This is a genomic window from Modestobacter italicus (genome assembly GCF_000306785.1).
Classification (GTDB): domain Bacteria; phylum Actinomycetota; class Actinomycetes; order Mycobacteriales; family Geodermatophilaceae; genus Modestobacter; species Modestobacter italicus.
The window spans coordinates 226,234-283,195 of record NC_017955.1 but is presented as its reverse complement, the minus strand read 5'-3'; the positions used below and the strand labels follow the sequence as shown (position 1 = coordinate 283,195).

Genomic DNA, 56,962 nt, shown 5'->3' with positions numbered 1-56,962 from the left:
GTCGGCGCTGCGCTGTGTCCTGCACTGGGCATCCGGTGAGGGTAGTGCGGCCGTCCCGGAGACCGACCCCCGTCGGGTCCCCGGGGCGGGGGGAGCTGCCTCGCCACCGGCCGGACACGTGCAGGATGCGTGACCTGACAGCTGAGTGGAGGGACGCGTGAGGCCGGGCACCGTCGACGACCAGCTGCTCGAGGACGCCCGCTGGCGGCTGCTGTCGGCCAGCGACCCCTCCGACGCCCGGGTCTTCTCCGCCGAGCTCGCCGACGTCGCCGACGCGCTGGCCGGCTCCGGCGAGCCCTGCTGGGACGCCTGGTCGGCGGCCTTCACCGCGCGCGCCGCGCTGCTCGCCGGCGACGTGGCCGGCTCGGCCACCGAGGTCGCCACCGCCCGGGCCGCCCTGGAGCGCTGCTCCCCCACGGCCGAGCGGGCCCTGACGCTGGCCTACCTCGCGCACGTCGAGGTCACCGCCGACCGGTTCGACGTCGCGCTGCACCTGGCCGTCGACGCCAGCCTGCTGGCCGACCAGGTGTCCGCCGAGGACCCCAGCCGGCCGCTGCACCAGGCGCACCACTGGCTGTCGCTGGCGCTGACCCGGCTGGACCTCGAGGAGCTCGCCGTCGCCCAGGCGCTGCGCGGCGTCCGGGTCGCCGGCGCGCTGCCCGACCTCGGCGACCAGTGGCAGCTGCTGCGGTTGTGCGCCCAGCAGCACGCCGAGCTCGCCCAGACCGTGCACCGCCGCGGCGACGCGGTCCGCTCCCGCGAGCTCGCCGACGTGGCGGTCCGCTGCGCGACCAGCGCCCGCGAGCTGCCCTGGGAGCCGACCGACCCCGACAGCGACCTGCTCGACGTCGTCCAGGCCTGGGCGATCGCGCTGCGCGGCGAGCTGGACGACGCGCTCCTCCCGCTGCGCCGGGTGCGCCGGCACCTGCAGTCCGGCGACCCCGCCCTCTGGCTGGTCGGCTACACCGACCTGGTGCTGTCCCGGCTGCTCAGCCGGCTCTGCGTCCGGGACGCCGACCTCGGCCGGCTGCACGGCGAGGAGGCCGTCGAGCTGCTGGTGAGCGCCTCCGGCGCCTTCGCCGCGGCCGGTGACCGGCGGCGCTACCGGCAGTGCCTGCTCGAGCTGGGCCGGGCCACCGCCGCGGTCGGCTCGACGGTCGAGGCGATGCACTGGCTGGACGCCTACCGGGCCGAGACCAGCCGGTCCCACCTGCCCGGCCGGGAGCTGTGGGCGGAGATGTTCGTCCGGCGCAGCCGGCTGCGGGAGGCCGAGCGGCAGACCGCCGTGCTCCGCCGGCACGCGCTGGAGGACCCGCTCACCGGCCTGGGCAACCGGCGCAGCGCCGAGCGCCGGATGGGCGAGCTGCGGACCGACCGGGAGGCGGTGTCGCTGGCCGTGGTCGACGTCGACGGCTTCAAGGCGGTCAACGACGAGCACTCGCACCTGCACGGCGACGCCGTGCTGCGCCGGGTCGCCGAGCTGCTCCGCCAGCACTGCCGCACCGGCGACGAGGTGTTCCGCTGGGCCGGCGACGAGTTCGTCGTGGTGCTGCCGAGCACGGCCGAGCCGCAGGCGGTGGTCGCCATGGAGCGGCTGCGCAGCGCCGTCGCCGACGCCGACTGGGCCGCGCTGGACGTCGGCCGTCCGGTCACGGTGAGCATCGGCGTGGCCACCTCCACCGGGGTCCGGAGCTGGCGCGAGCTGTTCGACGCGGCCGACCTGCACCTGTTCGCCGCCAAGCGCAGCGGCCGCAACCGGGTGCGGGCGGCCGGTGGCCAGCTGCCCGCCGCCCCGGTGGACGCCCCCGCCACCCGCCCGGCGGGCTCGGTCGACGAGCTGGTGGCCGAGGTGCTGGGCAGCGCGCGCCGGCGTCCGGGCTGGGCGTTCGAGGACAACGAGGTCGCCTCATGAGCCTGCGCCGGGCCCGGGGCGCAGGTGTGCAGACCGGGGTCCGTCGGCGTGCCAGCGCCCCGGTGCGTGACACGGCCGGGACCAGCAGGCAGGCTGCCCTGGTGCCACCGGGACCCCTGCACCTGCAGGTGAGCTCCGCGTTGCAGAACTGGCAGCTGGACACGGCCGAGGCCCTGCTCGCCGAGGTCGACGGCGACCTGCCGCCCACGCCGGGGGCCGACCGCGGCGGCGCCCCGCTCACCTCCCTGGCCCGCGCCTGGGCCGACACGCTGCGCGCCGAGCTGCTGGTCCGCCGGCTCCGGCTGGCCGGCTACTCGCTGCTCGGTGAGCCGCTGGTCGAGGGCGGCCCGGAGCAGGACGGCCCGCTCGACCTGCATGTCGGGGGCCGCGACGCCGTCCCGGCCGGGTCGCCGGTCCGCGACGGCCGCTCGGAGTCCGCCACCCACGCCGCCCTGGCGATCGCCCTGGTCCGCTCCGCCCGGGCCGCGTTCGACGCCCAGGACGACGACCTGCAGCGCGCCGCCGGGCTCGCCCGGCACGCCCGGATCGAGCTGCTCTCCCGCCGCGTCGACGCAGCGATGGACGAGGCGGTCGAGGCCGCCAGCCTGCTCGACCCCGCCCTGCCGGTCACCCCGCTGCTGGTGCACACGCTCGGCTCGCTGGCCGCGGTGCTCGCCGACCTCGAACTGATGCCGCTCGCGCTGGACTACCAGTCCCGCGCCGCCGAGGCCGCCGCGTCGATCGCCGACCGCCCCGGCGACCGGGTCGGCGACGCCGAGCGGCAGGCCGCGACCGCGCTCGCCGCGGAGGCGGCCACCCGGCTCGCCGCCCTCTGCACGGAGGTGGGCGAGAGCCTGCTCGACGACGGCAGCGCGGACGCCGCCGCACCGCACTTCGCCCAGGCGCGGGTCCTGGCCGACCGGGCGCTGGACCAGCTGCCGGCCGGAGACCCGGCGGTGCTCGACGCGCAGGTGGTCCGCGGCTGGGCGCTGGTCGGCGGTGGCGAGCACGCCGCAAACACGGCCCTGCTGCGCGGCGTGGTCGGTGCCGCCGCGGCGTCCGCGGACCGGGCGCTGCTCTCCTCCGCCGAGCTGGGGCTGGGCCGGGCGCTGCGCCGCTCCGGCGAGCCCCGGGACGCCGACGACCACCTGGCCGCGGCGCTGGCGCTGGCCACCGAGCACGGCCTGCCCCGGCTGCGCCGGGCCGCGCTGCGCGAGCTGTGCACGCTGCACGCCGAGCTCGACGACGCCGCCCGGGCACTCCCCTACCTGCAGGCCTACCTGGCCGACGAGCTGGACCGGGTCGACGAGCGGCGGACCCGCTGGGTCGAGCTGTTCGGCCGCCGCAAGAGCCTGCTGGAGACCGAGCGGGCCGCCGGGCAGCTGCGCCGGCAGGCCTACGAGGACGCGCTCACCCACCTGCCCAACCGCCGGTACGCCGAGGCGCGGCTGGACGGGCTGCTCTCCTCCGGCGCGGTGCCCGCGCTGGCCGTCGTCGACATCGACCGGTTCAAGGCGATCAACGACGCTGCCGGGCACCCCGGGGGCGACGCCGTGCTGCGCGCCGTCGGCCAGCTGCTGGTCGACGGCTGCCGGGACACCGACGAGGTCTGCCGCTGGGCCGGCGACGAGTTCGTCATCCTGCTGCCGGAGACCACCGCCGAGCAGGCCGAGCGGGCGATGGAGCGGATCCGGCGCTCGATCGCCGCGCACGACTGGTCGGCGCTGGGTGTGGAGGTGCCGGTGCGGATCAGCGTCGGCATCGCCCAGGCCGCCCGCGGCGACGACCGGCGCACCCTGTTCGCCGCCGCCGACGGCGTGCTCTACGACGCCAAGCGGGCCGGCCGGGACCGGGTGGTCCGGCTCTCCGGCGTCACCCAGACCCGCGAGGTGGCCACGCTGGACGCCGAGCCGCTCGACACGGCGGCCCCGCCGACGAGCGTCCCGGACGCCGCCGCGCCGGCCGTCATCATGGAGGGCATGAGCGCCTCCCCGCTGGACGACCTCACCGACGACCGGGCGACCGACCCGGCCGACGCGGCCGGCGGCTTCGCCCCGCTGCTCGTCGAGCCGGCCGAGGCGCCCGCCCAGGCGGTCGTCCCGGACGCCGAGGAGCGCCCCGTCCGGCCGCGCACGCCGTTGGACGAGCTGTTCGGCGGCCCGGCCCCCCGTCCGGCCGGCCGGCGGGTCGAGCCGGTGGCCCCCGCGCCCCCGGTGGTCACTGCGCCGGCCCCGCCGGCGCCCCGCGAGCCGGTCCTCGCCACCGGCCCGGACGTCATCTGGGGCACCGGCCGCAGCACCGAGCAGGTGCTGGCGCTGGTCCGCGAGGCCCGCCGCGAGCACCCCGACCACCCGGCCGTCGTCGTCCGGGCCAGCGCGGACACCCTGGTGGCCCTGGCCAGCGAGCACGACGCCTACACGACCATGGACCACGCCGCGATGTCCGCCGCCGTCGGGCCGGTGCCCGAGCCGGTCGGCCGGGTCGGCGTGCTGTGCGCCAGCAGCGGCGACACCCCGGTCGCCGCCGAGGCGGCCTTCGTCGCGCGGGTCACCGGCAGCGAGGTGGTCCGGGTGGACGACGTCGGCGGCAGCCGGCTCCGCCCGCTGCTCACCGATCCCTCGCTGCTCACCGATGTCGACTGCCTGGTCGTCGTCGCCGGCCTCGACGCCGCGCTGGCGAGCGTGGTCAGCGGCCTGACCGAGGTGCCGGTGGTCGCCGTCCCGACGTCGGCCGGGCAGGGTGCGAGCTCCTTCGGCGGGTTCAGCGCGCTGCTCACCATGCTCAACTCGGCCGCGCCCGGCGTGGTCGTCAGCGCCATCGACAACGGCTGGTCGGCCGGCGTGTTCGCCGCCCGCATCGCCCGCCGGACCGCGCGCCCCTAGTCCGGGCGGCGCCGGCCCACGACGGAGTGGACGTGCCAGTGCTGCGGGCCGTCGAACGACGTCCCGTCCGCCTCCTGCTCCTCGCGGTGGACGACGTCCAGCCGGGCGAGCAGCCGCTCGACCTCCGCGTCGGCGAGGACCGCGACGTCGCGCGCGTCCGAGGTCGTGTCCCGCTCCCCGAAGAGGTCGCAGGCCAGCCAGCCGCCCGGGGTGAGCGCGGCCAGGACGGCGTCCCACACCCGGTGGAGGTGCACCCCGGCGTAGGGCAGTGACCAGGCGGCGTGCACCAGCTGGACCGCCGGCAGGTCGTCGAGGTCGGCGAACGCCCGGGTCCGGACGGTGAGCCGGGTGGCCTGCTCGGCGGGCAGGCGCGCGCGCAGCGAGTCCCCGGCCGCCGGGTCGGCGTCGACCGCCAGCACCCGCCAGCCGCGGTCGAGCAGCAGCGCCGTCTCCACGCCCGCACCGAAGCCCAGGTCGAGGGCGAGGCGGCCGTCCCCGTCGCCCGCGTGCTGCAGCAGCGTGCGCGCCAGCGCCCGCGGCGGGCGACCCACCTGCGTGGCGTTGTACCGGCTCCACGCGCCGGGCTCGTCGAAGTGCGCCACCGCCTCCCCCTCCGCACCCGTCGTCGTCGCCGTTGTGTCCACAATGGCGGCCGTGACCATCGGGTGGCTGGACCTCTCGGCCGGGGCCAGCGGGGACATGCTGCTCGGCGCCCTCGTCGACGCCGGGGTGCCGCTGCCGGTGCTCGCCGGCGCGGTCGCCGCGCTGCCCGTCGAGCCGGTCCGGCTCACCGTCGAGCAGGTCACCCGACACGGCCTCGGGGCCACCCGGGTGCACGTGCACGCGCCGGCCAGCGACGTGCACCGCACCTGGGCCGACGTGCGCGGCATCCTGGCCGCCGCCGCCCTCGACCCCGTCGTCCGGGACGGCGCGCTGGGGGTCTTCGAGCGGCTCGCGGTCGCCGAGGGCCGGGTGCACCGGGTGCCCGCCGACGAGGTGCACTTCCACGAGGTCGGCGCGCTGGACGCCCTGGCCGACGTGGTGGGCGTCGTCGCCGGGTTCGCCCACCTGGCGCTGGACCGGCTCACCGCCTCCCCGGTCGCGCTGGGCAGCGGGTCGGCGCGCGGGGCGCACGGCGTCGTCCCGGTGCCCGGGCCCGCCGTGCTGGAGCTGCTGGCCGGGCTGCCGGTGGTCGCCGGGCCGGTCCCTGCGGAGGCGTGCACGCCGACCGGCGCCGCGCTGCTGGCCGCGCACGTCCAGGAGTGGACGACACTGCCGGCGATGCGGGTCCGGCGGGTCGGCAGCGGCGCGGGTGGCCGGGACCCGGTGGAGCACCCCAACGTCGTCCGGCTGGTGCTCGGTGACCCGGTGGAGGAGCCGCCGGCGGCCGGGCTGCTGCTGGAGACCAACGTCGACGACCTCGACCCGCGGCTGTGGCCGGGCGTGCTCGCCGAGCTGCTGGCCGCCGGCGCGTCGGACGCCTGGCTGACCCCGATCCTGATGAAGAAGGGCCGGCCCGCGCACACCCTGTCGGTGCTGTGCCGGCCCGCCGTGCGGTCCGCCGTCACCGACGTCGTGGTCGCCACGACGTCGACCATCGGGATGCGGGTGCAGCCGGTGCAGAAGGTCGCCCTGGACCGCGAGCAGGGCAGCGTCCCGGTGCTCGGCGGCCGGGTCGGGGTGAAGGTGGCCCGGTCGGCCGGCCGGGTGGTCAACGTCAGCGTCGAGTTCGAGGACGTCGCCGCGCTGGCCCGGGAGCTGGAGCTGCCGGTCAAGGAGGTGCTGCGCGCCGCCACCGCCGCGGCGCACCGGGCCCACCCGGGGGCGTCGGCTACGCTCCTGGACCGAGAAGGGGAGTAGCCCCCCGACCGCTGGTCGACATGCTGGCGCGCACGCGCGCCCGGTCAGCGGGCCCGCGCCGCCGCGGGTGGGCGAGACCTTCCGCCCAGCAGTCCACCCATTTGGTGCGCTGCCGGTCGGAGGCCGCCGCGCACCCGTCCGGCTGCGCGAAGAGGAAGAGAAACCCCGTGGTCCTGTCCGTCGTCCTGGCCGCCTTCGTGCTGATCCTGCCCGTCGAGCTGCCGGACAAGACCCTGTTCGCCACCCTCGTGCTGGCCACCCGGTTCCCGCCGCTGCCGGTCTTCGTCGGCGTCGGCACCGCCTTCGGGTTCCAGGTGGCGATCGCGGTGACCGCGGGCTCGCTGCTCGCGCTGCTGCCCGGGGCGCTGGTCAGCGCCGTCGTCGCCGTGCTGTTCCTGACCGGTGCCGTGCTGCTGTGGCGCGAGGCCCGCAAGGGCGCCCAGGACGAGGAGGCGGCCGCGCAGGCGCGGGAGAACACCTCGTTCTTCCGGGCCGCCGCCATCTCCTTCGGCGTGCTCTTCGCCGCCGAGTGGGGCGACCTCTCCCAGCTGGCCACGGCCGGTCTCGCGGCCCGCTACGCCGAGCCGGTGTCGGTGTTCGTCGGCTCCTGGGCGGCGCTGCTGGTGATCTCCGGGCTCGCCGCCTTCCTCGGCCGCAAGCTCGCCGACCGGCTGCCGGTCGCCCTACTGCACCGCATCGCCGCCGGCCTGTTCCTGGTCTTCGCGGTCGTCGCGGTGATCGAGACCGTCCGCGAGCTGGTCGGCTGACCCCTCGGGGTGATCCGGAACGGTACCGTTCAAGATCGCCGTCGCCCTGACCGTTGCACGGTGAGCAGCCGGACCCCCGGCCTGCTCGACGACGACGGGAACGACGTGACGACGCTGCAGGGCACCGACGCGCTGCCGCTCCACCTGGACGCGGTCGCCACGGCCGCCTCCCTGCTGCGCTCGACGGGCACCGCCGTCCTGGACCTGGACACCGCACCCGCCGACGCCGAGCTCGAGGCGGTCGTGCGGGTGGCGACCGCCGTCTCCGGCATGCCGATGGCGACGATCAACCTGCTCGACACCGCCTCGCAGGTCCAGCTGGCCAGCCAGGGCTTCGACCGCCTGGTCACCCCGCGCGCGGAGTCGCTGTGCGACCGGGCGCTGCGGGTGGGCGGCGTCTTCCACGCCGCGGACCTGCGGGCCGACCCGCGGTTCACCGACAGCCCCTGGGTCGACGGCCGCCGGGACCGGGTCCGCGGCTACGCCATGGTGCCGTTGCAGCTGTCCGACGCCCTGGTCGGCACGCTGTGCGTGCAGTCCCGGGAGGTCCACCAGCTCACCGACGGGCAGCTGGAGCGGCTGGCCGACCTCGGCCACGTCGTCGTCGCGCTGCTCGAGCGCCACCGGCACAGCCAGGAGACCGCGGGGCTGGCTCGGGCGAGCGAGGCCGCGCGGGCCGAGCTGGCCGCGGCCCACGCCGAGCTCAGCGCAGCCCGCGCCTTCGACACCGCCCTGCTGGAGTCCCTGCCCGTGGCGGTCGCCGCGGTGGACGCCGAGGGCCGGATCACCGCCTTCAACCGGGTCAGCCGGCTGTGGCACGGCAGCGACGGCGACCCGACGCTCACCCCGCAGGACCTCCCCCAGCGCTACGCCCTGCGCACCGTCGACGGCGACCTGCTGCCGCCGGAGGAGGTGCCGCTCATCCGGCTGCTCCGCGAGGGCCGGCTGGAGGACGTGCAGATCACCATCGCCCCGGACGGGCTGCCGGCCCGGCTGGTGTCCTGCAGCGGCGACGCGGTGCGCGACCCCGCCGGCCGGCTGCTCGGCGCCGTGGTCACCATGGTCGACATCACCGCCCAGCGGCAGCTGGAGGGCCGGCTGCGCGCGGCCGCCCTGCACGACCCGCTCACCGGCCTGCCCAACCGCAGCCTGCTGGTGGACCGGCTGCAGCTGGCCCTGGCGACCGCGGCGCGCAGCGGCGATCCGCTCGCCGTCCTGTACTGCGACCTGGACGGCTTCAAGGCCGTCAACGACGGCTGGGGGCACGCCGCCGGGGACGCCGTCCTGGTCGAGGCCGCCGGCCGGCTGTCCGCCGCGGTGCGCCCCGGCGACACCGTCGCCCGGATCGGCGGCGACGAGTTCGTGCTGGTGTGCCCGGACGTCGACGGGCCGGCCGCGGCCGGCCTGCTGGCCGCCCGGGTCACCGACGCGCTCACCGAGCCGCTGCACTCCGGGCCGGGGACGACGCACGCCGTGGGCATCAGCGTCGGCGTCGCGCTGTCCGGGCCCGGCGCCACCCCGGAGACCCTGCTCACCGCCGCCGACGAGGCGATGTACCGGGTCAAGCAGGGCCGGCGCGCCTGCCGGTGACCCCTCTGGGGGAACGGCCGCTCAAGCCCTCCCGCCGTGCTGCCGACGTCCTGGAGGAGGCAGGCAGCCGGCCCCGACTCAGAACCGGAGACAGAGATGGACGCCATCAGGCTCGAGGAGTCCCAGGACGTGCTGGTGCAGAGCGCGGCGGTCGTCGCCGCGCAGCGCCAGTTCGCCCAGCGCCTGCGTCAGCGGACGGTGCCGGACCCGCTGACCGGCCTCCCGGTACGCAGCCTGCTCGTCGACCGGCTGGAGCTGGCCCTGGCCGCCGCCGGTCCGCAGAGCGGGCGGCTCGCCGTCCTCTGCTGCGCCCTGGACGGCATCGGCTCGCTGGAGGACCAGCACGGCCCGGCCGTCGCCGACGCGGCGCGCGCCGAGGCCGCCCGCCGGCTGGTCGCCGCGGTGCGCCAGGGCGACGTCGTCGCCCGGACCAGCGCGCAGACCTTCGTCCTGCTCTGCCCCGGGATCGGGGCCGCTACCGACGCCCAGCGCCTCGCCGAGCGCGTCGCGCGGGCCTTCGACCAGCCGCTGCAGCCCGTCCCCGGCGTCCGCGCCCTGCTCCGGCTGAGCGCCGGGGTGGCGCTGTCCGGCCGCGCCTCGTCCCCGGAGTCGCTGCTCGCGGCGGCCGACGAGGCGCTGCGCTCCGTCCGGCAGGCATAGGAGGCTCTGCACCCGGTTCCGGCCCCGAGACCGGGTGCAACGCTTCCTATGCCCGGGGCGTCGGCAGGGTCGGGAGCCAGGACGCGAGGGCGGCGCCGAGCTCGTCGGGTGCGTCCTCCGGCACGAAGTGCGCCGCCGGCACGGTGACCTCGGTGAGCGCCGGCCAGCGCCGGACGACGGTCCGCTGCCGGCCGACCAGGATCGACCCCGGCTCGGCGTTGACGAACAGCTTCGGGACGTCGGAGTGCGCCAGCCACTGGCCGTACCGGTCGACGACGTCGTGCACGTCCGGCGGCTCGTGCTGGATGGGGATCTGCCGCGGCCACTCCAGCGTGGGCCAGCGGTCCTCCCGCGCCCGGAACGGCGCCCGGTAGCGGTCGTGCGCCTCGGCGGACAGCCCGCGCAGCACCGACGCCGGCAGCACCTTCTCCACGAACACGTTCTCGTCGAGCACCTTCCGCTCGCCGTCGGGCCCCCGCATCGCCTGGAAGACCCGTTTGGCGTCCTGCGGCCAGTCCGCCCAGAGCAACGGCTTGACGATCGCCTCGGTGAACGCGATGCCGCGGACCGCGGTCGGGTGCTGGGCGGCCCAGTCGAAGCCCAGCGCCGAGCCCCAGTCGTGCAGCACGAACGTCACCCGCTCGGTCGCCTCGACGTGCTCCAGGAACCGGGCGAGGTACCCGGCGTGGAACGCGAAGGAGTAGCTGCCCGGCGCCGGGTCGGCCAGCTTGCTGGACTCCCCCATGCCGATCAGGTCGGGGGCCAGGCAGCGCCCGAGGTGCTGCACGTGCGGGATGACGTTGCGCCACAGGTAGGACGACGTCGGGTTGCCGTGCAGGAAGACGATCGGGTCGCCGGTCCCGACGTCGACGTAGGCCATCTCCTGCTCCCCCAGGCGCACGCGCGATCGGGGGAAGGGGTCCTCGGCGGGCACGGGCGAGCGGTCGGCCATGCCCCGGCAGTGCCCCGTCCCCACTGAAAGCACGCCTTCGGTGGACGGCGCTTGACCCTGACGTGGCGTCAGGCTGTTGCGTGGGCGCTGTCAACGGGAGGAGGGGCGATGAGCTGGACGGTGGGTGAGCTGGCCCGGCTGGCCGGGATCACGGTGCGCACGCTGCACCACTACGACCGGATCGGGCTGGTCCGGCCCAGCGAGCGCACGTCGGCGGGCTACCGCAGCTACGACGGGCGCGACCTGGACCGGCTGCAGCAGGTGCTGGTCTACCGCGAGCTCGGGTTCCCCCTCGAGGAGGTCGCGACCCTGCTGGACGACCCCGACGCCGACCCCGCGGCGCACCTGCGCCGGCAGCACCGACTGCTGCGGGACCGGCTCGAGCGCACCCAGGCGATGGTCGCGGCCGTCGAGAAGGAGATGGAGGCACGGCAGATGGGGATCTCCCTGACCCCGGAGGAGCGGTTCGAGGTGTTCGGCGAGCGCGACCCGGCGCAGTACGACGCCGAGGTCGAGGAGCGCTGGGGCGACACCGAGGCCTGGGCGCAGTCGCGGCGGCGCACGTCGGCGTACACCAAGGACGACTGGCTGCGGATCACGACCGAGGCCGCCGGCGTCGAGCAGCGGTTCGCCGAGGCGCTGCGGTCCGGCGTCCCGGCCGACGCGGCGACCGCGCTGGACCTGGCCGAGGAGCACCGGCAGCACATCAGCCGCTGGTTCTACGACTGCCCGCCGGAGATGCACGCGGGGCTCGGCCGGATGTACGTCGAGGACCCGCGGTTCACCGCGCACTACGACGACATCGCCCCGGGCCTGGCGCAGTACGTGAGCACCGCCGTCCAGGCCAACGCCGCCCGGCAGGGCTGACCGCACCGAGTGGCAGCTCGGCGTGGCCCGCGGCGTCCCCGCGCCACGCTGGGCTGTCACTCGCCGCCGCACACCGGACGCTGAGCCCGGCTAAGGTCCTCTCCTCGTGAGCCGCATCGGTGAGGTCGTCGCGCCGGCCCGGCTCGGCAGCGGGTTCCGCTGGCTGCTCGCCTCGTCCTGGACGTCGAACCTGGGCGACGGGATCGCGCTGGCGGCGGGCCCGCTGCTGGTCGCCTCGATGACCGACGACGCCTTCCTGGTCGCCCTGGCCGCCACCGTGCAGTGGCTCCCGCCGCTGCTGTTCGGCCTGCTCGCCGGGGCGCTGACCGACCGGCTGGACCGCCGGCTCATCGTGGCGACCGTCGACCTGTGCCGGGCCGTCGTCCTGGCGGTCCTGACGCTGACCGTGGCGACCGACGCGGTGTCCATCGTCGCGGTGCTCGCGGCGCTGTTCGTGCTGGCCACCGCCGAGGTCTTCGCCGACAACAGCGCGCAGACGCTGCTGCCCATGCTGGTCGTCCGCAGCGACCTCGCGGTGGCCAACTCGCGGATGCATACCGGCTTCGTCACGGTCAACCAGCTCGCCGGCCCGCCGCTGGGCGCCGCCCTGTTCACCGTCGGTGCGGCCTGGGCGCTGGGCGTGCAGGCGCTGGTCGTGCTGCTCGGGGCGGTGCTGGTGACCCGGGTCGTGCTCCCGCCGCGCGAGCCCTACGCCGGGCCGCGGCGGGCGCTGCGGCACGACATCACCGAGGGGCTGCGCTGGGTGCGGCACCACGCCGCCGTCCGGACCCTCGTGCTGACCATCACCATCTTCAACGTCACCTTCGGCGCGGCCTGGTCGGTGCTGGTCCTCTACGCCACCGAGCGGCTCGGCCTCGGCGAGATCGGGTTCGGCCTGGTGACCACGGTCAGCGCGGCCGGCGGGGTGGCCGGGACGCTGGCCTACGGCTGGATCACCCGGCGGGTCAGCCTCGGCGACCTGATGCGGATCGGCCTGGTCATCGAGACGCTCACCCACCTGGCGCTGGCGCTCACCTCCAGCCCGTGGGTGGCGCTGCCGGTGTTCTTCGTCTTCGGCGCGCACGCCTTCGTCTGGGGGACGACGTCGATCACCGTGCGGCAGCGCGCCGTGCCGCAGCCGCTGCAGGGCCGGGTGGGCAGCGTGAACCTGGTGGGCGTCTTCGGCGGCCTGGTGGTCGGCTCCGCGATCGGCGGGGTGCTCGCCCAGCACGCCGGGGTCACCGCCCCGTTCTGGTTCGCCTTCGCCGGCTCGGCGGTGTTCGTGGTGCTCATCTGGCGCTCGCTGCGGCACGTCGCGCACGCCGACGAGCTGCCGGCGCCGGCCTGACCCTTGCCGCGGGGCACCGCCGGGCGGGACGCTCCCGGCATGACCTACGACCGGGAGCTCGCCGACCGGGTCCGCGCCGCGCTGTCGGCCGAGCCGGGCGTGACGGAGAAGGCGATGTTCGGCGGGCTGGCGTTCCTGGTCGACGGGTCGCTCGCGGTGGCCGCCAGCGGGAAGGGCGGGCTGATGGTGCGCTGCGATCCCGCCCGGGCCGACGAGCTCACCGCCGCCGACGGCGTCGCGCGCATGGTCATGCGGGGCAAGGAGATGGACGGCTGGCTGCGGGTCACCGACGACGTCGTGGACGACGAGGACGCCCTCCGCCGCTGGGTGGCCGTCGGCCGCGACGTCGCCCGGCAGAAGGACCCCCTCGCCCCCCACCGCTCGCACGCTCGCGGCGGGCCCCTGCGAGGGGGCCGCTCCATCACGTCACCTTGATGAGCAGCTCGCCGTGCAGCATGCCGAGCCAGCCGTCGTCGGCGGCCGCCCACTCCTGCCAGGCGGCGGCGATCGCCGCCAGTTCACCGGCGGAGGCCAGGCCGTAGGCCACGGCCTGCTCGGCGAAGGCGGACGCGGTCGCCCGCCCGGCCCAGGAGCTCCCCCACCACGCGCGCTCGGCCGGGGAGGCGTAGCACCAGGCCGACGTCGTGGCGGTCACCTCGCGCAGGCCGGCGGCGTGCGCCCAGGAGAGCAACCGGCGTCCGGCGTCCGGCTCGGCGTCGTTGCGGCGGGCCACCAGCCCGTAGAGCGCCAGCCAGCGGTCCAGCCCGGGGTTCGCCGGAAACCAGGTGGTGGCCGCGTAGTCGACGTCCCGGACGGCGACCAGCCCGCCGGGCCGGCACACCCGGGCCATCTCCCGCAGCGCGGCGACCGGGTCGGTGAGGTGCTGCAGCACCTGGTGGGCGTGCACCACGTCGAAGGAGCCGTCGGCCGCCTCCAGCGCGTAGACGTCGCCGACGGCGAACTCGACGTCCACCCCGGCGCGCTCGGCCGCCGCCCGCGCCTCGTCGAGCGGCGCCGGCGAGACGTCGAGCCCGACCACCCGCCCCGGCGCCACCCGGGCCGCGAGGTCGACGGTGATCGTGCCCGGGCCGCAGCCCACGTCGAGCAGGTCCAGCCCGGGGCGCAGGTGCGGGGCGAGGTACCCGGCGGAGTTCTCCACCGTGCGCCAGCGGTGGGACTGCAGGACCGGGTCGGCGTGCCCGTGGGTGTAGGTGTCCACGGGGCGATGCTCTCGTACCGGTCCACTCAGTGGGAAGTCATTCCCACTCAGTGAGACCTGAAGGCGAACCGGCAGCCCGCACGATGTGCCCGGAGGCGTCGCCGAACGGCTCGAGCTCGAAGCCGAAGGCGGCCAGCACCCCGGCGAGCGCGTGGTTCATGACGTCCTGCGCGGCGAGGTCGGCGGCGTGCCCGCGGACCCGGCCCAGCGCCATCCGGTCGTGCTGGGTCCAGGAGACGAGCACCCCGTGCTCGCCCGGCGCGGGGGTCAGGCAGACCCCGCCCAGCTGCCGGCTCTCGGTGCGCCCGGCGCAGTCGTGCAGCGGCAGGCCGGCCTCGGCCACCGCGGCCGCCACCTCGCAGACCAGCCCGGTCAGCGGGTCGGCGTCGTCGATCAGGGCGTCCCAGTCGTCGGCGAGCCGGTCGAGCTGGTCGGACAGGTGGGCCAGCCAGGCTCGATCGTCCGGGGAGAACCGGGAGGCCAGCGTGCCGTCGTCCCGGCGGACACCGTGCGCCGGGTACAGCGGCGCGACCTCGACGCCCGGGGAGGAGAGCTCGGCCAGCGCGGCGTCCAGCCGGCTGCCGAACGGCCCGGCGAGGACCCGCTGCTCGGCGTCGACCAACCACCACGAGGACGGTGTCGTCGTCCCCGTCGCCCGGCCGTGTCCACTCGCGAGCTCGCTCACGTCGCCACCCCCGTCGTGCAGTGACGCCCGTTCGTCCCCCTGCAGAGCTGTCATCGGCACCACACCGCCGGGGTTGACCCGGACCGGTCACCCTTCGGAGCGGATCACCGACGCCGCGGCGTCCACCGCCGCCGCCCGCTCGGCTCCCACCAGGCCGATCCTGGTCCGGCGGTCCAGCAGGTCGGCCACGGAGCGTGCACCCTCGGCCCGCACCGCGAACCTCAGCTCCCCCAGCGTCTCCGGCCGCCCCTCGACCACCGGACCTCCCCCGAGCCCCGCCACCACCGGCGCCTCGGTGCCGTACCGGCGCACCAGCCGGGCCGGGGCGTCGACCCGGGCCAGCGTGCCGGCCGGCGCGGCGCCGACCAGCGGCAGCCGGGCGGTCGGCGAGCGGCGGGCACCCCGGCCCAGCCGGACGACGACGGCGTCCACCGCGTCGGCCGCCATCGCGCGGTAGGTGGTCAGCTTCCCGCCGACGACGGTGAGCACCGGGCCGTCCCAGCGCAGCAGGTGCCGGCGGGAGAGGTCGGCGGTGGCGTCGCCGGGCCCGGTGCCGGCGGAGGCGGGCAGCACGAGCGGGCGCAGCCCCGCGTACGCGCCGACCAGGTCGCCGGGCACCAGCGGCACGTCGAGCACCTGGCTGACCGTGGCCAGCAGCTGCTGCACCTCCGCGGGGCTCGGCACCGGGTCGTCGTCGGGCACCGGCCCGGTCACCGGCTCGTCGGTGATGCCCAGGTACACCAGCCCGCGGTCCTGGGGCAGGGCGAACACGTACCGGGACCGGGAGCCGGGCAGCGGCACGGTCAGCGCCGCCGTCGGCGAGCCCAGCAGGGCGGCCGGCAGCACCAGGTGCGAGCCCCGCGAGGGCACCAGCCGGACCTCGGGCGCCAGCCGCTGGGTCCACACCCCGGTCGCGTTGACCACCACCCCGGCGCGCACGGTCGTCGCGGTGCCGTCGACGGTCAGCTGCACCCGGTCGCCGTCGACCCCGGTCACCGTCGCCCCGGTGAGGACGCGGGCGCCGTACGCCGCGGCGGTGCGCGCCAGCGCCACGACCAGCCGGGCGTCGTCCACCAGCTGCCCGTCCCAGAAGACGACGCCGCCCCGGCCGGCCCGGACCGCGGGCACCAGCCGGGACACCTCGCCCGCCGGGACCCGCGACGTGCCGGGCAGCGACCGGCGCCCGCCGCGCACCGAGACCCGGACCGCGTCGCCCAGCCGGCCGCCCAGGGCGGCGAGGGCGGTGACGTCCCGGCCGGCGGCGTCCGGGACCAGGAACGGCAGCCGCCGGACCAGGTGGGGCGCGGTGACCCCCATGAGGACGGCGCGCTCGCGGGCGCTCTCCCGGGCCAGGCCGAGCTCGCCGTGCGCCAGGTACCGCAGCCCGCCGTGCACCAGCTTGGACGACCAGCGGCTGGTGCCGGCCGCCAGGTCGGTCCGCTCGCACAGCGCGACGGTCAGCCCCCGGGCCGCGGCGTCCAGGGCCACCCCGGCGCCGGTGACGCCGCCGCCGACGACCAGCACGTCGACGCCGGAGCCGGTCAGGACGGCCAGGTCGCGGGCGCGCCGCCGGGGGCCGAGCACCCCGGGGAGGTGGAGGTCCGTCGAGCGGCGCCCGGGCACCGGCAGACTGTAGCCGTGGCTGACCTCCCCGAACTCACCGTCCAGGGCTGGGGCCCCTCGGGTGACCGCGTCGCGACGGTGGCCGCCCGGGAGGGCGCCACCGCCCCCGACGACGGCGTGCTGGAGCTCGCCCCGGACTCCGGCGACGGGCTGCCCCGGGCCGCGCGCGCGCTGCTGGCGCGGGAGCTGGGCTGGACGCCGCGACCGACGCCGCCGGTGCCGGTGCGCGACATCCGGCTGGCCCCCTCCCGGCTGCCCGCGGACGCCCGCGCCCGGTTCGTCGCGCTGCTGGGCGAGGACGCCGTGCTCGACGACCGGCACGCCCGGCTCGGCCACGCCGGCGGCAAGAGCTACCTCGACCTGCTGCGGCGGCGCGGCGGGGACGCCAGCGACGCCCCGGACGCCGTCCTGCTGCCCGACGGCACCGAGCAGGTCGCCGCCCTGCTGCGCACCTGCGGCGAGCTCGGCGTGGTGGTCGTGCCCTTCGGCGGCGGCACCAGCGTGGTCGGCGGCCTGGCCGGCACCGACGCCGACGACCGGCCCGTGGTCGCGGTCGACCTGCGCCGGATGGCCGGCGTCCGGGGGCTGGACGTGCCCTCGGCGCTGGTCACCGTCGGGCCGGGGATGCGCGGGCCGGCGCTGGAGGAGGCGCTGGCCGCCGACGGGCTGACCCTCGGCCACCTGCCGCAGAGCTGGGAGTTCGCCACCCTCGGCGGGTACGCGGCGACCCGGTCGGCCGGGCAGTCCTCCACCGGGGTCGGCCGCTTCGACGACCTCGTCGCCGGGCTCACCCTGGCCACGCCGTCCGGGGTCCTGGAGCTCGGGAACCCGCCGGCGTCGGCGGCCGGCCCCGACCTGCTCGGCCTCGCGCTGGGGTCGGAGGGCACCCTCGGCGTCATCACCGAGCTGCGGCTGCGGGTCCGGCCGAGGCCGCGGAGCTCGCAGTACGAGGGCTGGTCGTTCCGCAGCTGGGCGGCGGGGCTGGCGGCGCTGCAGCGGCTGGCCCGGCACGACCTCCTGCCCGACGTCGTCCGGCTGTCCGACCCCGACGAGACCCGGGTCTCGCTGCGCCAGTCCGGCGGCCTCGGCGCCCGGGTGCTGCGGGGCACGCTGCGTGCCCGGCGGCGCGGTGCCGGCTGCCTGCTGGTGGTCGGCTGGGAGGGGCTGCCGACGATCGTCCGCGCCCGCCGGTCGGCGGCCTCCTCGGTGCTGCGCGACGGCGGCGCGGTGCGGCTGGGCAGCCGGGTCGGCAGGTCCTGGGTGCGGCACCGGTTCGCCGCCCCCTACCTGCGGGACCGGCTGCTGGACAACGGGCTGCTGGTCGAGACGCTGGAGACGGCGGCCACCTGGAGCGCGCTGCCCGGGGTCTACGACGCCGTCCGCCGGGCGCTGCGCGGGGCGCTGACCGGCCCGGGCCGCCGCCCGCTGGTGATGACGCACGTGTCCCACGGGTACCCGACCGGCGCGTCGCTCTACCTGACGGTGCTGGCCGACCGGGACGACGACCTGCCGATCCAGCAGTGGCTCACCGCCAAGCGCGCGGCCACCGACGCGCTGCTGGCGGCCGGCGGCACGCTCACCCACCACCACGGGGTCGGCGCCGACCACCGGCCGTGGCTGGCGCAGGAGATCGGCCCGCTGGGCGTGGACGTGCTGCGCAGCGTCAAGCAGCGGCTCGACCCGCAGGGCATCTGCAACCCGGGGGTGCTGCTGCCCGACTGACGTTTCGGCACCTCGGTGGGGGTACCGGACCGACATGGCCACGGACAGCGACCCCCGTCCGGGCGGCGAGGTCGTCTGGGCCGAGGACGCGACCGGGCCGCTGCTGCGCTTCAGCGGGGCCGTCGACCGCGAGGTGGTGCGCCGCTTCCGCCTGCTGGTGCCGCCCGCCTCCTGGCCGGCCCGCGCCGACCTGGGCGCGGTGACCGAGCTCGGCCCGGCCGGGCTCGAGCTGCTGGTGCACCTGGCCCGCAAGCCCCGCCGGCGCGGTGGGGAGCTGGAGCTGACCGCGCTGCCCGACCACCTGCGGCCGGTGCTGGCCCGGGCCGGGCTGTCCAGCCTGCTGCCCCGCACGAACGGCACCCCGACCACCGCCTGAGCGCGTGCCGGCCCCGCTGCCCCGCCGGGGTCAGGGGCGGGAGCAGCGGGGCGGCAGGGCGCTGCGGTCAGGCGGCGCGCTCGGTGACGGCGTAGCCGTGGCTGAACACCCGGTCGGGGTCGACCTGCGCCGTGACCTCCAGCAGCCGCTCGGCCACGGCCGGCGGGTAGGCGGCGAGGACCTCGTCGGGCCCGGCGACGTCGCCCAGGAAGTTGACCAGGCAGCCGGGTGCCGCCCACGGCCGCAGCGCCGCCAGCACCCCGCGACCGGCCGCCGACACGATCTCGGTCAGCCCCGGCGCGGCCGGCCCGCAGACGAAGAGCGACCACGCCGCGTCCCGGCCGGAGACCGCGTTCGGCACGGCCGGCGGGCGGCCCAGTGCCCCGCCCATCAGCCGGAGCTCCGCGGCGATCAACGGCACCTGCTGCTGCGGGCCGGCGGTGGCCAGGAACGCCTCGACCGCCTCCGCCGGCAGCTCGCGGAGCAGCATGCCCTTCTCCCACACCGGCATCGGGTCGACCGGGTCCACGTGCACGCTGTCCAGCTCGGTGGGCAGGATCGGGCCCACGTAGCCGAGCAGGATGCGCCCGGCGGTCGTCATCGGGGCCAGCAGCCGGTCGGCCTCGGCGGGGTCCAGCCCGGTCGAGGCGAACCGCAGGTGCACCACGGTCTGCCCGCGCAGCGGCGGCGGCAGCTCCTCCAGCACCGGCAGCCGGAGCACCGCCAGGGACGGCGTGACCTCCTCCGGCAGGGCCGGGGCCCAGGTCCGGAAGGCGTGCAGGACGGCGGCGGCGTCCTCGCCGGCGAAGAACAGCCCTCCCCCGACGAGCGCGTCCCCGGGCACCAGCCCGATCTCCATCGCGGTGACGATGCCGAGGTTGGACTTCCCGCCGCGCACCGCCCAGAACAGCTCCGGCTCCTCGTCGGCGCTGGCCCGGCGGAGCACGCCGTCGGCGGTGACGACCTCGACCGCGGTCACGTGGTCGGCGGCGAAGCCGTGCTTGCGGCCGAGCGGGCCCATGCCGCCGCCGACGGTGTACCCGATGGCGCCGACGTCCGAGGAGGACCCGACCAGCGGCGTCAGGCCGTGCTCGGTGGCCGCCTCGAGCACCTTGGCCCACTTGACGCCGGCCTGGACCCGGGCGCTCCGCCGGGAGGGGTCGACCGCGACGCCCTGCATCCGCCGGGTGGAGACCAGCAGGCAGCCGGTCGCCGCGCGCGCCGGGCCGTGCCCGGTCGCCTGGACGGCGACGGCCAGCCGGTGCTCGGCGGCCCACCGGACGGCCGCGACCACGTCGGCCGCGCAGGTCGCGCCGACGACCACCGCCGGCCGGTGCTCCACGGCGGCGTTCCAGCAGGCGACCTCGGCGGCCATGCCGTCCTCGGCGCCGTCGCCGTCCCGGTAGACCGGGCCGTGCACGCGGCCGCGCAGGAGGTCGACGTCGGCCGGCGTCGGCAGCGGCGGGGTCGGCAGCCGCAGGACGGGGACGTCGTCGGCCGGGGTGGGGACGGGGGCGGTGATGCTCATCGCGGGGGGTTCCTCGCCGGTGGTCCGCGGCGACGCCGCGGGGTGGTCGGGACGGCACCCACCCTGCTGACCGCGGCTTGCGGGGCACTGGTGGTCCACTGGTGACCGCGCTGGTGACCGCGCTGGTGGACCGGGCCGCAGACCCTGTCCGGGAGCAGCCGGGCACTCCATACTCCGGGCGTGCGTTTCGACGTCCTCGGCCCGCTGCAGGTGACCGGGCAGGACGGCCGCGTCGTGGAGCTCGTCGGCGCGAAGCCGCGGGCGCTGCTCACCCTGCTGCTCAGCCAGCCGGGCCGGGTGGTCGGGATCGACCGGATCGTCGACACGCTGTGGGGCGACGACCCGCCGCCGACCGTCACCGGCACGCTGCAGTCCTACGTCTCCCAGCTGCGCCGGGCGCTGGAGCCCGGTCGCGGCCCGCGCCAGGCACCGGCGGTGCTGCTGACCCGGCCCCCCGGCTACGCGGTGCAGGTGGCGGAGGAGGACCTGGACCTGCTGGTCTTCACCCGGCTCGTCGAGGACGGCGACCGGGCGGTGACCGCCGGCGACCCGGACCGCGGGGTCGCGCTGCTCGACCGGGCGATGGACCTGTGGCGGGGTGAGCCGCTCGCCGAGCTCAGCGACGCCCCGGGCGCGTCCACCGAGCGGCTGCGGATCGTGGAGCTGCACGTGCGGGCGCAGGAGCGGCGCTGCGACGCCCTGCTGGCGCTCGGCCGCCCGGAGGCCGCGATCAGCGACCTGCAGCGGCTGGTGGCGGAGAACCCGCTGCGGGAGCGGCTGTGGGCGCGGCTGGTCACCGCGCTGTACCAGGCCGACCGGCAGGCCGAGGCGCTCGACGCCTGCCGGCGGTGCGCCGCGCTGCTCCGCGAGGAGCTGGGCATCGACCCCGGCCCCGAGCTCCGCGACCTGGAGCGCGCGGTGCTCACCCAGGACCCCCGGCTGGTCCAGCGGCTGCCCCGGCCCGAGCTGCCGCCGTCGGTCACCGGCGGTCCGGCGCCGCCGGCGTCCACGCTGGTCGGCCGGCTGCCCGAGCTGGCCCGGCTGACGTCGGTCGTCGACGAGGTGGGCGCCGGGCACGCCCGGCTCGTCGTGCTCGAGGGCGAGGCCGGCATCGGCAAGACCCGGCTGGCCGAGGCGGCCGCGGACCTGGCCCGGGACCGGGGCTGGCCGGTGGCCTGGAGCCGGTGCGCCGACGAGGCCGGCGCCCCGGCGCTGTGGCCGTGGACCCAGGTGCTCGAGCAGCTGGGCCGGCCGCCGCTGGAGCCGGCCGGCACCGGCGACGAGGACGACGCCGACGCCGCCCGCTTCCAGCTCTTCCAGGACCTGTGCGGCCGGCTGACCGAGGCGGCCGGCCCCCGGCCGGTGCTCGTGGTGCTCGACGACCTGCAGGGCGCGGACACCACCTCGGTCCAGCTGCTCGGGCTCCTCGCCCGCCACCTGCGGGCGCCGGTGCTGCTGGTGGTCACCGTGCGCACCGTCGGGGAGGACCTCCCCGGCGCGGTGGCCCTCTGCCTGACCCGGATCAGCCGCGAGGCCTCCACCACCCGGCTGGTGCTGGCCGGCCTGGACGCCGCCGACGTCTCCGCGCTGCTGGCGGCGCAGCTGGGGACGGCGGGTGACCGCGGGCTCGCCGAGGCGGTGCACGACCGCACCGGCGGCAACCCCTTCTTCGTCGTGGAGCTGTCCCGCTGGATGGTGGGGGCGCACGACCTGCACCTGGACCGCGCGCCGGTCCCGCCCTCGGTCCGGGACGTGCTGCGCACCCGGCTGGCCCGGCTGCCCGCCGAGACCCTCGACGTCCTGCAGGTCGCGGCGGTGCTCGGCCGGGAGGCGGGCCTGGACCTCCTGGAGGCCGCCGGCACGCCACCGGAGCAGGCCGTGGTCGCGATGGACACCGCGCTCGCCGTCGGCCTCGTCGTCGACGGCCAGGCGGCCTGGACCTGGCGGTTCACCCATGCGCTGGTCCGCGAGGTGCTGCTCGGCGACATGCCCCGGCTGCGGCTGGCCCGGCTGCACGGGCGGGTGGCGGAGGCGCTGGAACGGCAGGGTCCCGACGCCCTGGGCGCGCCCGGGGACGCGCTGGACGAGCGGCTCGCCCACCACTTCGTCGAGGCGACCCCGGTGCTCGGCCCGGCGCGGGCGCTGCACTGGTCGGTCCGCGCCGCCGAGGCCGCCCGGCGCCGGCTGGCCCACGACGAGGCCGCCGCGCACACCCGGCGCGCGCTGGGGCTGCTCGCCCGCAGCACGCCCGTCGACGTCACCCGCCGGCTGGACCTGCTCACCGCACTCGGCAACGACCTGCTCCGCAGCGGCCACCTGCTGGAGGCCCAGCAGGTGGTGGCCGAGGCGATCACGGCGGCCCAGGCGTCCGGCGACCGCTGCCGGCTGGCCGACGCCGCGGCGGTCTGGGGCGGGGTGACGCTGTGGAACTGGCGGCCGCACGGGGTGGTCGACCGCGCGATGGTCGGCGTGCTCGAGGGGCTCGTGGCCGACGACCCGGGCGGGGGTCCGCCCACCGTCGAGGAGCAGCGGCGCACCGCCCGGCTGCTGGGCACGCTCGGGGTCGAGCTGGCGTTCAGCCAGGACCTGGTCCGGGGCGTGCGGCACGCGGAGCGGGCGATCGCCCTGGCCCGCGAGCTCGGCGACCCGGAGCTGCTCGGCAGGACGCTGAACAACTACGGGCTCGCGGTGTGGGGGCGGCCGGGGGCGGCGGAGCTGCGGCTCTCCGCGACCGACGAGGCGCTCGCCCTGGCCGGGCACGGCCTGCCCCGGCGCACGGAGTTCTTCGCCCGGCTGCACCGCGCCGCGATCCGGTTGCACCTCACCGACGTGGCCGGCTTCGACGAGGACCTGTCGGCGGCGCGGCGGCTGGCCCTGTCGCTGTCCGGCCCGGAGGTGCGCCCGCACGTGCTCTGGCAGGCCGCGGGCGCCGCCTGGCTGCGCGGGGACGCGGCCGCCGCCGAGCAGCTGACCACCGAGGCCTACGACCTGTACCGGGTGGTCACCCCGCACGCCCGGCACGCCTGGGCCGCCCACCTGTTCGCGCTGCGGCGGGCCGAGCGCCGGCTGGACACCGTGCTCGACCTGCTGGTGGAGACCGGCGACGAGGGCAGCCCGCTGCTCCGGGAGATGGCGGTGCTGGCCGCCGCGGAGGGCGGCGACCCGGGTGAGGCGTGGCGGCTGCGCCGCCGCTGGGGCCGCACCGAGGTGCGCGACTGGGCCAGCGACGTCGCCGTCCTGCTGCAGGCGGAGAGCGCGCTGCTGCTCGACGACGAGCCGGAGTGGGACGCCGCCGTCGCCTCGCTGCTGCCCTTCAGCGGCCGGCAGGCGGTGCTCGGCACGCCGGCGTTCAGCCTGGGCAGCTACGACGAGCTGCTCGGCCGGTTCGCCGAGCACCGCGGCGACCCCGCCGGTGCGGCCCGCTGGTGGCGGGCCGCGCAGGCCCAGGCGCACCGGGTCGGCTCACCGCACCAGCTGCGCCGGGCCTCCGTCGGGCTCTCCCGGCTGGCCGGCTGAGTCAGCTCCGCGGCGGACGGCGGACCGGGGGCAGCCGCGGGGCGAGCAGCCGGACCAGCGAGCCGCCGACGACCGCCGACACCACGACGACCACGAAGAACCCGCCCCGGCTCAGCTGGTCCACCCCGGCGACGCTGAGCAGCATGACCAGCACCGCGGCGACGAGCAGCGACGTGCCGGCCGCGAGCATCACCAGCAGCCAGCGCGGCGGGCCGGCCGGGGCGTCGGGGCGCGGGTCGGGGTCGGGTCGGCTCACCGCCGTAGTGGACCACGGCCGGGGGTGGCGGGGCCTCCCCCGTCCGAGCTGGCCGACCGGACCGTGATCGACCAGGCTCGGCACCATGACGACTGCCGCCGCTCGCACGGGCGTGACCAGCGAGGTGGGGCGGCTGCGCACGGTGCTGCTGCACCGCCCCGGCGCCGAGCTGCGGCGCCTCACCCCGCGCAACAACGACCAGCTGCTGTTCGACGGCGTGCCCTGGGTGGCCCGCGCGCAGGAGGAGCACGACGCCTTCGCCGCCGCGCTCACCGACCGCGGCGTCGAGGTGCTGCACCTGGACCGGCTGCTGGCCGAGGTGATGGGCGTGCCCACCGCCCGGTCGGAGGTGATCGCCGCCGCGGTCGACGACCCGCGGCTGGGCGCCACCCTGCGGCACGCCACCACCGCGCACCTGTCGGACCTGGCGCCCGAGGACCTGGCCACCGCGCTGATCACCGGGGTCGCCCACGACGAGCTGCGCGGCGGCCGCGGGCTGGCCTACCGGCTGATGGGCCGGGGCGAGTTCGTCGTCCCGCCGCTGCCCAACCTGATGTTCACCCGCGACTCGTCGGTGTGGGTCGGAAGCCAGGTCGCGGTGACCTCGCTGGCCATGCCGGCCCGCGACCGGGAGAGCGCGCTGACCGCCGCGCTGTACGCCCACCACCCGCGCTTCGCCGGGGTCGACCAGCTCTACGGCCCCCAGCTGGAGCACCTGGAGGGCGGGGACGTGCTGCTGCTCTCCCCCGGCGTGCTCGCCGTCGGCGTGGGCGAGCGGACGACGGCCGGTGGCGCCGAGCGGCTGGCCCGCCGGGTGTTCGCCCGCGGGCTCGCGCGCACGGTGCTCGTCGTCCCGATCGCCCAGGAGCGGGCGACGATGCACCTGGACACCATCTGCACGATGGTCGACGTCGACGCCATGGTCATGTACCCCGCCGTCGCCGGCTCGCTGCAGGCCTGGACGGTCACCGCCGGGGGCGAGCTGCCCGACGACGCGGACACCACGGAGCTGTCGGTGGAGGGGCCGCAGCCGTTCCTGACCGCCGCGGCCACCGCGATGGGCATCGACCGGCTCCGGGTGATCGACACCGGTCTGGACCCGGTGACCGCCGAGCGCGAGCAGTGGGACGACGGCAACAACACCCTCGCCCTCGCCCCCCGGCTGGCGGTCGCCTACGAGCGCAACACGGTCACCAACGCCGCGCTCGAGGCGGCCGGGATCGAGGTCGTCGCCATCTCCGGCTCCGAGCTGGGCAGCGGTCGCGGCGGCCCGCGGTGCATGTCCTGCCCGGTGCTGCGGGAGCCGCTGCCCGGCTAGGCCGCCCGGCGCTCCCCGGCGGTCGCGGTGGCGTCCCGCGGCCAGTCCGCCGCGACGCCGACCGGCCCGGTCGCCGTCCGGCCCGGGTCGGGGCGCCGCCGGGCAGCCAGCCGGTCCGACCACGGCCGGGACGCCTCCCCGGGACCGCTGCGCGGCGCCCGGTGGCGCAGCGCCAGCGCGCTGACCAGGACCGCGCCGCCGAGCAGCAGCAGGTGCGCCACCGCACGGTCGGCGTGCACCTGCCCGGCGCGCAGGTCGCCGAGGGTGACCCAGCTGAGCACGGCGGTGAAGGAGAGCAGGAACGGCAGCGCGCCCGCGGCCAGCCGGGGCAGGACGGCGACGACGAGGAAGCAGGCGGCCAGCCCGAGGTTCCAGGCGCCGGTCTCGTGCGTCAGGTGCACCGGGGCGGCCATGCCGGTCATCCCGCCGGCCAGCGCCGGGACGCTGACCGCGAGCTGCCCGGCGCCGACGGCCAGCAGGGCGAGCCGCAGCCCGGCGTCCCACCCGTGCCGGCGCCGGCGGGACGGGGCGGCCGGCAGCAGCGCCAGCACGGCCGCGGTCACGTCCGGCACCGGCTGCGCGGGCACCAGCCGGGCCCGCCGGGTCACCTCGGCGGCGGCGTCGGCCCAGCCGCGGCAGGCCGGGCACCCCGCCAGGTGCTCGTCGACCCAGCGCTGCGGCACGCCCGGCGACTCGCCGTCCAGCGTCGCCGAGACGGCCTCACGACATGTTGCACAGCCCACGGTGGCATAGTCGCCGCCGACGGACGCGGAGTTCCCGGAGGGTGACGTGGGACAGCTGGAACGTCTCGCGGCACGGGCGGCCGGCGGGGACACGGCGGCGCAGGCCGCGCTGATCAGGGAGACGCAGGCCGACGTCTGGCGGCTGTGCGCCCACCTCGCCGACCGGCAGGTGGCCGAGGACCTGACCCAGGAGACCTACCTGCGGGCGCTGCCGGCGCTGGCCCGGTTCGAGGGCCGCTCGTCGCTGCGCACCTGGCTGCTGTCCATCGCCCGCCGGGTCTGCGCCGACCACCTGCGCACCCGGAAGCGGCGCGGGCTGGTGCTGGTCGGCGAGGACACCGACCTGGCCGCGCTGGAGCGCGACGCGCCCGCTGACGAGGTCGCCGGCACGGTCGCCGCCCAGGACGTGCTGGACCGGCTGGAGCCCGAGCGACGGGAGGCCTTCGTGCTCACCCAGCTGATCGGGCTGCCCTACGCCGAGGCGGCCGAGGTGGTGGGCTGCCCGATCGGCACCATCCGCTCCCGGGTGGCCCGGGCCCGCGCCGACCTGGTGCAGGCCCTGGTCGCCGCCGACCACCCCCGCAGCCGCCGCCCCTCCTGAGGGCCATGTTGGCCAACATGGCCCCGACTGCTCAGGGGTTCTGGGCGGCCATCCGGCGGAGGCGCTCGTTGTAGGCGGTCAGCGCGGGGTCCTCGCCGCTCTCGCCGCGGGCGACGGCCCGCTCGTAGCTGCGGTCGGCGGCCCGGTTGGCCCGCTCCTCGCTCCGGGTCCAGGAGAAGAAGACCACCGCGAGCACCAGCACCGTCGGGAACTCACCGAAGGACCACGCGATGCCACCGGCCGCGCCCTGGTCGTAGAGCGGGTCGATGCCCCAGGACGCCGGCGGGTTCGCGTAGCTGGACAGCAGCACCGTGTTGCTCATGATCACGATGACGCCGAAGAAGGCGTGGAACGGCGCCGGCAGCAGCAGCTCGAGCATCCGGCCGCCGTGGCTGGACTGCCGCGGCCACGGGTCGACCGCCAGGATCGGGCCGAAGAACAGCAGCCCGGTGACCAGGAAGTGCAGCAGCATCAACGTGTGCCCGGGGGTCGACGCCATCAGGTCGTCGAACACCGGGGTGAAGTAGACGCCGTACAGGCTGGCGATGAACAGCGGCACGGTGAACAGCGGTGAGGCGACCGCCTGCGCCAGCCGGCTGTGCAGGCAGCTGAGCAGCACCCGGCGCGGCATGCCCGCCGGGCCGGGGACGGCGGGCAGCCCGCGCAGCGCCAGCGTCACCGGCGCCCCCATCAGCAGGAACAGCGGCGACAGCATGGTCAGCACCATGTGCTGGACCATGTGCAGGCTGAACATGCCCATGCCGTAGGTCTGCAGACCGCTCGCGGTCACGTAGAACAGCAACGCGCAGCCGACCAGCCAGGCGACGGTCCGCCCGACCGGCCAGGACACGCCCCGCCGCTGCAGCCGCCACAGGCCCAGGCCGTACCCGACCGCCAGCAGCACCGCCAGCCAGGCGACCGGCGAGGCCGAGCCCAGGTCCAGGCCCAGCACCCGCGCCGCGGTCGGCGGCAGCTCCGGCAGGTGCATGCCCCCCATGCCGCCCATGCCGTCGTGGTCCACCCGTCGTCCTTCCCCTCAGCCCTCGAGTACGGCACCCACGGTAGGCCGGTTCAGCGCAGGGTGACCTGCCGGGACAGCAGCCCGGCGCGGGCGCGGCGCTGGTCGGCGGTCAGCGGGTCGGTCACCGCCAGCGCGGCCTCCAGCCGCGACTGCAGCCCGGCCGACGGGCCGGCCCACTCCGCGCCGGGGACGTCGGCGGGGACGTCCCACACCGGGACGACGAGACCGTGCGCGCGGAAGGCCCCGGCGTAGCGGGTGCCCTCGCCGAGGGTGAGCTGCTCGGCGGCGGAGAGCCGGGCCAGCGCGTCCAGCAGCGCCTCCTCCGGCTCCGGGCGGACCCAGCGGACGTGCGCCCGCTCCTCGCCGGGACGGCACCAGTAGGCGGCCTCCAGCCCCTCGAGCCGCACGGTCGGCATGACCATCTCGTTGGCGTGCGCCAGCCCGGCCTGGGCGGCGGGGTCGACGGTGGCGCCCTCGAGCCAGAAGCCGAAGTCCTCGTGCACGGTGACGTCGAACGGCGCGCTCGGGTCCAGCAGCTCCTGCAGCCGGGGCCCGGCCGAGCCAGCGGCGCCGATCGGGCCCGGGTCGACCGGGGCGCCGGCGGGGGCCTCCAGCGCGGCGGCCAGGGAGGTGCCCAGGTCGCGGCTGATGTCGTCGGAGGAGGTCGCCAGCTGCAGGCCCAGCAGGATCTGCCCGTTGGCCCGGACCAGCGCCGGCGTCCCGCCGGGGAGCACGCTGGCGAGGACGACGTCCGTGCCGTCGGTGGTGCGCAGCGTCGCGGTCGCCGCCGGCACCAGCTCGCGCAGCGCCACCCAGTCGGCCTCACCGGTCAGGCCCTCGAACGGCCGGCGCACGGGCGGGGCGTAGCCGGAGCCGTGGCAGTGCTTGTAGCGGCGGCCGGAGCCGCACGGGCAGGGGGCCTTCGGGTTGACCTCCCCGGCGGCGGCGGGAGCGGCGGCGGGACGGCGGGTCGTGGTGCGGGCCATGGGGCCAGCGTAAGTGGCCCCACCGCGGTGCCCCGCCGCGAGCCCACGAGGGGCCGGGGGCGCCGGGGTCCTCCGATTAGGCTCCGCGGGTGACGTTGGCTGCTGCGCCCCTCGACCTGACCGACCCCGCCGTCATCGCCGACCCCTACCCGGCGTTCGCCGCCGCCCGGGCCCGCGGGGCCGTCCAGTGGCACGAGGGGCTGGGCATGTGGCTGGCCTTCGGCCACCCGGAGGTCAACGCGGTGCTGCGGGACCGCCGGCTGGGCCGGATCTGGTCGGACAAGGCGCCGGCGGAGCGGTTCGAGAGCTTCAACCTGATCCACCGGAACGCGATCCTGGAGATGGAGCCGCCGACGCACACCCGGCTGCGCCGGCTGATCAGCGCGGCCTTCGCCCGCGGTCACGTCGAGCGGCTGCGGCCCTGGGTGCAGGAGCTGGCCGACTCGCTCGTAGACGAGCTGGTCGAGCGCTCGGCCGGGCAGACGCCGGTCGACGTGCTGTCCGGGATGAGCGAGGAGCTGCCGGTCGCCGTCATCGCCGAGCTGCTCGGGGTGCCCGCGGCCGACCGCCCGCTGCTGCGGCCCTGGTCGAACGCGATCGTGAAGATGTACGAGTACGGCCGGACGACGCAGATCGAGGACGCCGCCGAGCGGGCCGCCGACGAGTTCGTGGCCTACCTGCGGGAGCTGGCGGCCGAGCGGCGGCAGGCGCCCGGCGAGGACCTGCTGACCCACCTGGTCACCGTCCGGGACGCGGAGGGCGACCGGCTCACCGAGGACGAGCTGGTCACCACCTGCATCCTGCTGCTCAACGCCGGCCACGAGGCGACGGTCAACGTCAGCGGCAACGGCCTGCTGGCCCTGCTGGAGCACCCCGCGGAGCTGGCCCGGCTGCGCGCCGACCCCGGCCTGATGCCCACCGCGATCGAGGAGCTGATGCGCTTCGACTCGCCGCTGCAGCTCTTCGAGCGGACGGCCACCGAGGACGTCGAGGTCGGCGGCGCCACCGTCGCGCGGGGGCAGAAGATCGCCGCACTGCTGGGCAGCGCGAACCGGGACCCGGCCGTGTTCGCCGACGCCGACACCCTCGACGTCGGCCGGGCGGACAACCCGCACATCTCCTTCGGCGCCGGCGTGCACTTCTGCATCGGCGCGCCGCTGGCCCGGGTGGAGCTGCAGGCCTCCTTCGGCGCGCTGCTGGGCCGCACCTCGGCGCTCGAGCTCGGCGCCCCCGCCCGGCGTCGTCCCGAGTTCGTGATGCGCGGCCTGTACGACCTGCCCGTCGTCCTCACCCGCTGAGCGGAGTGCCAGGGGCGCGGAAACCGCGCCCTGGCACTCCACTCAGTGCGTCAGAGGCGCTGGGCGAGGCGGTGGTAGGCGGCGCTCCAGCGCAGCTCCTTGGCCAGGCTGCGGCGGGTGGTGTCCGAGTCGATGAGCACCAGCTCGGTGTCGAAGACCTCGGCCAGGTCGGTGAGCTCCTCGGCCCCGAGCTGGGTGGACAGCACCGTGTGGTGCGGCCCGCCGGCGGTGAGCCAGCCCTCGGTCGCCGTCTCGAAGTCCGGCCGGGGCTCCCACACCGCGCGGGCGACCGGCAGGTTCGGCAGCGGCTCCGACGGCTCGACCACGTCGACGACGTTGGAGACCCAGCGGAACCGGTCGCCCAGGTCGCACCAGCCCAGCGTGATCCCGGCGCCCGGAGCAGCGTCGAACACCAGCCGCGCCGGGTCCTCGCGGCCGCCGATGCCCAGCGGGTGCACCTCGAGCCGCGGACGCTCACCGGCGATCGACGGGCAGACCTCGAGCATGTGCGCGCCGAGGATCTTCGGGGTGTCCGAGGCCAGGTCGTAGGTGTAGTCCTCCATGAAGGAGGTGCCGCCGGGCAGGCCCTGGGCAGCGGTCTTGAGCACGTGCAGCAACGCCGAGGTCTTCCAGTCGCCCTCGCCACCGAAGCCGTACCCGTCGGCCATCAGCCGCTGGACGGCGAGGCCGGGGAGCTGGCGCAGCCCGCCGAGGTCCTCGAAGTTCGTGGTGAACGCGCCGAACCCGCCGTCGGTGAGGAACGAGCGGAGCGCCACCTCGATCCGGGCCTGGTAGCGGACGCTGTCGTGCCGCTCGCCGCCGGGCCGGAGGTCGGCCTCGATCTCGTACAGGTCGCCGTACTCGGCCACCACCGCGTCGACCTCGGCGTCGGACACCTGGTCGACGACGGCGACGAGGTCGTTGACGCCCCAGGTGTTCACCGACATGCCGAAGCGGATCTCGGCCTCGACCTTGTCGCCCTCGGTCACCGCCACGTTCCGCATGTTGTCGCCGAACCGGGCCAGCTTGAGCCCGCGGGCCGCGGCGGCACCGGCGGCGGCGCGCGCCCACGACCCGACGCGGGCCTGCACCCGCGGGTTGGCCGCGTGCCCGGCGACCGTGGTCCGCGGGGTGCGCAGCCGGGTCAGGATGAACCCGTGCTCCCGGTCGCCGTGGGCGGCCTGGTTGAGGTTCATGAAGTCCATGTCGATCGTCGCCCAGGGGAGGGCGGCGTCGGCCTGGGTGTGCAGGTGCAACAGCGGCTTGCGCAGCGCGTCGATCCCGGAGATCCACATCTTCGCCGGGGAGAAGGTGTGCATCCAGGTGATCACGCCCAGGCAGGCCGGGTCCTCGTTCGCCTCGCCCATGATCCGGCGGATGGCGCCGGCGTCGGTGAGCACCGGCTTCCAGACCACCCGGACCGGGACGGCGTCGGCGCCGTCCAGCGTCGCGGCGACGCGCTGGGACTGCTCGGCGACCTGCTGGAGGGTCTTCTCGCCGTACAGCCCCTGGCTGCCGGTGAGGAACCAGATCTCCTGACCTTCGAAGGGCACGGGGTGGTCCTCTCTCAACGTTGTCCGTAGACGTTCTGGTAGCGCGCGTACAGCGAGTCGATGTCCGCCTGCGCGATGGGGACGGGCTCCCCGAGCTGCCGCGACAGGTGCACGGTCCGGGCGACGTCCTCGGTCATGACGGCGGCCTTGACCGCGGCCTTGGCCGAGGGCCCGATGGTGAACACGCCGTGGTTCTTCATCAGCACCGCCGGCGAGCGGTGCCCCTGCAGCGTCGCGACGATGCCCTGGCCGATGGAGTCGTCGCCGATCAGCGCGAACGGCCCCACCGGGATCGGCCCACCGAACTCGTCGGCCATCGCCGTGAGCACGCAGGGGATCTCCTCGTGCCGCGCCGCCCAGGCCGCGGCGTAGGTGCTGTGCGTGTGCACCTGGCCGTTCACCTCGGGCATGTGCCGGTAGACGTAGGCGTGCGCGGCGGTGTCGGACGACGGTGCCCGGACGCCGTCGAGCGGGTTGCCGTCGAGGTCGCAGACGGTGATGCCCTCCCAGGTCAGCTGGTCGTACTCGACCCCGCTGCCCTTGATGACGAACAGGTCCTCGCCGGGCACCCGCTCGGAGACGTTGCCCGAGGTCCAGGTGACCAGCTCGTAGCGGGTCAGGTAGGCGTGCAGCGCCGCGACGTGCTCGCGCTGCTCACGGTGCGTGCCGTTCTCGGTCGGGGCGGTCATGCCGGCTGCTCCTGGCTCTCGGGGGTGGTCGGGGCACCGACGGCCACGTGCTCCACGGCGGCCCGCTCGACCGGGAGGCCGGCGAGGTACCGCTGCATGAAGGCGTCGAAGCCCGCGACGTCGGCGGGGTCGGGTTCGGCGGTCTGCAGGCTCGCGTCGGTGAAGACCGTGCCGTCGAGGTAGTCGGCCAGGCCCTGCTCCGGCGAGCGCCCGGCGGCGAAGGCGGCCAGCACGGCGATCCCCCAGGCGCCTCCCTCGGCAGCGACGTCGCCGACCGAGACCGGGGTGTCGATCGCGGCGGCGAGGAACCGCTGCGCCACGCCCTCGGTCTTGAACAGGCCGCCGTGGGCGAACATCCGGTCCAGCCGCACGCCCTCGGCCTTCTGCAGCACGTCCATGCCGATGCGCAGGGTGGCCAGCGAGGAGTACAGGTGCGTGCGCATGAACGAGCCGAGGTCCAGCGGGCTGTCCGGGGACCGGAGGAAGAGCGGGCGGCCCTCCTCGAGCTTGGTGATCGGCTCGCCGGAGAGGTAGTTGTAGGCGAGCATCCCGCCGCCGTCGCCGGCCCCGTCGAGCGCGGCGGTGAACAACGTCCGGAACACCGTCGCGGAGTCGGCCTCGGCGCCCAGCGCGCGGGCGAACTGGCCGAACAGCCCGGCCCAGGCGTCGAGCTCGCTGGCGCCGTTGTTGCAGTGCACCATCGCCACCGGGTCACCGGCCGGCGTGGTCACCAGGTCCAGCTCGCGGTGCGCCCGGGACAGCTCCCGCTCGAGCACGACCATGGCGAAGATCGAGGTGCCGGCCGAGACGTTGCCGGTGCGCGGGGCGACCGAGTTGGTGGCCACCATCCCGGTGCCCGCGTCGCCCTCCGGGGGGCAGAGCGGGACGCCGGGCTGCAGCCACCCGGTGGGGTCGAGCAGCCGTGCGCCGGCCTCGGTGAGCGTGCCGGCCGGCTCCCCGGCGACGGCGACGGCCGGCAGCAGCGCGGCGAGCTCCAGCTCGGCCCCCGCCTCGGCGGCCAGCTGGTCGAACCGGGCGAGCATCGCGGTGTCGTACCCAGCGGTGCCCGCGGCGATCGGGAACATGCCGCTGGCGTCGCCGATGCCGAGCACCTTGCGGCCGGTGAGCTGCCAGTGCACGTAGCCGGCCAGGGTCGTCAGGTGGTCGATCCGGCCGACGTGCTCCTCGCCGTCGAGCACCGCCTGGTAGAGGTGCGCCACGCTCCACCGGTGCGGGATGTTCTGGCCGAGCTCGGCGCTCAGCCGCTCCACCGCGCGGCCGGTGTTCGTGTTGCGCCAGGTGCGGAACGGCGTCAGCAGCCCGCCGTCGGCGTCGAACGCGAGGTAGCCGTGCATCATCGCCGAGACGCCGAGTGCGCCGACCCCGGCGAGCTCGACGCCGTGGCGTCGCCGCACGTCCTCGGCCAGGGCCGCGACGCTGCGCTGCAGCCCGGACCACACGGTGTCCAACGAGTAGGTCCACAGCCGGTCGACGAGCTGGTTCTCCCAGTCGTGGCTCCCGACGGCGAGCGGTGCGTGGTCGGGACCGATCAGCACCGCCTTGATCCGGGTCGACCCGAGCTCGATGCCGAGGGCCGTGCGACCCGCGGTGATCGCCGTGGCGGCGTCCGTCGTCATGTCAGGAGCTCCTTCCCCGGCTCCCGCCGAGAGGCTGGTCCCAGCGGACCGTCGGCCGCGGGACGCGGCGGGGGATGATTGTTAGCGTTAACAACAGCAGCGGTCAAACCGGGCCGGTGGAGCGTCGCACGACCAGCTGCGGCACCACCGGATCGGGTTGCAGGTCCTCGCCGTGCAGCCGGCACAGCACCAGCTGGACCCCGCGGCGACCCAGCTCGGCGAAGTCCTGCCGGACCGTGGTGAGCGGCGGGGAGTAGTACGCGGCCTCCGGGACGTCGTCGAAGCCGACCACGCTGATGTCCCGCGGCACGTGCACGCCCTCCTCGGTCAGCGCGTTCAGCAGCCCGAGGGCCATCTGGTCGTTGGCGAGGAAGACCGCGGTGACGTCCGCGCCCTGCCGGCGGAGCCCGGCCAGCCGGCGGCCGGCGGCGTACCCGGCCGAGGCCATCCAGTCGCCCTCGACCGGCTCGGGCACCGGCGCCCCGGCCTCGATCAGCGCCCGGCGCCAGCCCCGCACCCGGCCCCGCGCCTCCAGCGAGTCGACCGGACCGGTGACGTGGTGGACGGTGCGGTGGCCGAGGTCGAGCAGGTGCCGGACGGCGAGCTCGGCACCCAGCTCCTGGTCGACCCAGACGGTCGGGTGCTGCTCACCCCGGCCCACCTGGACCGCGATCAGCGGCACCGGCGCGGTGAACCGGCGCAGCGCGTCGACGGCCTGGCCGTAGGTGGACAGCGCCACCACCGCGTCGACCGACTGCGCGACGAACCGGTCGACCGCCTCGCGCATCGCCCGCTCGCTGTCGTCGTCGAGGATCGCGACGCTCAGCGAGTAGCCGGCCGCCCGGGCGGCCTGCTCGAGCCCGAGCAGGGTCTGCGCCGGGCCGTACTGGTTGATGTGCGAGGTGACCAGGCCGATCGTCCGCGACGACCCGGTGACCAGCGCCCGGGCCGCCGCGTTGGGCCGGTAGCCCAGCTCGGCGATGGCCCGGAGCACGCGTTCCCGGGTGCTCGCGGCGACGTTCGGGTGGCCGTTGACGACCCGGGACACGGTCTGGTGCGAGACGCCGGCCCGAGCCGCGACGTCCGACATGCCCAACGCTCGCGGCGCCCCCTCGGGCAGCACGGTCGCCTCCTTCATGGGGGCGGCCACGTTGCCGCCCCCCGTCGGTGGTCCTGCGGACCGTCAGCGGGAGGAGCCGGCCCGCCGCTTGTTGTAGACGTCGAAGGCGACGGCGAGCAGCAGGATGAGGCCCTTGATGACCGACTGGATCGACTGGTCGACGCCCTGCAGCTGCATGCCGTTGCTCAGGACGGCGACGAGCAGACCACCGACCATCGCGCCGGCCACCGTGCCGACACCACCGGTGACGGCGGCGCCACCGATGAAGGCGGCCGCGATGGCGTCGAGCTCGAAGTTCTGCCCGGCCGCCGGCTGCGCACCGTTGGAGCGCGAGGAGTAGATGATCCCCGCGACCGCCGCCAGGAAGCCCATGTTGACGAAGATCCAGAAGTTGACCATCCGGACCTTGACACCGGACAGCGTGGCCGCCGCCAGGTTGCCGCCGATGGCGTACACCTGGCGCCCGAAGACCGAGCGCTTGGTGATCATGCCGTAGACGGTGATCAGCACACCCAGGATGATCAGCACGATCGGCAGGCCGCGGGCGTGGGCCAGCTGCCAGGCGAAGTACATGACCACGGCGGCGACGACGACGACCCGGGCGACGAAGAGCGGGAAGCTCTCCACCGGCTGCTTGTAGCGGATCCGCGCCACCCGGGTGCGGAAGCCGCTGACCGCGTAGCCGGCCACCGCGAGCGCACCGATGAGCAGCGTGAAGGCGTCGTAGCCGTTGCCGCCGAGCAGGCCGTTGAGGAAGCCGCTGGAGACCTTCTGGTACTCCGGGGTGAACGGCGACAGCGAGATGTTGTCCAGCACCTGCAGCGTCAGCCCGCGGAAGATGAGCATGCCGGCCAGGGTCACGATGAACGCCGGGATCCCGACGTAGGCGACCCAGAAGCCCTGCCAGACGCCGACCAGGAGGCCGACGGCGATCGCCGCGAGCATGCCGACCCACCACGGCGCGCCCTGCCGGATGACCAGGACGGCGGAGGTGGCACCGGTCAGCGCGACGACCGAGCCCACCGACAGGTCGATGTGGCCGGCGATGATGACGATGACCATGCCGATCGCCAGCACCAGCACGTAGGAGTACTGGAGGACGATGTTGGTGATGTTGCCCGGGCTGAGCGACGTGCCGCCGGTCAGGATGGCGAACAGCACCACCACGACGAAGAACGCGATGTAGATGCCGCTCTGCCGGAGGTTGCGGGTGAGCAGCTCGCGGATGTCGCTGGTGCCGACCTTGGTGGCCTGGGCCTGCGCGTCGGCGACCTCCGCCGGGGTCTGGTTGGTCTCCGGTGATGCCCCGGGCTGTGGCCCCACGGTCCTGGTCATGCTGCGAGCTCCCTCTCCTTGGTCATCAGCTTCATGAGGCTCTCCTGGGTGGCCTCACGAACCGGCTGCTCGCCGGTGATGCGCCCGGCCGAGAGCGTGTAGATGCGGTCACAGATGCCGAGCAGCTCGGGCAGCTCGGACGAGATGACGATGACGGCCTTGCCGGCCGCCACCAGCTTGTTGATGATCGTGTAGATCTCGTACTTGGCGCCCACGTCGATGCCCCGGGTCGGCTCGTCGAGGATCAGCACGTCCGGGTCGGTGAACAGCCACTTGGACAGCACGACCTTCTGCTGGTTGCCGCCCGAGAGCTTGCCGACGATGGACGAGACGCTCGGCGCCTTGATGTTCATGTCGCGCCGGCTGTCCTCGGCGATCTTGGTCTCCTCGTTGCCGTTGACCCAGCCCCGGGTGGAGAGCTTGGACAGGGCGGCCGCGGAGACGTTGCGCCGGATGTCCTCGATGAGGTTGAGGCCGTACTTCTTGCGGTCCTCGGTGGCGTAGGCGATGCCGTGGTCGATGGCCTCGGAGACGCTGCGGGCCTTGACCTCGCGGCCGTGCACGAACACGCGGCCCTCCTCGTAGCGCCCGTAGGAGCGCCCGAAGATGCTCATCGCCAGCTCGGTGCGCCCGGCGCCCATGAGGCCGGCGATGCCGATGACCTCACCGGCCCGCACGTTGAAGTCGGCGTGGTCCACGACGAGCCGGTCCTGGGTGGGGTGCCGGACGGTCCAGCCCTCGACGCGCAGCACCTCCTCGCCGGGGTGCGACTCGCGGTCGGGGTAGTAGGACTCCAGGTCGCGGCCGACCATGCCGCGGATGATCCGGTCGGTGTCGACGTCCGGGGCGCTCATGTCGAGCGTCTCCACGGTCTTCCCGTCGCGGATGATCGTGGTGTGCTGCGCGATCGCCACGATCTCGTTCAGCTTGTGCGAGATGATGATCGAGGTGATGCCCCGGTCGCGGAAGCGCCGCAGCAGGTCCAGCAGGTGCGCGGAGTCGGTGTCGTTCAGCGCCGCGGTCGGCTCGTCGAGGATGAGCAGCTTCACGTCCTTGGAGATCGCCTTGGCGATCTCGACCAGCTGCTGCTTGCCCACGCCGAGGGTGCCGACCGGGGTGACCGGGTTCTCCGTCAGGCCGACCTCGGCGAGCAGCGCGGCAGCCTCGGCGTTGGCCTTGTTCCAGTCGATCAGGCCGTTGCGGCCCTTGCGCTCGTTGCCCAGGAAGATGTTCTCCGCGATGGACAGGTAGGGCACCAGCGCGAGCTCCTGGTGGATGATCACGATGCCCTGGTGCTCGCTGTCGCGGATGCTGCCGAACTTCTGCACCTCGCCGTCGTAGACGATCTCGCCGTCGTACGAGCCGGCCGGGTAGACCCCGGACAGGACCTTCATCAGCGTCGACTTGCCGGCGCCGTTCTCACCGCAGATGGCGTGGACGTCGCCGCGCCGCACCGCGAGTGACACGTCCGACAGCGCCTTCACGCCGGGGAACGTCTTGGTGATGGAGCGCATCTCCAGGATGTAGTCGTCCATGGACGCCGTCGTCCTTGCCTCTCTGGGGGATGACGGACCGAGTGTGCGCCACCCGGCCCTTGTTCGGGTGCCCGGCTCCCGGGCTGTCCCGATCTGTCCGGAGGGGCAGGCTCGGGAGGTGGTACCGGCCGGGCTCGGCAGTCGTGCTGCCGAGCCCGGCCGGGTCCGTGGTGCGGTGGGTCAGCCGGCCTGGCCCTTGGCGACCTCGTCGGCCGTCCAGTAACCGGAGTCGATCAGGACCGACTGGATGTCGTCCTTGTAGACCGTCTCGATGGGCAGCAGGTACGAGGGGACGACCTTGACACCGTTGTCGTAGGTCTCGGTGTCGTTGGCCTCGGGCTCGTTGCCCTCGAGGAACGCCTGGGCCGCGGTGACGGCCTGGGCGGCGAGGGTGCGGGTGTCCTTGAAGATCGTGGAGCTCTGGACACCGTCGTTGATCAGCTTGACCGAGGCGATCTCGGCGTCCTGACCGGTGACCACCGGCAGCGGGGTCGGGGTCGAGGTCAGGTTCGGGCCGTAGCCGGCGTTCTGCAGGGCGGTGATGATGCCGCGCGAGATGCCGTCGTAGGGCGAGAGCACGCCGTTGACCTTGGTGCCGTCGTTGTAGCTGCCGGTGAGGAGGTCCTCCATGCGCTTCTGGGCCGTCTCCTGCGCCCAGCGCAGGGTGGCGGCCTGCTCGATGCTCGTCTGGCCCGACTTCACGACGAGGGTGCCGTCGTCGATGAAGGGCTTGAGGGTGTCGAACGCGCCGTTGAAGAAGAAGGCGGCGTTGTTGTCGTCCAGCGAGCCGGCGAACAGCTCGATGTTGAACGGCCCGGTGGCGGTGCCCTGCGAGCCGTCCTTGTTCAGGATGCCCAGGCCCACCAGGAGCGCGGTGCCCTGCGCGACGCCGACCTTGTAGTTGTCGAAGCTCACGTAGAAGTCGACGTTCTCGGTGTCGCGGATCAGGCGGTCGTAGCTGATGACCGGGATGTCCGCGTCGGCAGCGGCCTGCAGCTGGCTGCTCAGCGCGGTGCCGTCGATCGCGGCGACGACCAGCAGGTCGGCGCCCTCGGTGATCATCTGGTCGATCTGCTGACCCTGGGTCGGGATGTCGTCGTTCGCGAACTGGAGGTCGACCTCGTAGCCGGCGTCCTCCAGCTGGCTCTGCACGGCCTCGCCGTCGGCGATCCAGCGCTCGGAGGTCTGCGTCGGCATCGAGACGCCGATCGTCAGGTCCGCAGGGTCGCTGCTCGCGGTGTCGTTCGAGCCGCCGCCGGCGCCACTGCCACCACAGGCCGTGAGGCCGACTGCCAGTGCGGCGCCCAGGGCGGTCAGCCCCAGCTTCTTGTTCACTGCCACATCTCTCCTTCGAGACATCTGCCGCCAGAGGGCGCAGGCCCGCATCTGTGCGAGCGACACAGTGTGAACGCTAACAACCCTGTGCCGTCAACCCCTGTGACCGAGATGGATCGTCACGGTCGCGTAACGGCCCGTTCATCAGCGGGAGGCCCGGGCGGACGACCGGTCGTGCACCACTCCATCGGGTGAGCTGTCGACGGCGGAGCGGAACCGGTCCGGTCCCCGGGGATGCCGGGACGGGTGGAACGTGAGCGCGGTCACTGGCACCATGCGGCCATGCGCGGGCTGATGCAGGACGTCCCCCTGACCATCGACACGATCTTCCGGCACGCCGAGCAGCACCACGGCGACGTCGCGATCGTCACCGACGGCCCGGCTGGCCGGACCCGGTCCACCTACGCCGAGTGGGCGCAGCGGACCCGCCGGCTCGGGGGCGTCTTCGACACCCTGGGCATCAGCGCCGACGGCCGGATCGGCACCTTCGGCTGGAACAGCCAGCGGCACCTGGAGCTGTACTTCGCCGGGCCGTGCAGCGGCCGGGTGGTGCACACGCTCAACATCCGGCTGTTCCCCGAGCAGCTGACCTACATCGCCAACCACGCCGAGGACGAGGTCGTCTTCGTCGACCGCACCGTGCTGCCGCTGCTGTGGCCGCTGATCGACACCATGACCACCATCCGGCACGTGGTCGTGATGGACGACGGCGGCGACAACGAGGTGCCCGACGACCCGCGGGTGCTCGACTACGAGACGCTGCTGGCCGACGCCGCACCGGTCGACTTCCACGTCACCGACGAGGGCTCCGCCGCCTACATGTGCTATACGAGCGGCACGACCGGCAACCCCAAGGGCGTCGTCTACTCGCACCGGTCGACCTACCTGCACACGATGGGCGTCATCTCGCCCAACGCCTTCGGTCTGGGTGTCCGGGACGCCGCGATGCCGGTCGTGCCGATGTTCCACGCCAACGCCTGGGGCATCGCGCACGCCGGACCGGCCGCCGGGGCGGCGATGGTCATGCCCGGCTCGATGATGCAGCCCAAGGCGCTCGCCGACCTGATCGTCGAGGAGGGCGTCACCTTCACCGCCGGCGTGCCCACCATCTGGCAGGGCGTGCTGCCGCACCTGGCCGGGCGCCCGCACAAGCTCCGGGAGATCGGCTGCGGTGGCTCGGCGGTGCCCAAGGCGCTGTCGGAGGCCTACCGCGAGCAGGTCGGGCTGCCGATCCTGCAGGCGTGGGGCATGACCGAGACCCACCCGGTCGCCTCCTCGGGCGTGCTGTCGCGCGCCTTCGACGACGCCGACGACGCGACCAAGGCCGCCCAGCGGGCCCGCGCCGGCATCCCGTTCCTGGGCGTGGAGGCGCGGATCGTCGACGCCGACACCCTCGAGGAGCAGCCCTGGGACGACAAGGCGACCGGTGAGCTGCAGGTGCGCGGGCCGTGGTGCGCCGCCGCCTACTACAACCCCGACGCCGGGGTCGAGCTGCTGACCTCCGACGGGTGGATGAAGACCGGGGACGTCGCCGCGATGGCTCCCGACGGCAACATCCGGATCGCCGACCGCACCAAGGACCTCATCAAGTCCGGCGGGGAGTGGATCTCCTCGGTGGACCTGGAGAACGCGATCATGAGCCACCCGGCGGTGAAGGAGGCCGCCGTCGTCGGCATCCCGCACCCCAAGTGGGACGAGCGGCCGCTGGCCTGCGTCGTGCTCAAGCCGGGCGAGACCGCGACCGAGCAGGACATCCTCGACCACCTCGCGCCGCTGGTGGCCAAGTGGTGGATGCCCGACGCCGTCGAGTTCATCGACGAGGTGCCCAAGACCAGCGTGGGCAAGTTCTCCAAGAAGGACCTGCGCACCCGCTTCGCCGAGTACTCCCGGGACTGATGAAGGACCCCGTCCTCCTCACCCCTCGCGAGCTCGGGGCGAGCCTCGGGACGGGGCCGTGGGGGGTCCTTATACGACGTACGGGGGACGGCCGGTCTCGCTGACCATCGGCCGCCCCGAGGCGTCCCACTCCCCCATGCCGCCGCCGACGTTGACCGCGTCGTAGCCGTTCTGGTTGAGCCAGGCGGTCACCCGGGCCGACCGCCCGCCGCTGCGGCAGGTGACGTACAGCGGGTCACCCTCGGGCAGCTCGTCGAGCCGGGACGGCACGTCGCCCATCGCGACGTGCGTCGCCCCCTCGATGTGCCCCGCCGCCCACTCGTCGTCCTCGCGGACGTCGAGGACGACGGCGTCGTCGGGGACCTCGGCGGCGGGCACGGTCGGCACCTGCTGGGGCATCATCACGCGATCCATGGTGGCACGCGTCGCGGCGGCCCTCGCGCTGACAGGATGGTCGCGATGTCCGCCCCCACGCCGGTCCGCGAACCGGTCTGGTCCCTCTCCCGCAACGCGATCGCCCTGTGGGTGGCGCAGGGTGCCGTCGGCACGCTCTGCTACGGCCTGCTGGTCGCCGCCTTCTGGCTGCTCGTGCCGTTGGACGCCGGCTGGGCGGTCGCCCCGGCGCGGTGGGCCGGCGCCGTGCTCGTGCTGGTCTACGCGGTGCTCGCCCTCGCCGTCCGGCCCCGGCTGCGGTTCCGGGTGCACCGCTGGGAGGTCACCGGCGAGGCGATCTACACCCTCACCGGGTGGCTGACCCGCACCTGGACGCTGGTGCCGATCTCGCGGGTGCAGACCGTCGACGTGACCCGCGGCCTCCTGCAGCAGCTGTTCGGGCTGGCCACCGTGGCCGTTCTCACCGCGTCCTCGCAGGGCACCGTGCGGATCCCGCACCTGGACGTCGACACCGCCCGGCACGTCGCCGACCACGTGGCGCGACGGGCCGAGAAGGTCCGGGACGAGGCGACGTGACCCGGCCGACCGCGCGCCGGACCTCGCCGCGGGTCCTGCTGGTGCACACCCTCACCTTCCGGCAGGCCCGCTCGCTGGTGCCGGTGGCGCTCGCCGTCATCGCCGGCCGGGGGATGCAGGGCAGCCCGGTCACCGTGGTGGCGCTGGTCGTGGGGGTCACCGCGCTGTCGCTGCTGTGGGCGGCGCTGGCCTGGTGGCGGACCAGCTACCTCGCCGGGGACACCGCCGTCGTCCTCACCCGGGGCCTGGTGTCCCGCTCGGTCCGCACCGTGCCCAACGACCGGATCCGCGGGGTGGAGGTCGAGGCGCCGCCCGTGCACCGGCTGTTCGGCCTGGTGCGGGTCCGGATCGACGCCGCGGCCGGGTCGGTCGCGGGCAACGACGAGGAGCTCGTCATCGACGGCGTCCTGCGCACCGAGGGCGACCGGCTGCGCGGGCAGCTCCTCTCCCGGCGCGCGGTGGTGGCGGCCGAGGCGGCCGGGCGGCACTCCGCGCCGGAGCCCGTCGAGGAGGAGCTGCACCGGTTCCGCAACCGGTGGCTGCTGTACTCCCCGCTGGTCGGCAGCTACCTGGTGCTCCCCCTGGCCGCGGTCGGCGCGCTGTTCCGGCTGCTGGACGAGGTCCCGGACCGGTACGTGCCCCGGCCGGGGCAGCTCGTCGGCTCCCCGGACCTCCCCGACGGCTGGCTCGTCGTCGCCGTCGTCGGTGGTGCGCTCGTGCTGCTCGCCCTCGGGGCCGTGCTGGGCAGCGCGGTCGTGAACTGGCGGTTCCGGCTGGTGCTCCGCGGCGGCTCGCTGATCGCCGAGCGCGGGCTGTTCACCCGCCGGCACACCGACCTGGAGGTCGACCGGATCCGCGGCTGCGCGGTCAGCGAGGGGCTGGGCATGCGGCTGGTCGGCGCGGCGCGCGCGACGGCCCTGGTGACCGGGCTGGGTGACGCCGCCCGGCGGGGCCAGCTGCTGCCGCTGGGCCCGCAGGAGGACGCCTGGCAGCTCACCGACCTGCTGGTGCCCTCGCCGGGGTCGCTGCAGCGCCACCCCGCGGCGGCCCGCCGCCGGCGGCTGGGCCGGGCGGTCGCGCCCGGCGCCGTCGTCCTGGTCGCCGGGGCCGTGCTCACCGTGACCGCCGGCTGGTGGCCGCTGCTGGTCGCCGGCGCGGTGCTCACCGCGCTCGGCGTGCCGCTCGGCCTGGCCCGGTACGCCGCGCTGGGGCACGCCACCGGCCCCACGTCGTTCGCGGTGCGCTCCGGCTGGCTGGTCCGGGAGCACGTGGTGCTGCAGCGGCGGGCGGTGGTCGGCTGGGAGGTGCGGCAGACCGTGGTCCAGCGGCGGGCGGGGCTGGCCACCGTGCAGGCCTGCGTGGGTGCCGGGCAGGGCGGCTACTCCGCCGTCGACATGGCCGCACCGGAGGTCGCCGGCTTCACCCGGGCCGCGTCGGGCTCCTGGGCCTCCGCGCTGGCCGGCTGACCGCCGTGCCGATCGACGAGGCGGGCCTGCGCGCGCTGCTGCCCGAGCCCACCGAGGCCCCCGGGCCGGAGCTCACCGGCGCCGGGACCGCCGACGGGCTGCGCTTCGCGGGGCTGGAGCTGCGCGGGGACGCGACCGGCGCCCGGTTCCTGGAGTGCGAGCTCACCGACTGCGACCTCGCCGGCGTCGCCTTCGACCGCGCGCGGTTGGCCGGCTGCCTGCTCACCGACCTGCGCTCCGCGGCCTGGTCGCTGGTCGACGCCACGCTGCTGGACGTGGTGGCCGTCGGCGGCCGGTTCGGCGCGCTGACCGCGCACGGCGCCCAGCTGACCCGGGTGGGGCTGGACGGCGTCAAGGTCGACTTCCTGGACCTGCGCGGCGCGGCGCTGGTCGACGTCACGCTCACCGGGTGCACGGTGGGCGAGCTCGACTGCAGCGGCGCCGACCTGCGCGACGTCCGGCTGGTCGGCTGCACGGTCGGCTCCCTGGTCCTCACCGGCACCCGGAACCGGGCCGTCGACCTGCGCGGCGCCGAGGTGGCCCGGCTGACCGGCGTCGCCGACCTGCGCGGCTGCACGATCAGCACCGCGCAGCTCGCCGGCTGGTCCGCCGGCATGGCCGCCGAGCTGGGCATCCGGGTCAGCTGACCAGCAGCTCCCCGAGCAGGCCGGCCGCCGCGGCCGGGGCGTCGGTGGCGAGCAGCCCGGCGGCGGCGAGCACGTAGCGGCGGTCGACGACGACCTCGGTGCCGGCCAGCACGCCCCCCGCTCCCCCGCGGTCCGCCGCGACCCGGTCCACCACCGCCTGCACCGCGCCCGGGTCCGCGTGCCGGAACACCCCGCCGGAGAGCACCACCAGGCCGACCCCGCGGGCGCTCGCACCGCCCGGCCCGTACGCGGCCTCGCTGCGCAGGTGCCGGCGCAGCGCCACGACCGCCGCCGCCTCGCCCAGCGCCAGCGCGTCCCCGCCGGGTGCGGGCAGGCCCTCGGCGGCGGCCGCGGCCCGCAGCGCGTCCGCGCTGGACTGCACCCCGAGGTCGCCCTCGACCGTGCGCCGGCGGGCCGGGACGCCGACGGCGGAGCGCTGCAGCGCGGACTGCTCGGCGTCGGCGACCGGCACGCAGTGCACGTCGGTGGTGGTGCCGCCGACGTCCAGCACCAGGACGCCGGGCACGTCGGCCCCGGCCCGCAGGCCGGCCAGCGCCGCGACGCCGTCCAGCACGGCGTCCGGGGTCACCGCCCGCACCCACTGCCGCAGCCGCGGGTCGGTGGAGAGCCGGTCCCCGCCGATCACGTGCCGGAGGAACACCTCCCGGATGGCCGCCCGCGCCGACTCCGGGGCCAGCCGGCCGATGTCGGGCAGCACGTTGTCCGCCGCGGTGACCGGCACCCCGGCCGCGGCCAGCACGGCGTGGACCTCGTCCCGGACGGCGGCGTTGCCGGCCAGCACGACCGGGACGGCCCGACGAAGGACCCCACTGCCCCCCGGCACTCGCATGCTCGCACCGGGCCCCTGCAGCGGGGCCGCAGAAGCCAGGATGCCGGCGTTGTGCCGCAGCACGCCGGCCTCGCCGCCGTCCGTGCCGCCGACCAGCAGGACGACGTCGGGCGCGGCGTCGGCGAGCTCCTGCAGCGCCCCGGCGTCCAGCCGGCCGGCGGCGACGTGCACCACCCGCGCGCCCGCGGAGAGCGCCGCCCGGTGCCCGGCCTCGGCGCTGATCAGCTCCTCGTAGCCGACCACCGCGAGCCGGAGCCCGCCGCCGGCCGAGGAGCAGGCACGGACCGGGGCGTCCCAGCCCGCGGTCGCGGCCAGCACCCCGGCCACGACGTCGTCGTGCGTGGTGGGCGCCTGCCGGGTCCCGAGCAGCCGGCCGCCGGGCAGCTCGACCAGCGCCGCCTTCGTCCAGGTCGAGCCGATGTCGACGCAGGCGACCCGGTCGGTCATGCCCGGAGGAGCCCGGCGGACGCCGCCAGGTCGGTCAGCCCCGCGACGCCGAACGCCTGCACCGGGCCCAGCGCGCCGGTGCCGGTGAGCTGCCCGGCCGCCGCCCGCACCGCGCCCCCGGCCAGCAGGTCCGCGGTCATCGCGTACGGGTCGGGGCCGGCGAGGACCACCCGGGAGACCCGGTGCCCGTCGGCGTCCCGCACCTCGGCGACGACGTGCGTGCGGGTGCCGCCGCCGGTGGTGGGCGCCTCCGCGACGCGCCGGCCGACGAGGTCGGCGAGCCGGGTCATCCCGGCCGGGGCGCCCGGCACCCGGGCCAGCCAGGGCGTGACCGGGGCGAGCCGGTGGGCGACGGCGGTGGCCGGCCCGAACCAGTCCAGGTGCACGCCCACCTCCTGCAGCGTCGGCGCGAGCCCGGGCAGGGTCAGGTGCTCCGAGCCGCCGACCGACAGCCCGCGACGGGTCCGCCCGGCGACGTCGAAGCGCCACGCCCGGGCGCCGGCCGGTTCGGTGACCAGCCGGCCGCCGTGCCAGGCGAACCCGGGCTCGAGCAGGACGCCGAGCAGCGAGACCAGGGTGCCGCGGGAGAAGCCCTGGCCGCGGACGCCGTCCAGGGTGTACCCGACGTCGACCCGGTGGGCGCGCTCCCCCGCCTCGGCCAGCGCCAGGGCCCCGGCCAGCGCGCCGGGCACGTAGTCGTGGCCGAACGCGGGCAGCAGCACCGCGCCGCTGCGCTCCGCGCGCGGACCGAACTCCTCGAACACGCGGCGGAGGAACGGCGGCTCGCCGGTGGAGTCCAGGTAGACCGCGCCGGCGTCGGCGGCCGCCGCGACCGCGGGCTCGCCCAGCCGCAGGAACGGGCCGACGGTCGTCACCAGCACGTCCCCGCGGCCGACCAGGGAGCGCACCGACGCGGGGTCGGTGACGTCGACGGTGGTCGTCTCCAGCGGGCCGGCGGCCCCGCCGAGCCGGGCGGCCAGGGGGTCGAGCCGGCCGGGGTCGCGGCCGGCGAGCACCCCCTAAGAGGCCCGGTCGGCGAGCGCCCGGGCCGTCGCGCCCCCGGTGTGGCCGGTGGCGCCGAGCAGGACGATGCGTGCGGCCATGCGCGGACCCTAGCCACGCCGAACGCAACGGAACTCCGGGGTCCGGGAGTGCCCGCCGCCGGGCAGGGTAGGTCGCGCGGGATGCACCGAGGTCGCCGGTCCGCCGCCCGCTCAGTTCGCCGTGCCCTCGAGGCCGGCCCGGCCGGCGAGCGCGGCCGCCTCCACCCGGGTCGAGACCTTGAGCTGGCGCAGCAGGTTGGCCACCAGCCGCTTCACGGTGCGCTCGGAGACGTGCAGCGTCGTGGCGATGTCGACGGTGCTGGTGCCGGCGGCCACCAGCCGCCAGAGCCGCCGGTCGTCGGCGGTCAACCGGGCCGCGATGCCCTGGTCGGCGCTGGGTGCCGCGTCGTCGAGCAGCTGGCGCAGCAGCTGCTCCGGGACCACCGACCAGCCGTCGAGCACGGCGAGCAGCGGGCGGACCAGCGCCTCCGGGGACGTCGTCTTGGGCAGGAAGGCGCTGGCACCGGCGCGCAGCGCCTCCAGCGCGGCGTCGGCCTCGGCCAGGCCGGACAGCGCCACGACCCGCACCATCGGCTCGGCCCGGCGGATCGCCGCGATCGCCCGGGTCCCGCCGGGCGGCGGCATGTGCAGGTCGACGATCGCGACGTCGGCGTTGTGCCGGCGGACCAGGGCCGCCCCGGCCGAGGCGTCCTCGGTGGTGCCCACCACGCGCACCCGGCCACCGCTCTCCGGGGGCAGCAGCAGCGCCAGACCCCGGCTGAACAACGGGTGGTCGTCGATGACCACCACGTCCACGGGGGGCCGGTGCCCAGCCCCGGCGTCGATGCCCTCCACGTCACTCCCCAGGTCCCGCTGCGCTCCGGCGTTGCTGACCGACGCGCAACCCGGAGGTGCCCGTGACCCTCGCCGCTGACACACGCCCCGCCGCCCTGCCCGGCGTCCTCGCCGGCCTGCTGCGCGCCGTGCGCAGCCGCCTGACCCGCCCTGCCGCCCCGGCGGTGACCCCGGAGGACGCGCTGGTCCGGGCGATGTGCCACGACATGCGCAGCCCGCTCGCCGCCCTGGAGTCGGTGCTGGACCGGCTGGACCACGGCGCCGCCGGGGAGCCCGAGCTGCTCGAGCTGGCCCGCGCCCAGGCCCAGCACCTCTCCTCCATGCTGCGCACCGCCGACGCCACCGGCGGGGCGCCGGCGCGGCGCGGCACCCGTCCGCTGGTCGACGTCCTGCGGGCCTCGGCCGCCGCCTCCGGGCTGCCGCGGCAGCAGCTGACCGTGCAGCTGGCGGAGGACGCCGACCAGGTGCAGGTGGCCGACGCCCGGGTGCAGCGCGTGCTCACCAACCTGCTGGAGAACGCCCACCGGCACGGGGAGGGCAGACCGGTGCGGTTGCGCGCCGAGCGCCGCGGGGCGTGGGTGCACCTGGCGGTGACCCAGGCCGGGGTGCCGGCGGACGCGGTGGTCAGCCGGCTCAGCCAGGAGACGCCGCCGGTCGACCTCGACGGCCTGGGGCTGTGGTCGGTGCAGCGGCAGACCCGCGAGCTGGGCGGGCGGCTGCTGTGGTCCCTGGCCGAGGACGGGGCGTTCACGCTCACCGTCCGCCTGCCGGACCGGTGAGCACGGAGCTCAGGGAGCGGCGGCGACCGCCTGCGGGGTGGGCCGGGCGGTCAGCGTCGAGCCGACGCTGGCGGACACGACCACGGCCACGGCCACGAGACCGAGGGCGGTGGTCCCCTGGCCGAGCAGCAGCCAGCCGGCGAGGGTGGCGACCGCGGGTTCCAGGCTGAGCAGCACGCCGAACACCCGTTCCGGCAGCCGCCGCAGCGCGGCGAACTCCAGCGTGTAGGGCACCACCGACGCGAGCAGCGCCGTCCCGCCGACCAGCAGCAGCAGGTGCGGGTCCGGGAGCGCCTGCGCGGCACCGTGCGCGCCGAGGGGGGCGAGCACGAGCGCGCCCACGGCCATCGCGACCGCCAGCCCGCCCTGCCCGGGGACCAGCGCGCCGACCCGGGAGCTGGCCAGGATGTACAGCGCCCAGAACACCGCGGCGGACAGGGCGAACAGCACGCCGAGGCGGTCCAGGCCCGGGCCGGTCCCGTCGCCGAGTCCGAAGAGGGCCACGCCGATCCCCGCCAGCAGCACCCAGCCGAGGTCGCGCAGCCGCCGGGACTGGGTCGCAGCGAGCACCAGCGGGCCGAGGAACTCGATGGTCACGGCGGTGCCCAGCGGGATGCGGTCGATCGAGGCGTAGAAGGAGCCGTTCATCCCGGCCAGCGACCCGCCGAACAGCGCCACCGCCCGCCACTGCGGCCGGCTCCACGACCGAAGCCGCGGCCGGGCCAGGGCCAGCAGCACCAGCGCGGCCACGCCGAGCCGGAGCAGCGTGGTGCCGGCCGGCCCGCTGGTGTCGAAGAGCTGCGCGGCCAGCGCGGCGCCCACCTGCAGCGAGACGCACGAGCCCAGCACCATGAGCACCGCCGGTCCGGAGCGCACCGGTCGGGTGGCCCCGGGCCGGCCGGTGGTCACGGCGTCGGGGGCGGGCACGCCGAGAGCATCGCCTGCTCCCGCGCGGTGCGTCCAGCGCGTCCCGGGCAGCGGGCCGCGCAGGTCGGCCCCGAGGGGCCACCGGACGGCACGGGGGTGACAGCGGGGCAGGGCATCTGGGAGGTGTCACCGCGAGCGCGGCGACACCGACGACGCCGAGGGAGAACGCCCGTGTTCACGCACACCCACGCCCTGCAGTTCGAGGCCAAGCCCGACGGCCCCGACCCGGACTTCGCCCGCAAGATGCAGGAGGTCCTGGGCGGTCAGTGGGGCGAGATGACCGTCGCCACCCAGTACCTGCTGCAGGGCTGGAACTGCCGGCTGCCCGGCAAGTACAAGGACATGCTCCTGGCCATCGGCACCGAGGAGCTGGCCCACGTCGAGATGATCGTGACCTGCATCGACCGGCTGCTCGACCACGTGCCGCTCAAGCCCGACGCCGCGGACCGCACCAAGGAGGCGGCGGCCGGCTACGGGCAGCACAACCCGCAGCACGCCATCGCCAACGGTGGCGGGGCCAGCTACATGGACAGCATGGGCAACCCCTGGACCGGTGCGTACGTGACCGCCAGCGGGAACCTGTACGCGGACTTCTCCTACAACGCCACCGCCGAGATGCAGGGCCGCCTGCAGGTCGCCCGGCTGTGGAACATGACCGACGACCCGGGCGTGAAGGACCTCCTCCGCTTCCTGCTCACCCGCGACCACATGCACCAGCAGCAGTGGCTGGCCGCGATGGAGGAGCTGAAGGCCGACGGGCTGGACGGCATCCCGGTGCCCGAGGCGTTCCCGCTGGACGAGGAGCTGCCGGAGTTCGCCTACACCTTCATCGACGCCTCCGACGGCCCCGAGGCGGCCAACGGCCGCTGGGCCAACGGCCCCGCGCTCGACGGCACGGACAACGTGCTCCGGGCCGCCCCGATCGCCGCCACCGCCGACGCCCCGATCCTGCCGCCGGGCGACCCGCGCCTGTACGGCACGCCCCCGGCGCCGATGACCGGCCTGCTCCAGAAGGCCAAGGACGCCCTCAAGTGAGGTGCCGCCTCCGGCGTCCGCACGCCTGAGGCACTCCGCAGCGCCGTCGCCGTGCCGGCGCCCCGGCTCCGCTCCCCCGAGCGGGCCTGGGACGCCGGCCCGGCGGGCGCCCTGAACCGTCACACCGGAGGTCCTGCCGTGTCCGTGCCCGTCCCCTCGCACACCCCGCACCTGCACCTGCCCGCGCTGCGCGTCCCGGCCCTGCCCGGCGGGCTGCCGGTCGCCACCGTGCTGCTGTCGGTGGTCTACGCCGCCGCGCTCGCCGTCGCCCTGACCGCTCCCGGCCAGCACGCGGTGGCCGGCTGCGCCGTGCTGGCCGGCCTCGTCGCCCGCACCGTCGTCCGCCGCCGCCGGACGACCGCCGGGGCGCTCGCCGCGAGCACCGCCACGGTCGACTCGATCGCCGTCCTCCCCGCGGAGGCCCCCGCCACCGCGGCGTGAAACGCCACCAGGCGCGCCCCCCGTCGGGGACGCGCCTGGCTGCGTTGCAGGGCTCTGCCCGGCCTCGTCCAGAGGCTCGTCCCGAGCGTGCGAGGGATGAGGAGGACGAGGTGTTTCGTCAGTGCGGGACGGCCTTCTCCGCGCCGATCCCGGTGAGCGAGCGGACCTCGAGCTCGGCGTACTTGTCGACGTCCGGGCGGTCCTTGGACAGCTTGGTGCCGAGCCAGCCGAGGAAGAACGACAGCGGGATCGACACCAGGCCCGGGTTGTTCAGCGGGAACCAGGAGAAGTCGACGTCCTGGAGGAGCGACGTGCTCTTCCCGGTGGCCGGGTTGACCGGCGCCCCGGAGACGACCGGGGAGAAGACGATCAGCGTGACGCAGGCGATGAGCCCGCCGTAGATCGACCACAGCGCGCCCTGGGTGGTGAAGTTCTTCCAGAAGAGCGTGTAGAGGATCGTCGGCAGGTTCGCCGAGGCCGCGACGGCGAAGGCCAGCGCCACCAGGAAGGCGATGTTCAGCCCGGCCTGCAGCGCCAGGATGCCCAGGCCGATGGCGACCGCGCCGATGACGATGGCGGCGATCCGGGCGACCTTGACCTCCGACCCCGGTGCGGCGTTGCCCTTCTTGATCACCGAGGCGTAGACGTCGTGCGCGAAGGAGGCCGACGCGGTGATCGTCAGGCCGGCGACGACGGCCAGGATGGTGGCGAAGGCGACGCCGGAGATGATCCCGAGCAGCGCGGTGCCGCCCAGCTCGAAGGCCAGCAGCGGCGCGGCGGCGTTCACCGCGCCCGGCGCGGCCAGGATCTCCTCCTTGCCGACCAGCGCACCGGCGCCGTAGCCGATGACCAGGCTGAAGAGGTAGAAGATGCCGATCAGCCAGATCGCCCAGACCACCGAGCGACGGGCGTCCTTGGCCGTCGGCACGGTGTAGAAGCGCATCAGCACGTGCGGCAGGCCCGCGGTGCCGAGCACCAGGGCGAGGCCGAGGCTGATGAAGTCCAGCTTGGTGACGTCGGTCAGGCCGTACTGGGCGCCGGGCTCGGCGACCGCCTGACCGCCGGACTCGATCGCCCCGCCGATCAGCGCGGACAGGCTGAACCCGTACTTGCCGAGCACCCAGACGGTCATCACGAAGGCGCCGGCGATGAGCAGCGTCGCCTTGATGACCTGCACGTAGGTGGTGCCGCGCATGCCGCCGACCAGCACGTAGAAGATCATCAGCGCGCCGACGACCACCACGACGAGGGCCTGCGCCGCCTCGCCGCTGACCCCGAGCAGCAGGGTCACCAGCCCACCGGCCCCGGCCATCTGGGCGAGCAGGTAGAAGAGGCTGACCACCAGCGTGGAGATCGCCGCCGCGGTGCGCACCGGGCCCTGCCGCATCCGGAAGGCCAGCACGTCGGCCATGGTGAACCGGGCCGTGTTGCGCATCAGCTCGGCGACCAGCAGCAGCGCCACCAGCCAGGCGACCAGGAAGCCGATCGAGTACAGGAAGCCGTCGTAGCCGTAGACGGCGATCGCCCCGGCGATGCCGAGGAACGAGGCGGCCGACAGGTAGTCACCGGCGATGGCCAGGCCGTTCTGGGTGCCGCTGATGTTGCGGCCGGCGGCGTAGAAGTCCGCGGCGCTCTTGTTGGTGCGGCTGGCCCGGAAGGTGATGACCAGCGTGATCAGCACGAAGACGCCGAAGATCGAGATGTTGACGGCCGGCTCGCCGATGGTCTCGGCCTCGGCCGCGATCAGGTCAACCACGGGTGGGCTCCTCGCGGCGGGGGGAGGCGTACTCGTGCGCCTCGAGCCGGTTGCGCATCTCGTCGGCGATCGGGTCGGTGCTGCGCCCGGCGTGCCGGACGTACAGCGAGGTGATCAGGAACGTCGACACGAACTGCCCCAGCCCCAGCAGCAGCCCGATGTTCACGTTGCCGAACACCTCGGTGGCCATGAAGTCGGGTGCGTAGGTCGAGAGCAGCACGTAGAGCAGGTACCAGGCGAGGAAGGCCACGGTCATGGGCACGGCGAAGCTGCGGAAGCGGCGGCGCAGCTCGGTGAACTCCGGGGAGTCCTGCGCCTGGCGGTACTCCTCCGGGGTCAGCAGCTTGCGTTCGGTCGGTGGGGTCATCGCTCGCCTCACTGTGCGTGGCCTGAGTGGTGATCGCGGTCACCATAAGGTGCGCCCGATCTCATGGGGAGGGGATGCAACCCGATGGTTATGCAGGTCGGACGACGCCGGACCTCCACCGCGGTGCAACGCCGGGGCAACACCGGGCTGGTGCCATGGGTCCATGGCGACCTCCTGGCCCCGCAGCAGCGCCCCCCGCGTCCTGGCCGAGGCCGGGTCGTCGACCGGCTGGTACCCGGTGGCCCGCTCGGCCGAGGTGCGGACGACGCCGGTGCCGGTGGGCGCCGCGGGCCGGGCCTACGTCGTCGTCCGGCTGCGGCCCGGTGCGGAGGTGACCGCGCTGTCGGCCCGCTGCCCGCACCGGCTGGTGCCACTGGCCACCGCCACCGTCGTCGACGGCCGGCTGGAGTGCCCGCACCACGGCTGGCAGTTCAACGCGGAGGGCCGCTGCGTGGAGATCCCCTCCCTCGGGCCGGACGGCACCCCGCCGCCGCGCGCCGACCTCTCGGCCCCGTGGGCGGTGGAGGAGCGGGACGGCTGGGTGTGGCTGGCCCCGGAGCGGACCCCGGTCGCCCGCCCGCCGCGGCTCGGTGGCCGCACGCCGGCCCCCGAGCCGGTGCCCGCACCGCCGGCCCCGGACGGACCGGTGTTCGGCAACCTCGACCCGGCGCTGGAGCACGCCTGGCACCCGGTCGCGTCCGCCGGTGAGCTGGTCGAGGGCGGCTACGTCCAGGTGCGGCTGCTCGGCCGGACGTGGACCGTGCACCGCCGCGACGGCGTGCTGGACGCCGACCCGCCGGCCTGGGGCGTCGTGGAACGGCTCGGCCTGGTGTGGATCGCCCCCGCCGAGCCGCGGGAGGAGCCGCTGGAGGTCCCCGCGGCCGGCGACGGCCGGGCCACCGCGGTGTGGCTGGCCCCGGCGCGCAGCACCGCCCCGGCGGGCCTGCTGGCCGACGCCTTCCTGGACGTCTCGCGCACCGGCCGGCCGCTCCGGCAGGAGGTGCCGGCGTACGAGGTGACGCCCGAGCCGGGCGGCTTCAGCAGCGTCCTGGAGCAGGACGGCCGGCGGGTCACCCTCCGCTACCGGGCCCCCTTCCAGCTGCTCCGGGTGGAGGAGCTGGCCGGCGGTGCGGTCCGGACGGTCCTGCGCCTGCTGCAGCCCGAGGACCCCGACTCGACCCGGGTGCACACCTGCCTGCTGCTGCAGGGCGCCGGCGGCGCGGCGGGGGTCCCGGCGGACGTCGTCGCGGCCGAGGTGGCGTCCCAGGAGGCGCTGCTCGCCGAGGAGCTCGCCCGGCAGGCGACGGCGGACGGCGCCGGCCTGCCGCTGCAGCTGCGCGACGAGCTGCACGTCCGGGCCGACCGGCTCGGCGTCGCCCTGCGCCGAGCGCTGGCCGACCTCGCCGCCGACGCCGCCGTGGCCGACCGGGCGGCCGACCTGGAGCGGCGCGCCTCGGCCTGACCCCTCGACCTCCGGGCATCCGGCGGACCGGAGGACGATCGGGCCGTGACCGCACCGGGAGCGTTCGAGCGGGGCACCGACGGCCCCCGCGTCATCCTCGTCGGGGTCGACGGGTCGCCCACCTCGCTGCGGGCCGCCGCCTACGCCGCCGGCCTCGCCCGCCGGCAGCGCTCGCGGCTGGTGGCGGTGCACGTCACCGAGGCGGCTCCGCCGATGGCCGGCTGGGTGCCCGCCGCGCAGGCCGTCGTCCGGGAGGCCGCCGCCGAGGTGGCCGCCGAGCTGCGCCGGGAGATCCTGTCGGCCGCCGAGCAGCTGGGCATCGAGGTCGACTACCGCACGCTGCACGGCGACCCGGTGGCCGAGATCTCCCGGATCGCCGACGCCCTGCCCGCCGACGCCGTCCTGGTGGGCGCCTCGGAGCAGGCCGGGCACCGGGTGATCGGCTCGGTCGCGGTCCGGCTGGTCCGGATGGGCCACTGGCCGGTGACCGTCGTCCCGTAGGCCGAGCGGGGGCTCGTCGAGTGTCAGCTCAGCGTGGACCCGCAGTCGACCCCACCACGCTCAGCTGCCACTCGAGGGCTGCTCGGTCCTGAACGCGCCGGCGACCAGGTCCCGGTGGACGGCGAGCAGCCGCCAGAGCACCCCGGCCAGGACCAGCTGCGCGGCCCCGGCGACCGCGAAGACCGCCGGCACGCTGGTCGCGTCGGCCAGCAGCCCGCCGACCAGCGCGCCCAGCGGGATGCCGCCCCACACCAGCGTCCGGTAGCCGCCCTGCACCCGGCCGAACAGCTCCTCGGGGATCAGCGCCTGGCGCAGCGACATGGTGAGCACGTTCCAGAACAGCACCCCCGCCGTCCCGGCCGCGAACAGGGCGCCGGCGACCCGGCCGTCGTCGGTGAACGCTAGCGCCCCGAGGGTGCCGGCGGCGAGCACCGACCCGGCGACCAGCGTGGCGGTCCGGCCGACCGCCCGGGCCAGCGGAGCGGCGGTGAGCCCGCCGACCACCGCGCCGACGCCGGCGGCGGTGAGCAGCAACCCGTACCCGGCCTCGCCGATCCGCAGGGTGTCCAGGGCGTAGAGCACCAGCACGCCGGTGGTCATCGAGTGGGTGGACGAGGTGCTCGCCGACACCAGCGTCAGACCGCGCAGGAACCGGTGCCGCCACAGCCAGCCGACGCCCTCGGCGACGTCCCGGCGGATCGTCGTCCGCGGGCCGTCGCGCCGGACCGGCCGGTGCGCACCGGCGACGCCGACGACGAGCACGGCGGCGAGCAGGAAGCCGCCGGCCGTGGTGAGCAGCGGCGCGGCGACGGCCAGCGCGAACAGCACCGAGCCCAGCGGCGCACCGATGAAGCCCTGGCTCGCCTCCTCCGCGGTGGTCAGCAGCCCGTTGCCGCGGTCCAGCTGCTCCTTGCGGACCACCTGCGGCAGCACCGCCCGGGCGGCGCTGTCGTAGAAGGTCTCGGCCACCCCGACGGTGAAGGCGACGGCGTAGAGGACGACGAGCGAGGTCGTGCCGGTCAGCGCGGTGACCGCCAGCGCCCCGAGCACCAGCGCCCGGACGACGTTGGCCGCGGCCATCGCCCGGGTGCGGTCGACCCGGTCGACGACGGCCCCCGCCGGCAGCGCGAACAGCAGCCAGGGCAGGAACGCCAGCGACGTCAGCCCGGCCACCAGCACCGGGTCCCGGGTCAGGGTCGCGGCCAGCAGCGGCAGCGCCACCAGGTTGATCCCGTCGGCGAGGTTGGAGACGGCGCTGGCCGCGTACAACCGCCAGAACGCCGGGCCGAGGGGCGTGGACACCCCGGGCACCCTGCCAGGCCGCCGGAGCCGGCTGGGACGATGCCCGCTGTGATCGACCTCGACGCGCTGGCCGGGCGCACGTTCGACGCCGTGCTCTTCGACATGGACGGCACGCTCATCGACTCGATGGCCGGCTCGCTGCAGGCCTGGGCACGCTGGGCGACCGAGCACGGCGTCGACCCCGCGCACCTGGCCGACCTGGGCGGGCGGCCGGCGGCCCAGGTCGTCCCGGCGCTGCTCACCGCCGACCGGGTGGCCGACGCGCTGGCCCGGATCGAGCACCTGGAGCACGAGGTGGCCGCCGACGGCATCGAGCTGCTGCCGGGCACCGTCGAGGCGCTCGCCGCGCTGCCGCCGGACCGGGTGGCGATCGTGACCTCGTGCACCCGCACCCTGCTGGCCGCCCGGCTGGCCGGCTCCCGGCTGCCGCACCCGCGCGAGATCGTCACCTTCGACGACGTCGAGCACGGCAAGCCCGCACCCGACCCGTTCCTGCTCGGCGCGCAGCGGCTCGGGGTCGACCCGACCCGCTGCCTGGCGGTCGAGGACGCCCCGGCCGGGCTGGCCTCCGCCCGCGCGGCCGGCTGCACGACGCTGGCCGTCGGCGACACCCACCCGCACGACGAGTTGGACGCCGACGCGCACGCCCCCGACCTCTCGCACCTCCGGTTCACCGCCGGCCCGGGCGGCATCGCCGTCTCGCTGACCTGACCCGCGGGTCATCCCCGGGGCGGACCCGCGACTCCCCCCGCAGGACGACGACGCGCGGTGGCCCACTGCCTAGGGTCGCTGCTGTGGACTCCCCGCAGCTCGAGCGCCTGTCGGCGTGGCTGCGCGACCACCCGCTGGCGGTGGACGCCGGCCTGGCGGTGCTGTTCTTCCTGGTCTTCTCCGTGGTGATGGGCGCGGGCTCCGGCTCGGGCGACGCCGCGGTGTTCGGCCTCCTGCTGAGCGTCCCGCTGGTCTGGCGCCGCCGGGCGCCGGTGGCCGCGGCGTCCGCCGTGGTCCTGCTGGGGCTGCTGCAGCTGGTGCTGGCCAGCGCGCCGCTCCTGCCGGCCGACGTTGCCGCGCTGGTGATGGTCTACTCGCTGGCCGCCTACGCGCCGCGGTGGGCGTCCCGCGCCGGGCTGGCGGTCGGGCTGGTCGCCGCCGGGCTGGCCGCTCTCCGGTACTACTCCTCGTACTACGAGCCGGCGTCCCTCGTGTTCATGGCCGGGACGATCGGCGTCACCGTGGTCGCCGCATGGGCGCTGGGCGACCTGCGGCGGGCCCGGCTGCAGCAGGT

52 protein-coding genes (2 of these 52 running past the window's edge) are annotated in these 56,962 nt (G+C 75.8%); 26 read left to right on the top strand and 26 right to left on the bottom strand.

Annotation, left to right across the window (positions count from 1 at the left end):
* Nucleotides 1-32 carry the 5' portion of a prephenate dehydratase gene (pheA, locus tag MODMU_RS01385; protein ID WP_014738357.1) on the bottom strand. Its footprint begins 928 nt before the window's first position, so the window shows 32 of its 960 coding nt (coding positions 1-32); the start codon lies at nt 30-32; its stop codon lies off the left edge, out of view.
* Between the two features lie 125 nt (nt 33-157).
* Here pheA and MODMU_RS29880 point away from each other — a divergent pair, with 125 nt between their 5' ends.
* Together MODMU_RS29880 and MODMU_RS01375 are read left to right on the top strand one after the other, a co-directional pair.
* The gene (locus MODMU_RS29880) at nt 158-1,912 is read left to right on the top strand and encodes a GGDEF domain-containing protein (RefSeq protein WP_014738356.1); all 1,755 of its coding nucleotides are present in this window, start codon (nt 158-160) and stop codon (nt 1,910-1,912) included.
* 101 nt (nt 1,913-2,013) lie between these two features.
* On the top strand, nt 2,014-4,794 hold the full coding sequence (locus MODMU_RS01375; RefSeq protein ID WP_231851738.1) for a diguanylate cyclase domain-containing protein: 2,781 nt from the start codon (nt 2,014-2,016) through the stop codon (nt 4,792-4,794).
* Here the strand turns inward: MODMU_RS01375 and MODMU_RS01370 are convergent.
* The gene (locus tag MODMU_RS01370) at nt 4,791-5,438 is read right to left on the bottom strand and encodes a class I SAM-dependent methyltransferase (RefSeq protein WP_166503358.1); all 648 of its coding nucleotides are present in this window, start codon (nt 5,436-5,438) and stop codon (nt 4,791-4,793) included. The two genes, MODMU_RS01375 and MODMU_RS01370, sit on opposite strands and share 4 nt — an antisense overlap.
* A 10-nt stretch (nt 5,439-5,448) precedes the next feature.
* On the opposite strand from MODMU_RS01370, the gene larC reads away from it, so the two are divergent.
* From larC to MODMU_RS01345, 4 genes are all read left to right on the top strand, one after another.
* The gene (gene larC / locus MODMU_RS01365) at nt 5,449-6,654 is read left to right on the top strand and encodes a nickel pincer cofactor biosynthesis protein LarC (protein WP_014738353.1); all 1,206 of its coding nucleotides are present in this window, start codon (nt 5,449-5,451) and stop codon (nt 6,652-6,654) included.
* A gap of 167 nt (nt 6,655-6,821) precedes the next feature.
* Complete coding sequence (locus MODMU_RS01360) at nt 6,822-7,421, top strand: TMEM165/GDT1 family protein (RefSeq protein WP_014738352.1); 600 nt, start codon at nt 6,822-6,824, stop codon at nt 7,419-7,421.
* 60 nt (nt 7,422-7,481) lie between these two features.
* A complete protein-coding gene (locus tag MODMU_RS26625) occupies nt 7,482-9,011 on the top strand; it encodes a sensor domain-containing diguanylate cyclase (RefSeq protein WP_014738351.1) in 1,530 nt (509 codons plus the stop codon).
* Between the two features lie 96 nt (nt 9,012-9,107).
* Nucleotides 9,108-9,671 (top strand): GGDEF domain-containing protein, encoded by a 564-nt coding sequence (locus MODMU_RS01345; RefSeq protein WP_014738350.1) that lies wholly within the window; start codon nt 9,108-9,110, stop codon nt 9,669-9,671.
* Between the two features lie 46 nt (nt 9,672-9,717).
* Here the strand turns inward: MODMU_RS01345 and MODMU_RS01340 are convergent, their stop codons facing one another.
* Nucleotides 9,718-10,623 carry a haloalkane dehalogenase gene (locus tag MODMU_RS01340; RefSeq protein ID WP_014738349.1) on the bottom strand — a complete coding sequence of 302 codons (906 nt, stop codon included), beginning with the start codon at nt 10,621-10,623 and terminating at the stop codon, nt 9,718-9,720.
* Between the two features lie 108 nt (nt 10,624-10,731).
* Here MODMU_RS01340 and MODMU_RS01335 point away from each other — a divergent pair, with 108 nt between their 5' ends.
* The 3 genes from MODMU_RS01335 (at nt 10,732) to MODMU_RS01325 (ending at nt 13,273) form a co-directional block, all read left to right on the top strand.
* Entirely contained in the window at nt 10,732-11,490 is a 759-nt protein-coding gene (locus MODMU_RS01335) for a MerR family transcriptional regulator (protein ID WP_014738348.1), read from the top strand.
* A gap of 106 nt (nt 11,491-11,596) precedes the next feature.
* On the top strand, nt 11,597-12,838 hold the full coding sequence (locus tag MODMU_RS01330) for an MFS transporter (protein WP_014738347.1): 1,242 nt from the start codon (nt 11,597-11,599) through the stop codon (nt 12,836-12,838).
* 39 nt (nt 12,839-12,877) lie between these two features.
* Nucleotides 12,878-13,273: a TfoX/Sxy family protein gene (locus MODMU_RS01325; RefSeq protein ID WP_083869966.1), complete on the top strand. Its 396-nt coding sequence runs from the start codon at nt 12,878-12,880 to the stop codon at nt 13,271-13,273.
* Here the strand turns inward: MODMU_RS01325 and MODMU_RS01320 are convergent.
* From MODMU_RS01320 to MODMU_RS01310, 3 genes are all read right to left on the bottom strand, one after another.
* Complete coding sequence (locus MODMU_RS01320; RefSeq protein ID WP_014738345.1) at nt 13,260-14,057, bottom strand: methyltransferase domain-containing protein; 798 nt, start codon at nt 14,055-14,057, stop codon at nt 13,260-13,262. The two genes, MODMU_RS01325 and MODMU_RS01320, sit on opposite strands and share 14 nt — an antisense overlap.
* A 37-nt stretch (nt 14,058-14,094) precedes the next feature.
* On the bottom strand, nt 14,095-14,742 hold the full coding sequence (locus tag MODMU_RS01315; RefSeq protein WP_166503357.1) for a hypothetical protein: 648 nt from the start codon (nt 14,740-14,742) through the stop codon (nt 14,095-14,097).
* Nucleotides 14,743-14,829: 87 nt separating this feature from the next.
* Entirely contained in the window at nt 14,830-16,365 is a 1,536-nt protein-coding gene (locus MODMU_RS01310; protein ID WP_166503356.1) for a glycerol-3-phosphate dehydrogenase/oxidase, read from the bottom strand.
* A 15-nt stretch (nt 16,366-16,380) separates the two neighbouring features.
* On the opposite strand from MODMU_RS01310, the gene MODMU_RS01305 reads away from it, so the two are divergent.
* Both MODMU_RS01305 and MODMU_RS01300 read left to right on the top strand, forming a co-directional pair.
* A complete protein-coding gene (locus tag MODMU_RS01305) occupies nt 16,381-18,087 on the top strand; it encodes an FAD-binding oxidoreductase (protein WP_014738342.1) in 1,707 nt (568 codons plus the stop codon).
* A gap of 34 nt (nt 18,088-18,121) precedes the next feature.
* The gene (locus MODMU_RS01300) at nt 18,122-18,463 is read left to right on the top strand and encodes an STAS domain-containing protein (RefSeq protein WP_014738341.1); all 342 of its coding nucleotides are present in this window, start codon (nt 18,122-18,124) and stop codon (nt 18,461-18,463) included.
* 67 nt (nt 18,464-18,530) lie between these two features.
* On the opposite strand, the gene MODMU_RS01295 is transcribed toward MODMU_RS01300, so the two are convergent.
* Complete coding sequence (locus MODMU_RS01295; RefSeq protein ID WP_014738340.1) at nt 18,531-19,991, bottom strand: FAD-binding oxidoreductase; 1,461 nt, start codon at nt 19,989-19,991, stop codon at nt 18,531-18,533.
* 180 nt (nt 19,992-20,171) lie between these two features.
* Here MODMU_RS01295 and MODMU_RS01290 point away from each other — a divergent pair, with 180 nt between their 5' ends.
* On the top strand, nt 20,172-23,507 hold the full coding sequence (locus MODMU_RS01290) for an ATP-binding protein (protein WP_014738339.1): 3,336 nt from the start codon (nt 20,172-20,174) through the stop codon (nt 23,505-23,507).
* Between the two features lies 1 nt (nt 23,508).
* Here the strand turns inward: MODMU_RS01290 and MODMU_RS01285 are convergent, their stop codons facing one another.
* Nucleotides 23,509-23,763: a hypothetical protein gene (locus MODMU_RS01285; RefSeq protein WP_014738338.1), complete on the bottom strand. Its 255-nt coding sequence runs from the start codon at nt 23,761-23,763 to the stop codon at nt 23,509-23,511.
* 85 nt (nt 23,764-23,848) lie between these two features.
* Between MODMU_RS01285 and MODMU_RS01280 the strand changes: the two genes are divergently transcribed.
* On the top strand, nt 23,849-25,081 hold the full coding sequence (locus MODMU_RS01280) for an arginine deiminase (RefSeq protein WP_041794836.1): 1,233 nt from the start codon (nt 23,849-23,851) through the stop codon (nt 25,079-25,081).
* Here the strand turns inward: MODMU_RS01280 and MODMU_RS01275 are convergent.
* The gene (locus MODMU_RS01275) at nt 25,078-25,824 is read right to left on the bottom strand and encodes a zf-HC2 domain-containing protein (RefSeq protein WP_083869635.1); all 747 of its coding nucleotides are present in this window, start codon (nt 25,822-25,824) and stop codon (nt 25,078-25,080) included. The two genes, MODMU_RS01280 and MODMU_RS01275, sit on opposite strands and share 4 nt — an antisense overlap.
* Nucleotides 25,825-25,870: 46 nt before the next feature.
* Between MODMU_RS01275 and MODMU_RS01270 the strand changes: the two genes are divergently transcribed.
* Nucleotides 25,871-26,425, top strand: coding sequence for a sigma-70 family RNA polymerase sigma factor (locus MODMU_RS01270; RefSeq protein WP_014738335.1), 555 nt, complete (start codon nt 25,871-25,873; stop codon nt 26,423-26,425).
* 31 nt (nt 26,426-26,456) lie between these two features.
* Here MODMU_RS01270 and MODMU_RS01265 read toward each other — a convergent pair whose 3' ends face one another.
* Nucleotides 26,457-27,446, bottom strand: coding sequence for a cytochrome c oxidase assembly protein (locus MODMU_RS01265; RefSeq protein WP_014738334.1), 990 nt, complete (start codon nt 27,444-27,446; stop codon nt 26,457-26,459).
* Nucleotides 27,447-27,496: 50 nt separating this feature from the next.
* Nucleotides 27,497-28,432 (bottom strand): DUF5926 family protein, encoded by a 936-nt coding sequence (locus MODMU_RS01260; RefSeq protein ID WP_014738333.1) that lies wholly within the window; start codon nt 28,430-28,432, stop codon nt 27,497-27,499.
* 89 nt (nt 28,433-28,521) lie between these two features.
* Here MODMU_RS01260 and MODMU_RS01255 point away from each other — a divergent pair, with 89 nt between their 5' ends.
* Nucleotides 28,522-29,730 (top strand): cytochrome P450, encoded by a 1,209-nt coding sequence (locus MODMU_RS01255; RefSeq protein ID WP_014738332.1) that lies wholly within the window; start codon nt 28,522-28,524, stop codon nt 29,728-29,730.
* Between the two features lie 50 nt (nt 29,731-29,780).
* Here MODMU_RS01255 and araA read toward each other — a convergent pair whose 3' ends face one another.
* From araA to chvE, 7 genes are all read right to left on the bottom strand, one after another.
* Complete coding sequence (gene araA, locus MODMU_RS01250; protein WP_041794834.1) at nt 29,781-31,283, bottom strand: L-arabinose isomerase; 1,503 nt, start codon at nt 31,281-31,283, stop codon at nt 29,781-29,783.
* Nucleotides 31,284-31,297: 14 nt separating this feature from the next.
* Nucleotides 31,298-31,972, bottom strand: coding sequence for an L-ribulose-5-phosphate 4-epimerase (locus tag MODMU_RS01245; RefSeq protein ID WP_014738330.1), 675 nt, complete (start codon nt 31,970-31,972; stop codon nt 31,298-31,300).
* Nucleotides 31,969-33,609 carry a xylulokinase gene (locus tag MODMU_RS01240; RefSeq protein ID WP_014738329.1) on the bottom strand — a complete coding sequence of 547 codons (1,641 nt, stop codon included), beginning with the start codon at nt 33,607-33,609 and terminating at the stop codon, nt 31,969-31,971. The genes MODMU_RS01245 and MODMU_RS01240 overlap by 4 nt, the downstream gene beginning before the upstream one ends.
* A gap of 103 nt (nt 33,610-33,712) precedes the next feature.
* Nucleotides 33,713-34,759, bottom strand: coding sequence for a LacI family DNA-binding transcriptional regulator (locus MODMU_RS01235; protein WP_014738328.1), 1,047 nt, complete (start codon nt 34,757-34,759; stop codon nt 33,713-33,715).
* 33 nt (nt 34,760-34,792) lie between these two features.
* The gene (mmsB, locus tag MODMU_RS01230) at nt 34,793-36,064 is read right to left on the bottom strand and encodes a multiple monosaccharide ABC transporter permease (protein WP_014738327.1); all 1,272 of its coding nucleotides are present in this window, start codon (nt 36,062-36,064) and stop codon (nt 34,793-34,795) included.
* Nucleotides 36,061-37,599 (bottom strand): multiple monosaccharide ABC transporter ATP-binding protein, encoded by a 1,539-nt coding sequence (gene mmsA, locus MODMU_RS01225; protein ID WP_014738326.1) that lies wholly within the window; start codon nt 37,597-37,599, stop codon nt 36,061-36,063. Before mmsA ends, mmsB begins: the two co-directional genes overlap by 4 nt.
* 180 nt (nt 37,600-37,779) lie before the next feature.
* Nucleotides 37,780-38,934: a multiple monosaccharide ABC transporter substrate-binding protein gene (chvE, locus tag MODMU_RS01220; protein ID WP_014738325.1), complete on the bottom strand. Its 1,155-nt coding sequence runs from the start codon at nt 38,932-38,934 to the stop codon at nt 37,780-37,782.
* 282 nt (nt 38,935-39,216) lie between these two features.
* On the opposite strand from chvE, the gene MODMU_RS01215 reads away from it, so the two are divergent.
* On the top strand, nt 39,217-40,830 hold the full coding sequence (locus MODMU_RS01215) for a long-chain fatty acid--CoA ligase (RefSeq protein ID WP_014738324.1): 1,614 nt from the start codon (nt 39,217-39,219) through the stop codon (nt 40,828-40,830).
* A gap of 69 nt (nt 40,831-40,899) precedes the next feature.
* Here MODMU_RS01215 and MODMU_RS01210 read toward each other — a convergent pair whose 3' ends face one another.
* A complete protein-coding gene (locus tag MODMU_RS01210) occupies nt 40,900-41,232 on the bottom strand; it encodes a rhodanese-like domain-containing protein (protein ID WP_014738323.1) in 333 nt (110 codons plus the stop codon).
* A 57-nt stretch (nt 41,233-41,289) separates the two neighbouring features.
* Here MODMU_RS01210 and MODMU_RS01205 point away from each other — a divergent pair, with 57 nt between their 5' ends.
* The 3 genes from MODMU_RS01205 to MODMU_RS01195 are packed head-to-tail and all read left to right on the top strand — an operon-like array spanning nt 41,290 to nt 43,912.
* Complete coding sequence (locus MODMU_RS01205; RefSeq protein WP_014738322.1) at nt 41,290-41,799, top strand: PH domain-containing protein; 510 nt, start codon at nt 41,290-41,292, stop codon at nt 41,797-41,799.
* A complete protein-coding gene (locus MODMU_RS01200) occupies nt 41,796-43,265 on the top strand; it encodes a PH domain-containing protein (protein ID WP_014738321.1) in 1,470 nt (489 codons plus the stop codon). The genes MODMU_RS01205 and MODMU_RS01200 overlap by 4 nt, the downstream gene beginning before the upstream one ends.
* A 5-nt stretch (nt 43,266-43,270) precedes the next feature.
* Nucleotides 43,271-43,912 carry a pentapeptide repeat-containing protein gene (locus MODMU_RS01195; protein ID WP_014738320.1) on the top strand — a complete coding sequence of 214 codons (642 nt, stop codon included), beginning with the start codon at nt 43,271-43,273 and terminating at the stop codon, nt 43,910-43,912.
* Here the strand turns inward: MODMU_RS01195 and MODMU_RS01190 are convergent.
* From MODMU_RS01190 to MODMU_RS01180, 3 genes are all read right to left on the bottom strand, one after another.
* Nucleotides 43,905-45,209: a glutamate mutase L gene (locus MODMU_RS01190; protein WP_014738319.1), complete on the bottom strand. Its 1,305-nt coding sequence runs from the start codon at nt 45,207-45,209 to the stop codon at nt 43,905-43,907. The two genes, MODMU_RS01195 and MODMU_RS01190, sit on opposite strands and share 8 nt — an antisense overlap.
* Entirely contained in the window at nt 45,206-46,225 is a 1,020-nt protein-coding gene (locus MODMU_RS01185; protein WP_014738318.1) for a saccharopine dehydrogenase family protein, read from the bottom strand. The genes MODMU_RS01190 and MODMU_RS01185 overlap by 4 nt, the downstream gene beginning before the upstream one ends.
* A gap of 198 nt (nt 46,226-46,423) precedes the next feature.
* Complete coding sequence (locus tag MODMU_RS01180; RefSeq protein WP_166503354.1) at nt 46,424-47,068, bottom strand: response regulator; 645 nt, start codon at nt 47,066-47,068, stop codon at nt 46,424-46,426.
* A 101-nt stretch (nt 47,069-47,169) separates the two neighbouring features.
* On the opposite strand from MODMU_RS01180, the gene MODMU_RS01175 reads away from it, so the two are divergent.
* Nucleotides 47,170-47,886 (top strand): sensor histidine kinase, encoded by a 717-nt coding sequence (locus tag MODMU_RS01175; protein WP_014738316.1) that lies wholly within the window; start codon nt 47,170-47,172, stop codon nt 47,884-47,886.
* A gap of 9 nt (nt 47,887-47,895) precedes the next feature.
* Here MODMU_RS01175 and MODMU_RS01170 read toward each other — a convergent pair whose 3' ends face one another.
* Nucleotides 47,896-48,813 carry an EamA family transporter gene (locus MODMU_RS01170; protein ID WP_014738315.1) on the bottom strand — a complete coding sequence of 306 codons (918 nt, stop codon included), beginning with the start codon at nt 48,811-48,813 and terminating at the stop codon, nt 47,896-47,898.
* A 171-nt stretch (nt 48,814-48,984) separates the two neighbouring features.
* On the opposite strand from MODMU_RS01170, the gene MODMU_RS01165 reads away from it, so the two are divergent.
* Together MODMU_RS01165 and MODMU_RS01160 are read left to right on the top strand one after the other, a co-directional pair.
* A complete protein-coding gene (locus MODMU_RS01165; RefSeq protein WP_014738314.1) occupies nt 48,985-49,848 on the top strand; it encodes a manganese catalase in 864 nt (287 codons plus the stop codon).
* A 138-nt stretch (nt 49,849-49,986) separates the two neighbouring features.
* Entirely contained in the window at nt 49,987-50,289 is a 303-nt protein-coding gene (locus MODMU_RS01160; protein ID WP_014738313.1) for a hypothetical protein, read from the top strand.
* Between the two features lie 118 nt (nt 50,290-50,407).
* Here MODMU_RS01160 and MODMU_RS01155 read toward each other — a convergent pair whose 3' ends face one another.
* Together MODMU_RS01155 and MODMU_RS01150 are read right to left on the bottom strand one after the other, a co-directional pair.
* Nucleotides 50,408-52,045 carry a solute symporter family protein gene (locus tag MODMU_RS01155; protein WP_014738312.1) on the bottom strand — a complete coding sequence of 546 codons (1,638 nt, stop codon included), beginning with the start codon at nt 52,043-52,045 and terminating at the stop codon, nt 50,408-50,410.
* Nucleotides 52,038-52,412, bottom strand: coding sequence for a DUF485 domain-containing protein (locus MODMU_RS01150; RefSeq protein WP_014738311.1), 375 nt, complete (start codon nt 52,410-52,412; stop codon nt 52,038-52,040). The genes MODMU_RS01155 and MODMU_RS01150 overlap by 8 nt, the downstream gene beginning before the upstream one ends.
* Before the next feature lie 163 nt (nt 52,413-52,575).
* Here MODMU_RS01150 and MODMU_RS01145 point away from each other — a divergent pair, with 163 nt between their 5' ends.
* The gene (locus MODMU_RS01145; protein WP_014738310.1) at nt 52,576-53,874 is read left to right on the top strand and encodes a Rieske (2Fe-2S) protein; all 1,299 of its coding nucleotides are present in this window, start codon (nt 52,576-52,578) and stop codon (nt 53,872-53,874) included.
* A 45-nt stretch (nt 53,875-53,919) separates the two neighbouring features.
* The gene (locus tag MODMU_RS28010; protein WP_014738309.1) at nt 53,920-54,375 is read left to right on the top strand and encodes a universal stress protein; all 456 of its coding nucleotides are present in this window, start codon (nt 53,920-53,922) and stop codon (nt 54,373-54,375) included.
* Nucleotides 54,376-54,435: 60 nt separating this feature from the next.
* On the opposite strand, the gene MODMU_RS01135 is transcribed toward MODMU_RS28010, so the two are convergent.
* Complete coding sequence (locus tag MODMU_RS01135; RefSeq protein WP_014738308.1) at nt 54,436-55,677, bottom strand: MFS transporter; 1,242 nt, start codon at nt 55,675-55,677, stop codon at nt 54,436-54,438.
* Nucleotides 55,678-55,716: 39 nt separating this feature from the next.
* Here MODMU_RS01135 and MODMU_RS01130 point away from each other — a divergent pair, with 39 nt between their 5' ends.
* Nucleotides 55,717-56,388, top strand: coding sequence for an HAD-IA family hydrolase (locus MODMU_RS01130; protein ID WP_041794833.1), 672 nt, complete (start codon nt 55,717-55,719; stop codon nt 56,386-56,388).
* 83 nt (nt 56,389-56,471) lie between these two features.
* Nucleotides 56,472-56,962, top strand: partial view of a sensor histidine kinase gene (locus tag MODMU_RS01125; protein WP_014738306.1) — the beginning only. The gene runs 709 nt beyond the window's last position; 491 of the gene's 1,200 nt are visible here — the first part of the coding sequence; it begins with the start codon at nt 56,472-56,474; its stop codon lies off the right edge, out of view.

Excerpts from the sequence above, each read along its gene's own strand:
- MODMU_RS01345 (WP_014738350.1), top strand. The coding sequence starts at position 9,108 with ATGGACGCCATCAGGCTCGAGGAGTCCCAGGACGTGCTGGTGCAGAGC.
- MODMU_RS01340 (WP_014738349.1), bottom strand. The coding sequence starts at position 10,623 with ATGGCCGACCGCTCGCCCGTGCCCGCCGAGGACCCCTTCCCCCGATCG.
- MODMU_RS01335 (WP_014738348.1), top strand. The coding sequence starts at position 10,732 with ATGAGCTGGACGGTGGGTGAGCTGGCCCGGCTGGCCGGGATCACGGTG.
- MODMU_RS01325 (WP_083869966.1), top strand. The coding sequence starts at position 12,878 with ATGACCTACGACCGGGAGCTCGCCGACCGGGTCCGCGCCGCGCTGTCG.
- MODMU_RS01300 (WP_014738341.1), top strand. The coding sequence starts at position 18,122 with ATGGCCACGGACAGCGACCCCCGTCCGGGCGGCGAGGTCGTCTGGGCC.
- MODMU_RS01295 (WP_014738340.1), bottom strand. The coding sequence starts at position 19,991 with ATGAGCATCACCGCCCCCGTCCCCACCCCGGCCGACGACGTCCCCGTC.
- MODMU_RS01280 (WP_041794836.1), top strand. The coding sequence starts at position 23,849 with ATGACGACTGCCGCCGCTCGCACGGGCGTGACCAGCGAGGTGGGGCGG.
- MODMU_RS01260 (WP_014738333.1), bottom strand. The coding sequence starts at position 28,432 with ATGGCCCGCACCACGACCCGCCGTCCCGCCGCCGCTCCCGCCGCCGCC.
- MODMU_RS01245 (WP_014738330.1), bottom strand. The coding sequence starts at position 31,972 with ATGACCGCCCCGACCGAGAACGGCACGCACCGTGAGCAGCGCGAGCAC.
- MODMU_RS01240 (WP_014738329.1), bottom strand. The coding sequence starts at position 33,609 with ATGACGACGGACGCCGCCACGGCGATCACCGCGGGTCGCACGGCCCTC.
- mmsB (WP_014738327.1), bottom strand. The coding sequence starts at position 36,064 with ATGACCAGGACCGTGGGGCCACAGCCCGGGGCATCACCGGAGACCAAC.
- mmsA (WP_014738326.1), bottom strand. The coding sequence starts at position 37,599 with ATGGACGACTACATCCTGGAGATGCGCTCCATCACCAAGACGTTCCCC.
- MODMU_RS01215 (WP_014738324.1), top strand. The coding sequence starts at position 39,217 with ATGCGCGGGCTGATGCAGGACGTCCCCCTGACCATCGACACGATCTTC.
- MODMU_RS01210 (WP_014738323.1), bottom strand. The coding sequence starts at position 41,232 with ATGATGCCCCAGCAGGTGCCGACCGTGCCCGCCGCCGAGGTCCCCGAC.
- MODMU_RS01205 (WP_014738322.1), top strand. The coding sequence starts at position 41,290 with ATGTCCGCCCCCACGCCGGTCCGCGAACCGGTCTGGTCCCTCTCCCGC.
- MODMU_RS01190 (WP_014738319.1), bottom strand. The coding sequence starts at position 45,209 with ATGACCGACCGGGTCGCCTGCGTCGACATCGGCTCGACCTGGACGAAG.
- MODMU_RS01150 (WP_014738311.1), bottom strand. The coding sequence starts at position 52,412 with ATGACCCCACCGACCGAACGCAAGCTGCTGACCCCGGAGGAGTACCGC.
- MODMU_RS01145 (WP_014738310.1), top strand. The coding sequence starts at position 52,576 with ATGGCGACCTCCTGGCCCCGCAGCAGCGCCCCCCGCGTCCTGGCCGAG.
- MODMU_RS01130 (WP_041794833.1), top strand. The coding sequence starts at position 55,717 with ATGCCCGCTGTGATCGACCTCGACGCGCTGGCCGGGCGCACGTTCGAC.